Raw genomic sequence first — 56,827 nt, forward strand, 5'->3', positions numbered from 1 at the left:
GGCTGACAAGGAATAAGATGACGGCCCCGTTGTAAGATTGGGTGAGCGTGTATGAGAATGCGGCGATCCACGCAACGAGTGCCAATACGAGCGGCAATGAACTCCCTTTGTCCTCCGTCGGTTCTTTTGGTACAGACAGTTCACTCAGTTGGGACAAAATCGTCGTCATGATCGACCCGACGCCAATTGAGCCGACGCCGACTAAAAATGCACTCAACTCAACGGCCCATTCAAACGGCAACAAAAAGCAGATCAGTCCGCCGACCAGTACCCATAAAGCAATCAAAAACGTCTGTTTCGACCCGAGACGACCGATGACATAAACCCACAACAATAGACCCGACATACTCGCGACATAAAAAATCATGAATGGGATTAAACCCCCGGCGCCTTCTTCTAATGCCATGACTGACAAATACAAAATTTGCGGGAGGATTTGGCTGCTGAGCGCACTCACGATGGTCAACAAAACAATAACGTTTTTCATGTGCGTCCCCTTCTTTCTTAGCGAACACTTACACAAATGCTTCTTTGAATCTTTTCCCCGGTTTCGCGACTGAATAACAATGACTCAAAATTATCCAGTTCGCTTAGTCGCTAAGAATAAAGCGATTACACATCCACCCCTTACTTTTTTCACAACTTAGCCGATATAAAGGAGACACCTCTATTCTACATATGATGAAAAAGGAGATTTTTGAATGACACTCTTCCGTAAACCGAAAAAACCTGATTATACCGCATCAATCGCTTTCCCTGACGCAACGACCATCGCACAACCATCAGACAAACGCCTGAGCGGACGCGCGCATTATATGGGCTATACGTCGACTCAAGTCGAACGACTTCAAGCGATGGCCCCACTCGTCGAATCCGTGCTTGATGACGTGTTAGAAAGCGTACTCGACCATTTGATGTTGCAGCCTGACATGGTCAAGATCGCCAACGCTTCATCGACGCGCGAGCGTTTGAAAAAAGTATTCGCCGACTACTTCCGCAGCTTGTTGACGGGTCGGATCGATGAGAAGTTTCTCGCCATGCGTAAACGCATGGGACAGACACACCATAATTTCTCGGTACCGGTCGTCTGGTTCCTCGCGACGTATTCTGCCTTCAACACGTTGCTCGTCCCGAAAATCGTCGAGCACTATCAACACGACCCGGCGGCGATGACCGAGTCGTTGCTCGCGTTGTCTCACGCGATGAATTTAGACGCTCAAATCGTGACCGAGCAGTACGTCGACGCCAGACTCGGTGAAATCGAATCGGCAAACGCGGCCCGGACCGACTTGTTGACCGATATCGGTCGTGTCAGCACAGAAGTCGCGACGACGATGGAACGGACCGGCGCCGCCATGTCCGAGACGAGCGACCGGGCCCACCAAGTGTTGTCTGAAACCGAACAGACGGAGAAGATGAGCCGTCACTTGATGGAACTGACGCAAACGAACGGCAAACAGATCGAGCAGATGGAGACGGAGTTCACGCAATCGGCGACATACGTCGACGCCTCGCTCGAGCGCATCACAGCACTCAAAGACGGCTCGCAAGAGATCGTCAGCATGACCCGCAGCATCGAACAGATCGCCAACCAAACGAACTTGCTCGCGTTGAACGCCTCAATCGAAGCGGCCCGGGCCGGTGAGCACGGCAAAGGCTTCGCCGTCGTCGCGACCGAAGTCCGGACGCTCGCCGAGAACGCCAAACAGCTCAGCAGCCAGATTAACGTACTCATCCACGAGAACGAGACGAACATCGCAGCCCTGCTCGACCAGATGGGACAAATGCATCGGACGAACGACGAGGCGATGCGTCAGTTGAATGCGGTCAAAGTCGGCTTCTCGACCGTGAAAGACGAGATGGGCAACTACGTTCTCTCATTCGAGCGCAACAAGCAAGACCTCGGACAGATGGTCGAGACGATCTCAGCCATCAACGAGACGACGCAAGGACTGTCTCACCTCACGTCTTCACTGCTCACAAAATCCGAAATGTAAGTAAACGAAATCCGGGCCTGGTCGCTGACCAAGCCCGGATTTGTTTCATTGTAAGATTGGTTCGGGTACTTCGATCGGCTTCAGTGAGCGATCGAGCAGCTCGACGACGTCGAACGTTCCGACCGTCTCATCGACTTCTTTCGCTTTCGTACCGTCCGAGAGCATCGTCAAGCAGTACGGACATGCCGAACCGATGACCGTCGGCTTCGTCTCGAGCAACTGCTCGGTCCGAGCGACGTTGACACGCGTCCCGACTTTCTCTTCTTGCCACATGAGTCCGCCACCGGCTCCACAACACATGCCGTTCTCGCGGTTACGTGCCGCCTCGACGAGCTCGACACCTGGAATCCGTTCGAGGACGAAACGCGGTGCGTCATAGACGTTGTTATAGCGGCCGAGATAGCACGAGTCATGGTAGACGACGCGTTCGTTCACGGCGAAGTCCGGCTTGACCCGTCCCGTATCGAGCAGTTCGGCGAGCAGCTCGGTATGATGGTACACTTTCACACCAGTCAGCCCGAAGTCCGGATACTCGTTTTTGAACGTGTTGTACGCGTGCGGGTCGACTGTGACGATTTTCGTGACGCCGTATTTCTCGAACAGTTTGATGTTCGCTTCGGCGAGTTCTTGGAACAATAGTTCGTTCCCGATTCGGCGCGGCGTGTCCCCTGAGTTCTTCTCCTCGTTTCCGAGGATGGCGAACGAGACACCGGCCTTGTTTAAGACACTCGCGAAGCTTTGGGCGACTTTTTGGCTACGGCTGTCGTAAGAGCCCATCGCCCCGACCCAGAAGAGAAATTCGAACTCTTCTCCCGCTTTCTTCTTCTCTTTGGCAGTCGGGATGACGAGCTCTTCCCGGTCTTTGCGCCAGTTTTCGCGCTCTTTCCGGTTCATGCCCCACGGGTTGCCTTGGCGCTCGATGTTCGCGACCGTACGTTGCGCCTCAGGGTCCATCTTCCCTTCCATCATGACGAGGTAACGGCGAAGGTCGATGATTTTATCGACGTGCTCGTTCATGACCGGACATTGGTCTTCACAGTTTCGGCATGTCGTGCACGCCCAAATCTCTTCTTCCGTGATGACGTTGCCGATCAACTCATCGGCGACGAGCATGTGCCCGTTTTGGGCCGCGGCCGCGATCTCCGCACCTTGCGTGTTTTGGAACATGAGGGCCGGTGCCCACGGTGATTTCCGCGTGATGGCCGCCCCTTTCATGTTCATATGGTCACGCAGCTTGACGATGAGATCCATCGGCGACAGCATCTTGCCGGTACCGGTCGCCGGACAGACGTTCGTACAGCGCCCACACTCGACACAAGCGTACAAGTCGACGAGTTGCTTCTGGTTGAAGTCCTCGATTTTGTTGACACCGAAGACGACTTCTTCGTCCGACTCTTCCGCGTCTTCCATCGCCGAGAAATCGACCGGCGCGAGACGGCCGACTTTGTGCGTCCGGCCGAGCCAGACGTTTAACGTGCCGGCGATCAAGTGGGCGTGCTTGCCTTGCGGGATGTAAATCATGAAGCTGAGCAAGAACATGAGGTGTAGCCACCAGAAGACGACGAACAAGGCGAAAGCGACGCCCCCAGGTACCCAAGCGAACGCTGAACCGATCAGTGTCGCGACCGGTTCGCCCCACATCGGCAGCTCTTCTTTATAGACGAGATAGAACCCGTTGCCGAACAAGACCGATACCATGAGCCCGCCGATGAAGATGAGGGCGAGGCCGGCCATAAAGTTCCGCTTCAAGCGCACAAGTTTCTCGACGTAACGGCGGTAGAATCCCCAAACGACCGCGACGAGAATCATGAGCATGACGATTTCTTGCATGAACGTGAAGATCGGATAGACCGGTCCGAGCGGCACATGCGGGAAGCGTGTCCCGACGGCGAGCCCTTTCCAGATGAAGTCGATGGCCCCGAACTGGACGAGGATGAACCCATAGAACATCATGACGTGGATGATACCGCTCTTCTTATCCTTCAGTAGTTTCTTTTGACCGAACACGTTGATCATGACTTGTTCGAGCCGTTCCTTATTCGTTTGGCTCCATTCTGCCTTCTTCCCAAGCTTGATGAACGTATAACGCTGATAGACGAGCGTCGCGAACAAATACAGTCCATAGCCAAGAACGAGCAAGAATAGAATCCAGTTGACGATTAAAAATGTCGACATCCCCAAAACTCCCCCTTATGAAAACGGATTCAATCTTGAGTTCAGTATAACAAAAAGTGAATGAACAGTCATTCATTTTCTTGTTGGAATCAAAAGTCGAGCACATGTTTCAAGAACAACAAGATGCCGCCGTAGCCGAAAACGGCGAGCACGAACGTCCGGAAGTGGAGGTTGCGGTCGGCCGGCAGCTCGAACTTGACGATATTGAGGATCATCGCCCCGGCGACGAACGCGAACAGGAGCGCCTCGACGTGCGTCGCGAGATCGATGAAACGAGCGAACAAGCCGCCAACGAGAATCCCGCCGCTTAAAAAATAACGGCCTTGCGTCAAATAACGTTCCCCGTAGTGACGGTACAAGTCGTGACCGACAGCGAGGAAATGGACACCGAGCGCGGTCGCATAAAAACTACGTGCCACAAACGTGACCGATGTCGCCGTGACGACGTAAGCCGAGAACGACATGTATGCCGTCAGAAGCGTCACTTGAAGCCAATACGACACGTTCCGGTCAATCGTCTCGTCTTGAAAGTACGGTGTCCGCACGAACCGCATCGTCCCGTAGAAGACGGTGAAACCGAGCAGACTGACGACGTAAATCTCTGACGGCAAGGCAAGGTCGAGCCAGTTGACTTGAAGCGTATCTTGGCGCTTGTTGAGCGATGGCAGTAAATACATGAAAAAATACGTGATGGCGATCCCGCTCGAAAATGAGAACCATTTTTTAGACGGTACCCGGTCGCGTGGAAACAAATAAATCCCAAAGAAATTGATGAGCACTAAATACACGACAATCCAGTTCGCCATCCCATGTCACCCTTTCAGTTCAATCCAAAATCGCTCGACGACGGTTCCATCTTCTTCGGTATACGGTGTGTCGGCGACACCCCCGTTGTTCAAAATGACTTGGCGAGAGGCGACGTTCTCTCGGTCACACGTGATGAGCGCCCGCTCAATCCCGAGTTCCTTCGCTTTCTCGAGCGCGAGACGTAGCTGTTCTGTCGCCAAACCGCGTCCGCGCGCACTCGGCTTGATGCCGTAGCCGATATGTCCCCCGAAGTTCAACAGGTGGGCGTTTAACTCATGGCGAATATTCGCCGCCCCGAGCAACTCGTCCCCGTCCGTCAACCAATACGTCGTGCTCGGCACCCAACCGTCCTCAATCTTTTCACGGTCTTCTGCGTCAAGTAGTCGTTTGACGTAGGCGTCAAAATCGCTTGTATCTTTATTAATCGTCGTCGGGACGATGTTGCTTCCGTCCTCTTTCCATTCGCTTAACAGGGCAAGAACTTGGTCTTGCTGTTCGACTGACGTCTTCACGAGCCGTAACATAGCATTTCCCCCCTAATTATATGTATAGAAAAGACCGCAATGCGGCCTTAGTCTTCGAGTCCTAATCGTTTTGGCATCACGGGTGCGAGTTGTTTCGCTTCGTCTAAGCGACCGGCTTCGACGAGTGTGTGGAACCGCAAGAATTCCTCATGCTCAGCGTCACCGATTGCCGCCAAGTAGTCGATATAGCGGTCGTACACCGATTTATCTTCCGATCGCGCCTCGATCAACGCGATATAGAGCCGGACCGTGTCTTCTCCGTACAGGAGCGGGAACTCGTCGTTCAATTGGAGCAACTTGTCGACCGCGTCCATATCGACGCCGGTCTCATTGTCATAATGACCGATGACTTGTTCGGCATGGTCTTCGAGGCGGCCTCGCCATTCCTCATACTCTTCCTCGTTCGTCTCGAGCATCTCGAACCAATCCTCGTTCAACATCTCTTCAATTTTTTTCACACGTTCTGTAAAATTCATGTCGTTTCTCCTCCTTCAAACGTCCAAGCGACGTCGACTTCATAGTCGCCCGCCAAGTCGTCGTTCATTGCCAACTCGTAATGGAAACGGCAGCGGCCGTCCCGGACATCGAGCCGCACCGTTGTCGTCGCCATCGTCATCGACATATATGGATTTTTGTATAGGCTTTGTGTCAGCCGTCCTTCAATGAAGGAATGGTTCATCTCGATCGGTCCTTTACAGATGAGGGCGAGCCGCCCAGTCGTATATTTCAACGTCGTCGGTACGATGCCGTCCTCACGCTCTTGGTCGAACGTCAAGATGAAGCCGGTCTTTAATTCATAGTAGAGACCGTCGGCATGGAGCTCGATCGGTTCATCGACCTCACTGACTTTCGTCGTCTGCCGGACACGGACCCGTCGTGGTTCAATTGCCATGGTGATTCCCCTTTCCGCTGTCTCATCGTACCATATCTCCTAAACGGTCCGGAATCGCTAACTTTTTCTTTCCCGGTTCGCGCGCGCCTCACACCACAAAAAAGACAGGGTTTCCCCTGTCTTTGAGTCAGCTCAACTTGTAGACGCGTCCTTCGAACGGCTTCAAGTGGAGGAGCATCGTCTCATCATGCGCGTCGAGCGGCATGTTCTTCAAGACGACGTCGTCTGAACGAAGCATGATATCCGTCGCGAAGATCGCTTCTTTGCCCGTCAAGTTCGACATGACGAGGTATTGCGTGTCACCGAGCGTCCGTGTGTAGGCGTAAATCTCCGGATGTTCCGGCAAGACGATATCGTACTTGCCGTAGACGAACGTCTCGTCGTCTTTCCGGAGACGGATCATCTCTTTATAGAAGTTGAGGATCGAGTCCTCGTCCTCGAGCTGCGCGTCGACGTTGATGTCCGGATAGTTCGGGTTGATGCCGAACCACGGTTTCTCGGCGAACGTGAAGCCGGCATTCGCGGCGTCGCTCCATTGCATTGGCGTCCGTGTGTTGTCACGTGACGAGTTCCACGTGATCTCCATCATCTCTTCATGGCTCTTGCCGTGCTCACGTCCGATATAGTAACGGTTACGTGTCGCGATGTCGTCGTACTGGTCGATCGAATCGAACTTCACGTTCGTCATCCCGATCTCTTGGCCTTGATAGATGAACGGTGTCCCTTGCATGAGGAAATACATCATCGCGATCGACTTGGCGCTCTCTTTCCAGTAACGCTCATCGTCGCCCCATGACGACACGGTCCGTGTCTGGTCGTGGTTCTCGACATACAAGGCGTTCCAGCCGTCTGCCTCGAGGCCTTTTTGCCATTTCGTCAAGACGTTCTTCAAATGGACGACGTCGAGTTTCGACTCGGCGTCTTCACGCCAAAGACCCATATGCTCGAATTGGAACACCATGTTCATCTTGCCGTCCTTCTCACCGACCCAAAGGTGGGCGTCGTCAGGCGAGACGCCGTTCGCTTCACCGACCGTCATGATGTCGTGTTTGTTGAACGTCTCGTCACGGAGTTCTTCCAGGTAGCCGTGAATACCGTCGACGTTCATGTGCATCTCGAACGACGGCACGAAGTCGAGGCCTTCCGGGTTCGGAAGATCGCCGAACGACGGGTGTTTACGGATATGGCTGATGGCGTCGACGCGGAAACCGTCGATGCCTTTGTCGAGCCACCAGTTGATCATGTTGTATATCGTCTGGCGCATCTCAGCGTTCTCCCAGTTGAGGTCCGGCTGTTTCTTCGAGAAGACGTGCAAGAAATACTGTTCGGTCGTCTCGTCGAACTCCCAAGCCGAGCCGCCAAAGATCGACTCCCAGTTGTTCGGCTTCGAACCGTCGGGCTTCCCGTCGCGCCAAATGTACCAGTCACGCTTCGGATTGTCTTTCGAGCTCTTCGATTCGATGAACCACGGATGCTCGTCTGACGTGTGGTTGACGACGAGGTCCAAGAGCAGCTTCATGCCGCGCGCATGGACTTCTTCCAAGAGACGGTCAAAGTCTGCCATCGTCCCGAACTCGTCCATGATGTCCTCATAGTCACTAATGTCATAACCGTTGTCGTCGTTCGGCGACTTGTACATCGGGCAAATCCAGATGACGTCGACGCCGAGGTCTTTCAAATAATCGAGTTTGTCGATGATGCCTTGAATGTCACCGATCCCGTCACCGTTCGCGTCGTAAAAACTGCGCGGATAGATTTGATAGGCGACGGCTTCTTTCCACCAATTTCGTTTTAAAGTTTTTGTCTGTTGGTCACGTTGTAAAAGTTGCATATCTCAATAAGACTCCCTTGTCTCTAAACTTACTGCGCATCCTATATACTTATCCTAATATCAGTGCTATTTTTTCTTCTTACGGCTAGCGCAATCGTTTGCACGATTACAGTAAGTTTATCTTACCAAAAATCATTCGCCGACACAAAGAAGTTTTAAATAGCTTGCTCACCGTGTACCCTACACGATTTGAAAACCAATTGAAAGCGAGGCGACTCATATGATTCGTTTGGCCACCGTGGCCGATGTATCTCCCATCGATACGCTTATTCTAACGAAAGCGATGGAGTTTAAAGCAGCCGGAAAAACGCAATGGCAAAAATATTTAAAGCCGAGTCGGACCGATACTGTGACGTATGACGTCACGAACGGGACGGTGTACGTATATGAAGAGAACGACACCATCATCGGGGCGGTCAGTCTGATCCCGCCGACGTCGTGGGACGAGAACTTATGGAACGACGCCGACACAGCCGTCTACGTGCATCGCCTCGTCGTCGACTCGCGCCATAAAGGAAAACAAATCGGTACTCAATTGATGCGTCAGGCAATGGCCGGGGCAAAACGGATCCGGCTCGACTGTGTCGCGACGAACGGATTTTTGAACGACTATTATCTTCGCTTCGGCTTCAGCTACGTCGGCGAACGCGACGGTTTTTCCTTATTTGAAAAACAAGCTTGACCTTGACGTGACGTCACGCTTTACGCTGAATTCAAGGAGGTGAGGCTTATGTATTCGATTCAGCAGCTCGCGAAGCTCGCCGGGACGACGCAACGGACACTAAGGCATTATGACGCGATCGGTCTGCTTGTACCGCTGCGCGACGACAATGGATATCGCCGCTATGCAAAACATGACGTCGACCGTTTGCAGACGGTTCTGTTCTATCGGTCGCTCGACTTCTCACTCGACGCGATCAAACACTTACTTGAAGCCGATTCGTTCGACCGGGCTCAGACGCTCGAGCGCCAAGTCACAGCGTTGCGCGAGAAAGCGGCTTATTTTGATATGCTCGCCGACACGGCCGAGGCGACACTCACCTCACTCAAAGGAGGACTTCCCATGGAAGACAACGCATTGTTCAACGGACTGTCGTTTGACGAACTCAAGGCACACGAAGCAAAACATGAGACTGAAGTACAAGACCGTTGGGGCGACAGCGAGGCGTACCAATCATCTTTCGAGCGTGCCAACCAACGCTCGAAAGATGATTGGGAAACACTCAGCCAAGAACAGATGAATCTCGTCAAACCGCTCGTCGACCTGTTCCGAGCGGACGTACCGATTGAAGACGAACGTGTCCAAGCCGTCGTCAAAGCGAACCATCAGTTCATCCATACCAACTTCTACGACTGCTCGCTCGACATGTTCAGTGGACTCGGGCACATGTATGTCATGGATGAGCGGTTCACGATGTTTTACGACAAGTACGCGACCGGGCTTGCCGTCTACTATAACGACGCAATCCAACATTACTGCATCAAAAATAGCTGAAAGGCCAAAGCGAACTCGCTTTGGCCTTTACTCTGCCGTCCGTCGATCATATACGTCCTCTTCGAGCATCGATTCAATTTGACGACGCAAAAGCGGCAGTGCCGTCACAAGTTGAAGGTAAGGATACGTCGCAAAGTTATCGGTGCCACCGACATACAGGACGGACCGATCGAGTACAGTCCAGCCTCTGTCGCCCCATTGTTCGATTCTCACTTCACAGACGTCAGGCTTAGCGCGAAACGCCCAGTACGCTTCAAGTTGTCCTTTGGCCATCGAAGGGCTGACCGTTAAAATCGGACAGTCAAGACGGTGCAGTCGGCTCATGTCGACGGGTCCGGTCTCGTGCAAGATCACGAGTTGTGGTTGTAAGCGATCAAGCCACATCATCGTTCGGGCGTCATTCAGTGACGTGACACGCAACAGATGATGCGATGGAATCGGATTGTCGTTCAGCGGATAACGTGCTTGTAACTCTCGGACGCGCTGACGACTGAATCGGCACATGAGCGGTGACATAAAGCGAACGTATGATTGACGCATCCACTCGTTGATCGAGTCGGGCCGCACTTCAGCCGGACCGTCTTCTTTGATCACATGGGTCACCCCGAGATTCCGGATCGCCTGGTACACATAAGTCGAAGTCGGATCCTCGCCGATACATAAGACGATCGGACGCGTCATAAGCCCTCCTCCTTCCCTCTCTTTGAAGCGTCATCGTCTGTCTGGTCTGTAAATTCTGGCCCCATCGCCGAAAGCGCTATGTCAAAAGAACCGAACATCTGTTGGATATCTTTAAGCGCCGGTCCTTTACCGTCTTTTTTTGCCATATTTCATAACCCCATGGCGAGAGGACGGCCAAATCCTCACTCGCTTCTTTCAACGCCGATAGAATATCTTGTTCCGTGAACGCTTTACGCGTCGACAATCCGATTTCTTCAAGTGCTTGCGTCCAAGACCCGAAGCGCCGAACGACTTTTGTGATACTCGGACGTTGGTTCGCTTTCGCCCATTTCGCATACGTCGTTGAATTAAATGGTTCGATTTCATCGCTCGCATCGAGCAACGCTTGAATAATTTCAATCTTTTGGTCTTTTGCCATCATCCCGAGTAGATCGGCCTCGATCAATGCGACCTTCCAAGACCCAAACTGGATGACAACTTCCGTGAGCGTCGGAGCATCATGGTCATGCGCCCATTTTCGGTAATCGGCACTATTGATCGAGCCAAGATCCTTCGCTGCCCGGCGAAGCGTTCGCAACATTTCCGACTTCGTGAAACGCGGCATCTGGTTTTCAAACCCGACGAGCCGCAGCACGTTCGCCCACGAACCATACACCTCTAACAGTTCGAGTACGGTCGGTCCGCCGTTCGCTTGTTGCCATTGCTGGTACATATGGATTGTGAGACGACCGTCATCGGCGGCCGTCCTCAACTGGTGAATCACTTGTTTCTCTTCCATGCCGCCTCCCCCTTTTATATGCGACGACTCATCCCACTTCACGAGCGCTAATTTGCGCAAATAAATTGATTTGCCGTGTCAAAATTTTCGATTCATCGAACCGTTCCTCGACGACTTCGCGACCTCGGCGACCGTATGATTCGATCCGATCTGAATGCTCGATGAACGACTCCATCGCCTCCGCGAGCGCTTGCGGACGGGCCACCGGGACGAGGTATCCCGTCTCTCCGTCAATGACTTCTTCTCGACAACCGCGGATGTTCGTCGCGATGACCGGAAGACCTGACGCCATCGCCTCTAAAATGGAACGGGGGAGCCCTTCCCGATAAGACGGTAACAGAAAGACGTCATGACGGTTGAACAAAGAGGGGGTGTCTATGACGTATCCGACGTAATGAACGTTCGGATTGTCTACCAAGTGAGCTTCAACGAGTTTGGCGGTCTCTTGATCCCGCTCATTCGACAGCAACTCTCCGGCAATCGTGAGTGTCGCTCCCGGATGACGCGCAGACACTTCCTGAAACGCCTCGAGTAGATCGAGGATCCCCTTTTCTTTAACGAGGCGACCGACGAACAGAAACTTTAACTGCTTCGGGTCAACTGTTTTTTCAAGCGGTTGGAATCGAGTCAAATCAATCCCGTTCCCGAGATGAAGCAGACGGTCATCGCTTTTAAATTGTCGGGTCTTGGCAAGCGAATAATCTTCCTCACTTTGGAGCAGCAGCCAGTCGGTCGCGAGTGCGGCAAGCGATTTTTCGAGCCAAAACACGAGTTCATAGGCGACCCGGCTCATCCGTTCATGGAAGTAAAAGCCATGGGCCGTGTACAGAATGTGTGGGGTGCGGGCGATTCGGGCCGCAACCCGTCCGAGCGCGGCCGCAACCGGCGTATGGACATGGATCGCGTCATACTTCTCCCGTCTGAGCAAGGCGACGAGCCCTTGAATCGTCTGCACGTTCCGCTTCGGATGGAATTTGCGATCGATCGGCAGCGTATGGATGACCCAACCTTCCGCCCGCAACCGGTCCGTCCGGTCACCGTAGGCACAGGCGACATCGACTTGGTGCCCTTCGGCTTTCAGCGACTCGATGAGCGGACGCAACAGGACGTCAGCGGTCACGTCGACCGCGCAGAATTGAAGGATCTTTAAAGGCGCCATAAGTGGACCTCCTCTGGCTTCGTCGCTCGGTTTAAGATACCTTTTAAATCCATGACGATCCCTCGTCCCATCTTCAACTGACGTTCGGCGATTTTCCACCCGGCACTCACGAATTCATCGTGTGAGACGGCGTAGATGACGACTTCCGCCGGCTTGAGCTCATGGTACGGTTTTACTTGGATCCCGTATTCTTGTTCGACTTCCTCATGGTGGACGAGCGGGTCGTACACTTGCACCTCAAGGCCGAACTCCTCGATTTCCCGCACGAGTGTCGCGACTTTTGAATTACGGATATCACTGACGTTCTCTTTGAACGACATGCCGAGCACGGTGACCCGTGAGCCGAGTACCGGCATGTTTTGACGGATCATCGTTTTAATGAGCGACGTGGCGATGAAGCTGCCCATCGTCTCGTTGATGCGCCGACCGGCTAAAATGACCTCAGGGTGATAGCCGAGCATCTCAGACTTCATCGTCAAATAGAACGGGTCGACCCCGATACAATGGCCACCGACGAGTCCAGGCCGGAAGTTCAGGAAGTTCCATTTCGTACCGGCCGCTTCTAACACTTCAAGCGTATCGATGTTCATCCGCTCGAAGATGATCGCGAGTTCATTCATCAATGCGATGTTCAAGTCCCGCTGCGTGTTCTCGATCACTTTCGCGGCTTCGGCGACTTTGATGGACGAAGCGCGATGCACACCGGCATCGACGACCGTCTCATATACGGCTGCGACGATATCAAGCGTCTCCTCATCCTCGGCGGCGACGACTTTCTTGATCGTCCGGAACGTGTTGACCCGGTCCCCTGGATTGATACGCTCTGGCGAATAGCCGACTTTAAAATCGATCCCGGCCCGTAGACCCGACTCTCGTTCGAGCAGCGGGATGCATTCTTCTTCCGTCAGTCCAGGGTAAACGGTCGACTCGTAGACGACAATCGCCCCCGGCCGTAGGTGCTTGCCGACGGTTCGCGTCGCGCTACAGATCGGACCGAGGTCCGGCTGATTTTGTTCGTTGATCGGCGTCGGTACGGCGATGATGATAAAATCCGCCTCTTCAAGCTGTGACGCGTCGGTCGTATATGCGACTGAGGCGATTTCAAGCGATTCCCGCTCGACTTCTCGCGTGCTGTCGAGATGACCGTTCAGTTCGTTGATGCGGGCCTCATTAATATCAAATCCGATGACGTCTCCGACTTCTCCGAGCGCGACCGCGACCGGGAGACCGACGTACCCGAGTCCGACGACGGCGATATGGCGATTGGCAATGGTTCTTCGTGCTGTCCGTGATTCTGAGATGAGTTTGTCCATGTCCATCTGCCTCCAGTTATTGTGAAATTTGATTCATCAACTTTTCGACGACGATGACTTTTCCGTTCGGGCCTCGAGGAATTTGTTTGACCGGCGTCAACGTAATCTCGACGCCGTCTCCGACGAGCTCTTTCAATCCCCGTCGAAGCACTTGTTCATGCGAAGAGGTAAAGCGATTTGGGTCTTTGATGTAGCGCATCTCGATGTGATGCAAATCGAACTGCCGAAACTGGACTTGAATGACCGAGTTCGGGAGCTCGCTGACAATCGTCGTCAAATCCCCTTCATAGACTTTGAGTCCTTTTGGCGTGACGATGAAATTCGATTGCCGTCCCTCGATCGATTCGACATACGTCCCGCCTTGACCGCACGGACAAGTCCCTTCCCCAAACTTCATCCGGTCCCCGATCCGGTAGCGGACGAGCGGTGTGCCGTGGGTCGTAAAGCACGTGACGAGAATTTCGCCGTCCTCCCCATAAGGCTCGATGACCCCTGTCTCGTGATGAAGGTGCATCCGTCCATGACTGCATTCGCTCAAAATCGGTGCCCCTTCGGACGAGGCGTATTGGTCGAACACGGGCGCGTTGAACGCTTCTTCAAGCAACGACCGTCCAAACGCCGTGATCGTCTCTGACGTCGGGAACAAGGCGATCAGTTGGAAGTCGAGTTTGATGTTGTGCGCTTTAATGTATGAGGCCAGGTCGATCATGGCGGACGGGGCGCTATCGAGAACGCTTGGTTTGAACCGATTCAGTTCTGCGATATAGTGCGGGATATTCTCCTCGGTCAGATGGAACAACGACAGCAGTAGTTGATTCATCGGACGATTATACCGCCAAAACACGGGTGCCGCTTGATCCGGTTCACAAATGACGCGTCCCGTGAAACTGGCTCGTTTCATCCCTTTTTTAAAGCCGTGTTGTTCTTTAAAATAATCCAAATGGGCCATCCGGATCTGATAATCTTCTGCTGTGAATTTCACTTGGAGCGACGCACCGGTCGTCCCGCCTGTCTTGCCGATAATGTCTGTCTTCACGTGCGAGTAGATGGCCGGGGTCGAGCGGACCGTTTCCTTCTCGAGTATCGGAATCTGTTTTAGATCTTCAATCGAGTGGAGCGGGAGCGATACGCCGGCCTCGTCGAATAACTGACGGTAATAGTCATTGTTCGCTTCGCAAAATGCTAAAAAGTCATTGAGTCGTCGAAGCTGGTCTGCTCGAACGGCCGCGTCATCCATCGGACGGTTGCGTAGTGCGGCAAGCTCCTGCTCGTACGCTTTCCCGTAACGCTCTTGTGACAACTTCAAGCCATAAAGTGACGTCATCCAGTTTTGAAGGCGGATTGGCGCCTTAAAATATACGTCCCGCAACGCGAAGATCGCCATGATCGAACTCCCCTTTTGTATGGGTCAGACGTGAAGTCTCTTCACGACCCGAATTTTTCCGTTTGGTTCTTTTTTGATGGCCGGCACATTTTTAAGACGGATTCGCATATTCGGTGTGAACAGTCGTTCCACTTCTTGCTTTAATATCGTCTCATGTTCGTTTTCGAACCGGTCCTCATCTTTGACATACAACATTTCAATCTGGTCGATCTCATGTTGGAGCACTTGGACTTGAAGTACCGAGTTCGGCAGTACGGCGACGGTCGCCGTCAAGTCGCCTTCGAACACTTTATAACCTTCCGGTGTCTCGACGTAATTCATTTGACGGCCATCGATCGACGAGATGACCGTACCGGTCTGGCCACACGGACACGTCTCATCGCTGAGTGTCATCCGATCTCCGATTCGATAACGGACGAGCGGCGTGCCATGGGTCGTGAAGCTCGTGACGAGCACTTCTCCGTTCTCTCCGGCCTCAATGATGCCGGTCTCCGGATGGAGGTGCATCCGTCCATGCTGACATTCGGTGACGAGCGGTGCGCCTTCTGAAGAAGCGTATTGGTCGTATACCGGGGCGTCAAAAACTTCTTCGAGCAATGCGCGTCCCCATGGCGACAACGTTTCCGACGTCGGAAAGATGGCGATTGGCTTGAACGTTAAGCGCATATCCGTGTCTTTTAAATACTTGGCGACTTCGATCATCGCGGACGGCGAACCGTCGAGGGCGTCAGGTTGAAAGTCGTTCAATGATTCGACGTAGGCCGGGATCGTTTTCGGATGAAAGTGAACGACCGAGTAGAGCATCTGTTTCATCGGAGCGTTATAACGCCAATAGACCGGCTCTTCCTGGCCGCGCGGACAAATCATCCGATCGGTGAAACTTGCTCGTTTCATCCCTTTTGTAAAGCCGTGCTGCTCTTTAAAGTAATCCAAATGGGCCATGCGGGCTTGGTAATCTTCGACCGTGAACCGGACTTGGAGTGCCGTCCCGGTCGTTCCACCCGTACACCCGACGATTGGTGCTTTAACATCCGAGAAAATAGTCGGTTCGGTACGGAGTGTCTCTTTCTCAAGCACTGGAATTTGTTTCAAATCGCTCAGTTGCAGAAGCGGCAGCTCCACGTGATGGCGGTCAAACAAGTCCCGATAGTAGCTATTATGCGTCTGACAAAACTTAAGGAACCGATTGAGCCGATTCAGTTGGGCTGTTTGCGGATCGACGAGCCGTCGACTTCGAAGCTTGGTCAACTCTTTTTCGTAATAGGGACCGTAACGCTCATGGTATAACTTCAACCCGTATAGCGAGATAAGCCAGTTTTGAACCGGCAACGGAGAGTTGGCATAGATTTTGTCTTGAAGTGACATCATCACTCGATTCCCTCCTTCAATGCATGGTGATACGCGATATACCAATCGATAAACTCATGCACCCCTTGTTCAATCGGGGTCTGTGGTTGAAAATCAATCGCTCCATACAATTCCGATGAATCGGCAAAACTTTCCGGTACGTCACCCGGCTGCAGCGGGAGTTCGTTCACGATTGCTCGCTTCCCTAGTTTTTTCTCGATGATTCGAATAAAATCCATCAGTTGGACGGGGCTATGATTCCCGACGTTGTAAACACGGAACGGGACGTCGCTTCGGTCCGGGAGCGGGTCGTGATAGTCAAACTCTTCGTCAGCGAACGGTTGAATGTCCATCAAGCGGACGATCGACTCAATCACGTCGTCGACATAAGTGAAGTCACGGGCCATTTGCCCATAGTTATAGACGTCGATCGGTTCACCTTTAATGATGGCTTCTGTAAATTTGTACAGCGCCATATCTGGTCTTCCCCACGGTCCGTAGACGCTAAAAAATCGTAGTCCGGTCGTCTTTAGACCGAACAGATGGCTATACGTGTGGGCCATCAGTTCATTCGCTTTCTTCGAAGCCGCATATAACGAGAGCGGATGATCGACCGGATGCTGTTCAGAGAACGGCATCTTTTGGTTCGAGCCGTACACGGAACTTGATGATGCATAAATCAATTGCTCGACCGGGAAGTTCCGGCACGCCTCAAGGATGTTTAAAAATCCGACGATATTCGATTGGATATAAGCGTCCGGATTTTCAAGACTGTAGCGGACGCCTGCTTGCGCAGCCAAGTTGACAACGATATCAGGACTCCGTTTCTCAAACACCCGTGTGACGGCCATTTTGTTCTCGAGCGAGTCCCGATACAGTTTGAAGTTCGGGTGCGTCAAGACGTAGAGACGCGCCTCTTTCAAATGAGGATCATAGTAATCATTCACTTCATCAATGCCGACGACGTGGTGCCCTTCTCGCAACAGCCGGCGCGCCAAATGAAAGCCGATGAACCCTGCGACACCTGTGACGAGCACAGTCTTTTTCATAACGTCTTCCTCCTTTGAGTGGGGTCGCTCGAACGAATCCGAACGGGCTCGATCTGAGGCGCGAACATATCTGCCATCACTTCTTCCGGGATTTCGCTATTGGCGACGAACAAGAGGAAGGACGTCAATGCGCTTTGTTGGTCAAGCAGATGTTCAATCGTACGTAAAATTGGTTCGACCGATTTGAACGGTCGCGTACAGCCGACAAAAATTTTGTCGTACACTTGATTTTCGCTGCGTTCGCTCGTGGCAAGCAGCTCCTCATACAATTTCTCGCCCGGCCGGATTCCGCTGTATTCAATCGAAATTTGCTCAAGCGTGAAGCCACTGAGCGTGATCATCCGTCGGGCCAAGTCGACGATTTTGACCGGCTGTCCCATATCAAGGACGAACACCTCACCGCCATTCGCGCGAACACTTGCTTGAACGACGAGCCGACTCGCCTCGGGGATGGTCATAAAGTAACGCGTCATCTCGGGATGTGTCACCGTGATCGGACCACCGCGTTCAATCTGTTCTTTGAACAACGGGACGACCGAGCCGCGACTGCCGAGGACGTTACCGAACCGAACGACCGAGAACGTCGTCGCACTATGACGCGCTTGTTGCTGAACAATCATCTCGGCGACCCGTTTCGTCGCGCCCATCACGTTCGTCGGATTGACCGCCTTGTCTGTCGAGATCATGACGAAACGTTCGACGTTGAACAAATCAGCGGTTTCGACCATATTTTTCGTACCATAGATGTTGTTCTTCACGGCCTCTTTCGGGTTCCCTTCCATGAGCGGGACGTGTTTATGGGCCGCCGCATGATAGACGATCTCAGGCTCGAACTGTTCGAACACTTCCATCAACCGCGCCCGGTCTTGGACGTCCCCAATGATCGGACAAATCTCCGTTTCCGTTTGTAAGTCTTTAAGTTCACGGTCAATCGAATAAATGCTGTTCTCGCCATGCCCGAACAAGACGAGACGACCGGGTTCGAATTTGATTAACTGCCGGCATAGCTCAGACCCAATCGATCCGCCAGCGCCTGAAATCAAAATGGTCGTGCCTTTTAGCTTATGTGAGATCTCGGATACGTCGAGTTGGACCGGCTCTCGTCCGAGCAAGTCTTCGATCGCCACTTCCCTGATCTCATTCATCGATACTTTTCCGGACGCAAGCTCTGAGAGCATCGGTAACGCGTGTGATTCGACGCCCGTCTTCTCGATTCGCTTGAGCAGTTGCAGCCGTTTGCTGTAAGGCAGGGACGGGATTGCGAGAACAACGACTTCGATCCCGAGCTCTTCAATTTTCCGCTCGAGCGCATCAATCGGGCCGATGACCGGTGTCCCATGGATATAGAGCCGTTGCAGGAACGGATTGTCGTCTAAAATACCGACGACGTTTAACACGTTCGTCCGATGTTCTTTCAACTCTTTCGTGATCTTTTGTCCTGAGTCCCCACCGCCGATGATGAGTGTCGCTTTCCCGCTCGGCGGTGCGTTCCGGAATCGGAAGAAAGACCGGGTTCTCGCCACGATCCGGATGAACAGCATCCCGTTGAACGCGAGCAGGCTCTGGACGAACAGCGCTTGATACGACATGTTCTCTAACACGATCAGGGCAGCACCGAGAACAATTAAATCACTCGTGAGCAACACGAGGGCGAGCAATTGTAGCTCACGCATCGAACCGTAACGCCAGTCAATCCGATAAACGCGTGTCATCCACCCGAGGACGAGCAGAGCTGTACTCTTCAGCGCTAAAATCGTCATCAACTTCGTCGTGTCCCCGGAGACGGTCGTGTCATGAGCGAACAACAGTTTGAACGTGAGAAAGATGGCCGCCGCCGCGATCGTCACGTCGAGCATCATAAGCATCGTGTTTTTTCGGTCCATCGGATAATGATTGAATCGAATAGTCATCCTGTCACCACCTTTAAAGATTGCCGAATGTAAACGGGTTATTCGCTGATGCTAGATTAGTACCCGTTCGAGATTCACAATCTGAAAGAAAACCATAGCTTTTTCATAGCAACGAAATTTAGCCATCAAACAGTTTTACGAATGTATGATGGCCATTTCTTTTTGTTTGTGAATATTTCCGCACTAAATGGGTAATATTGAAAGTATATGAGTCGTGAATTAGGTGTAAATTGTCAATAAGGAGGGGAATTTAGAAGTAAGTAAATATGCATGCTCGTCACATGACCTCTTCACGACTTGCTTACACCGTCAGTCACGAGTCTTTTATGTTCGTTGTCAACCGCAGTCGCGCCCTCGACCGTTTGGGCTTTCCTTGAGGACCATCATCGTTCAACCACACCATGACCTTTGAAGCAATCAAGCGCTTCTAAAAAGGAGAGACATCACGATGAAAAGATGGACAGAGCAGCAAATCATCTCATGCCTACAACAAGCAGCGAATGAACTCAAAGAATTCGATACGAAACAATACACACTCTGGGCCCGCAGCAAAGACGTTCCTTCCCTCTCGACCGTGATTTACAAATTCGGTTCTTGGCGCGAAGCCGTTCAGGCCGCTGAAATCAAAATGATGTACCGCTATTATTCGGACGAAGATATTTTAACCGCGTTAAACGAGGCCGCCGAAGAGCTCGACATCTTTACGAGCCAAACGTATCGGGAGTGGGCCAAAGTCGCACAAGCCCCATCGCTCACGCTGATCAGCAGTCGGTTCGGCTCGTGGTCGAACGCACTTCGCGAAGCGAAATTGCAGACGACGACGGCCCGCAATAACGAGGAGCGCATCATTCAGGCACTCATCGAGGCGTCCGCCGAACTGACACGTCTCACTTCACAGCACTACGCTGTCTGGGCGCAGGAGAAGGGATATCCGACCGTGGCAACGATTGCCCGGAAGTACGGCTCCTGGAGCTACGCCTTGTTCGTCCTCGATATCGCCCCACCGAAACGGAAATGGGACGAGGAGGACGTCATCGAGGCGCTCCGGGTCGCTAAAGATGAATTAAACCATTTCAGCATCCTTCACTACCGCAAATGGGCCGAAGGACGAAACGTGCCGAGCACGTCGACGATCAACGCCTTGTTCGGCAGCTGGACCGCCGCTTTGAAATGTATGGAACAACAGCAAGTCATCACATGACAAAAGCGCCGTCTCTCAATGAGACGGCGCTTTTGTCATGTGACGATCGTGATGAACAGCGGGATACCGACGAGCAAATTGAACGGGAACGTGACAGCGAGGGCGAGCGTCAAATAAAACGACGGCTCGGCTTCCGGGACGGACGCTTGGAGCATCGCCGGCGCCGCGATGTAAGAGCCGCTCGCAGCGAGCGTCATGAGCAAGATCGTACCCCCGTCAGACAAACCGGCCAGTCCGGCGGCAAAGTAGCCGACAACGGCCCCGATGAGCGGGAACATCGTCCCGACAATCAAAAACTTCATGCCGTACGCCGGGACGTCTTTCAGCTGATGGCCGACCTTGACCCCAAGGCTCAGTAAGAATAAGAGTAAGACGCCCGGGAACAAGTCGACGAAGAATGGTGTCAGCGCCGACGTGTCCGGCGTGACGAGTCCGACGACAAGGCCGGCGATGAGCAAGAGGATGCTCTTTGAAAGCATACTGTCCCGGATGACGGTGAACGACTGACTCGGGGCGGCCGTGATACCGAGCACACGCGTCTGGTTGTACAGTAAGAGCGCGACGACGAGACCGGGAATCTCGAGGACGACGACGAGCGTCGTCATAAACGGTTCATAGCTGATACCGATCCGCTCGAGCTGGGCGGTCGCAGCGACATACGTCACGAGCGAGACCGAACCGAACGTCGCCGCCATGGCGATCCGTTCGTGAAAGCTGAACTTGAGCAGACGACCGAGTCCAAAAGCGACGAGCGGTAAAACCATCCCGAGGACGAGCGTCACGGCGAGCGGTGCCGCAAGCTCGTCAAGCGAGACAGCGGCGAGCCCCATGCCGCCTTTTAACCCGATGGCGAGTAGCAGATAAATGTTAAGCGTCACACTGAGCGATTCGGGGATTCTTAAATTCGACTTTCCGAGGGCGGCAATCACGCCCGTCACGAACAGGAGCACCGGGGCGCTCGTCAATAAAAACGTCAATAGTTCCATTGTTTCCTCCTAGACGACAAAAGCGCACACCAAAGAAAGGTGTGCGCTGCATGCCGACGGCTCGAACACGGTCGTTCCGTCTAGCCGACAACTGTCGGGGTAGTTTTTGACAGCTCCGTTTCAGGACGGCGATGGAAAGTTCCCGTAGGCATTCTCCACCAATCCTGACGCGTCTCTGCTTCTAGTGTAAAAATGTCGTCACGCCTTGTCAATCACATCGTCCCACGGTGCATCCAACCGAAAGACGATGAGGCGTTCGCCTGTCTTCGTGCTGATGTCCGTATGGAGCGACACGAGCCGTCTCCCGAGCACGTCATGAATGATCGTCTCGAGTTGGACCCGGCCGGATTCGACGAGGTTGTTGCGGTATTTCTTTAACTGTTCGCGACCACTCGACTTCGCGGCGAGTTCATATTCGGCCGGGGTCAAGACGCCTTGCAGCGTCACGATGGCCAAATCGCGGAGTAGGTCACTCTTACACGTTAATGAACCGCGCCCGAGATACTCTTTCTCCCATTGGGTGATCCGGGCGCTCAGTTCCATCTCGAGCTGACCTTTTTTCGGCATCGTTACTTCACGAACCCGATCATCATCTCGCGAAGGATCTTCGCGGCGGCGATCGCCGTCATGTCTGACTGATCATACGCCGGTGACACTTCGACGAGGTCGGCACCGATGATATCGAGGTCAGCGTTGGCGATGGCATGGACCGACTCGAGCAACTCTTTCGTCGTGATGCCGCCGATCTCTTGCGTGCCGGTTCCTGGTGCGGCCGACGGGTCAAGGACGTCGATGTCGATCGTGACGTACACTTTTTTGCCGGCGAGCGTCGGTAGGACGCGCTTGAGCGGTTCGAGCACTTCATACTTGTACAAGTTGTAGCCGACTTCTTTTGCCCAGTCGAACTCTTCTTTCATCCCCGAACGAATCCCGAACGAGTAGCAGTTCGACGGCCCAATCAAGTTGGCCGCTTTTTTGAGCGGTGTCGAGTGCGAGAGCGGCTCGCCTTCGTAATCGTCACGAAGGTCGGTGTGCGCGTCGAGGTGCAAGATGACGAAGTCGTCCCCGTACGCGTCATGCATCGCCTTGATGACCGGCCACGTGACGAGGTGTTCACCACCCATACCGAGCGGGAACTTCCCTTCTTTGATGACGTCTTTGACGAACGACTCGATCATGTCGAGCGACTTTTGGGCGTTGCCGAACGGAAGCGGGATGTCCCCTGCGTCATAGACGGCCGCTTCGTTCAAGTCCCCGTCAAGGTACGGGCTGTATTCTTCGAGTCCGATCGAGACTTCACGGATGCGGTTCGGACCGAAACGTGAGCCCGGACGGAAACTGACCGTCCAGTCCATCGGCATGCCGTAAAGGACCGTCTTCGCATCCGTCACTTCCGGTAGGCTCGCGATAAACACTTTTCCTGAGTAGGCTTCATCGAATCGTTTGATCATTTCGTCAAGTCCTCCACGAATTTAGGAAGTACGAACGCCGCCGAGTGAAGCGCTGGCGTGTAGTATTTCGTCTCGATATCGTGGAACCGCTCAGCCGGTACTTGAAGCGGGTCGTACTTCTTCGAGCCGATCGTGAACGTCCACAAGCCGCTCGGGTACGTCGGCACGTTGGCTGTGTACAGCTTCGTGATCGGGAAGATCTCTTTCACGTCACGCTGTACCGTTTGGATGAGTTCTGGTGTGAACCACGGGTTATCCGACTGCGCGACGAAAATTCCATCGTCTTTGAGCGCTTTCGAGATTCCTGCGTAGAACCCTTTTGTGAACAAGTTCGCTGCCGGTCCGACCGGTTCAGTCGAATCGACCATGATGACGTCGTACTCGTTTTCCGATTTCGCGATGTGCATGAAGCCGTCTCCGACGATGACTTCGACGCGTGGGTTGTCGAGCTCACCCGCAATATTTGGCAAGTATTTCTTCGAATATTCAATGACTTTCCCGTCGATGTCGACAAGAACCGCTTTCTCGACTGTTGGGTGTTTCATAATCTCACGGATGACACCACCGTCGCCGCCGCCGACCACGAGAACGTGTTTCGGTTTAGGGTGCGTGAACAGTGGCACGTGCGCCACCATCTCGTGATAGACGAATTCGTCTTTATCCGTCGTCATGACCATTCCGTCAAGCAACAACATTGTACCGAACTCGTCCGTTTCGACCATCTCTAGTCGTTGAAACTCCGTTTGTTCGCTCTCATAAACGTGGTTAACCCGGAACGTGATCCCGTAATCTTCTGTCTGGTGCTCCGTAAACCATAACTTTAATTTTTGGTCCATCGATAGAACCCCTTTCTGTTCAAAAAGTTGTTCGTATGCGAGTGGCGTTTTGAGGCGCTTCTTATTCATACGATAGGAAGTATACAAAAACTGTCCGCATTTTGCACGATTTTTTTATTTATTCGTCCAGATGTGTGATTTTTCCATGAGGTTTAGCCGATAAACTGGATATAGATGTAGTTTATAACAGTAAAGGAGGGATCCTATGTGGTCTCCTTGCGTGGCCTGCTCCACGACAATCCCGCTCTTTGAACGGGGCTTGTTGGTCGTCAACGACCAACCTCAGCCATACGAATCATTTGATGAACTCAAGACTAAGCTATCTTCGGTCGAGGACAATGTATATTGTGTCAACCCTGCCACGAAACAGCAAACACCGATTCTACCAGCAGTCGATTTGCTCGAACAGATCGCCAACCGTGACACGATCGAGCTGATCCAACACGGGGAGTTCGAAAGTCACCTGCAACCAATCATCCATCTCGACACAGGTGAACGGTTCGGTTACGAGGCGCTCCTCCGCAGCCCGAACAATATCTCGCCTGGGGAGCTGTTCCGCGCCGCCAACCGGTTCGGACTTCATTCGAAGCTCGACCAACGCGCCCGGGCCGAGGCGATCAAAGCGACGTATCACGCCGTCGCACCTCACGAGAAGACGTTCATCAACTTCTTGCCGTCGACGATCTACAACCCGGACTACTGTCTGCAACACACGTTCGAAGTCATCGACCGCTACGGGCTCAGTGCCGACCGGTTCATCTTTGAAGTCGTCGAGACGGAGAAAGTCCAAGACGTCGCTCATTTGCAGCACGTGTTCGCGACATATAAAAAACGCGGCATGAAAGTCGCGCTCGACGATGTCGGTGCCGGCTTCTCGACGCTTGACATGTTACAGCGGCTCGAGCCCGATTACGTCAAAATCGATCGGTCGTATATTTCGTTCTGTGACCAAGATGCCGAGAAACGCACGTTCTTGAAGAACGTCCGTCAATTGACGCGTTCGATGGACATCACCATCCTCGCCGAAGGGATCGAACGCGCCGAAGAGGTCGACGTCTGTCGCGAACTCGGTTATGATCTCGCCCAAGGCTATTTCTTCGGCAAACCGGCTGCACCAGATGATGTTACTTCGCTTAAATCGATGCCACTCTGATAACAGAGTAGCATCTTTTTTAGGTTTTAGAGAAGAACGTTCGGGAGATAGGATAACTAATAGAAGTTTTTATCGATACGGGCAAAAAGGTGGGAGATCAGTGAAGACCATCATCGTAAGTGTCTATGCAGGCATACTCGGTATATTGATTGGATTCATTAGCTGGATTTTTTTATCAGTCGTCTATAAAGGAATTCACTTTGTCTGGCATACCGTACCCGAACGAGTCGAAAGCCCTTTTTACATCTTTTTCGTACCGCTCGTAGCCGGAGTCTTGATCGGACTATTACAACGGCGATACGGGCCGATGCCGCGCCTGATGCCAGAAATTTTAGAAGACAGGAAGACCTCAGGACGGATTACCTACCGCTACATCGGATTCACGACGCTCACCGCTCTTCTCGTCTTGATTGGTGGTGCTAGTCTCGGTCCCGAGGCGGCTCTCATCGGAATCGTCGGCGGGCTTACGACTTGGTTTGCCGAACGACTCCGTTATGTCCGGCACGAGCTGAGTGAATTGCAAGAAGTCGGGCACGCGGTCGTTCTCGGGATTGTTTTCAACGCACCATTGTTTGGAGCGCTCGCAGCCGAAGAAACTGAACATAAAAAGCAATCGATGCTGAACTTACTGGCAACTCTTGCTGGAGTCGGGACGTTTTATCTCCTCAACCGATTGGACGAACGTCCACCTTTTGTCGTCAAGTTCCCCGCCATCGAGTCAATTCAGCTTGACTGGTCGATTTTATTCATCATCCTGATTGGCATGGTTTTTGGTTGGCTTTATTTACTAGCAGAGCATGCTTTGATGAGTCTAACCTCTCAAGTACCTATCTTGTTTTTGACAATCACAGGTGGAATCGGAATCGGTACGATGGCTCTCATTTATCCAGACCTCTTATTCTCTGGGGAAGAGACCATTTTAGAGTATTTTAATGATTGGGAGCGTATTCCGCTGTATACACTAGTATGGTTTAGCTTTTTAAAGCTATTTTTTACCGCCTTTTGTCTCGCCACCGGCTGGCGTGGTGGACATATTTATCCATTGCTTTTCTCTGCTTTCACCCTCGGCTACTTTTTCAGCGGATCATTCGACCTCGATCCAACTTTTGCCGTCGTTTTAGCGACGAGTACCCTGCTTGCGACTACTATGCGCCAACCGTTGGCGATTATCGTCCTGCTCGTCTTGTTCTTTCCTCCGAACAGCTGGGTTTATGTATTTGGAGTCGTGGCGATTGTATCAAAAATCCCCCTTCCCGCGTTCATCCATCCTAATGTACACAATTGATTTCAGTATGAAAAAAAAGGGTATTGGATGAATAGTTATGCAGTGCCTGGAAAGGAGGATCGTTTATGAACGAATACAACGTCGCAATTGAAAATTTAGTTGATGCAGTCAGTTCAGATTGGATTAGTATCATCTTAGCCATTTTGGTGGTCCTCATGGGGATTGTCGTATTCTTTTTTGTCGTCATGACAATCGTCGATATGTTTTTATCGAAAGACATCCTTTGGGGAATTGTTGAAATTGTCGCTCTATTCGTTGGTATCGCCGTTTTATTTTCCGTCTTTTACTACTGGAACCGTAATCGAACGAAAGCACAATTCGCTCTCTTCCTCGTTTTGTTCTCACTCGTTGTCAACCTGTACTTCTTCATACGCTACGCGAATGAGATCAACGCCGTATTAAACAGCTTGTATTAAGACGAGGGGACTCCCCTCGTTTTAAACGTTTTAGAAAGTAGGTGCCTTTGTTGAAGCGACGAGTCATTCAACTGATCATGATGATAGTCAGTCTCGTTTTACTATTAGTTTTTTTGTTTTGGGTTGACACGCTCACTCCGTTTTTAATTTTAATCGGGGTTTTCGCGCCGCTCATCGTCGGTTGGAATATTTTATTTGACCAAGTTCAACCGCAAGCGAAGCTCGCATGGCTGCTCACCGTCTTGTTCATCCCGTTTCTCGGCGCTCTCGCCTGGGTGCTATTCGGCCGGACGCCGAAACGCCATCGCCGGATCAAACGAACTTCGTCTGAGATTCGTATGTTCCGGCAAGCAATCGAAGCCGACCGCGTCGAGACGACGAATGACGTATCCGACCGGTTCCCTCTCACGAGAGCGCTTGAAAAACTCGGGGCGACCGGTGCCGACGGTCATACGGCGACGAAACTACTCGTCAACGGAGATGAAAAGTACGACGCCGTGCTCAAAGACATCGAGCAAGCGACGCACCATATCCACGTCCAATATTACTTGTTCCGGACCGATGAGATCTCCCTGAAGATTCGCGACGCCTTAATCAAAAGATCCAATGAAAACGTCACCGTCCGTTTTCTTTATGACGGTCTCGGCAGCCAAGAGATCAGCGAAGAATTCCTCGAGCCGCTCCGCAAGTCGCGGGTGCACGTCGAAGCGTTCGATCCGGTCGTGCATCCGCTGCTCGTCTTTAACGCCAACTTCCGGAATCATCAAAAACTCATCGTGCTCGATGGACGGATCGCCTACACTGGTGGGCTTAATGTCGGCGATGAATATCTCGGCAGGCATAAGAAGCTCGGTTTTTGGCGAGATACGCATTTGCGTGTCGAAGGCCCGCTTGTCCGGGAGCTTCAGCGTCTGTTCATCGAGAATTGGCTTTACGCTGGACACGAAGAAGAGAGCGAGACGTGGGACTTGTTCGCCGACGCTAAACACCTTCCGGAATACTTCATTAACGAACCGCAAGACGCGAACGGGGCGACACAACTACTCGTGACGTCTCCCGGTAAGGACGTCACGATCCGGGATGGGCTGATGCGTCTGTTGATGGAAGCGAAAGAATCGATTTGGATCACGACCCCTTACTTGATCCCGCCGCCCGAACTGCTCGCCGTGCTAGAAGTCGCGGGGAAAAGCGGCATCGACGTTCGCATCGTCGTCCCAGGACAAGGCGACGAATGGTTCAGTTTCCATGCGACCGAATATTATTTCGAGCAACTGCTGAAACGGAACATCCGCATTTATAAATACAATCGTCATTTCATCCATGCAAAAACCGTCCTCATCGACGGCAAGATTGCGCTCGTTGGGACGGCTAACTTTGATTTCCGCAGCATGTATTTGAATCATGAGATGACGATCGCCCAGTTCGAGACGTCATCAATCGGTCAACTGCATGACGCGTTTTTGAAAGACTTCGACGAGTCGATTCTCGTCGACTGGTCGATGCTCCGAAAAAAATCGAACGGCAAACGGTTCATCGAGGCGTTCTGTCATATCTTCTCGCCGTTGCTTTGAAACACACGCCAGAGGAGATAAATGAGCACGAGTAGCGCGATCAGCACGAATTGCCAACCGGGCGCAACACGCATCACGGCCGTGACCGCGAGCGCCTCGATGAGGAGCGCCGGGATTTTCCCAATCGTGCTCGCCGCGGCGAACGACGGGAGCGTCATCCGACTGAACGCGGCCGATAACGTGACGAGTCCGGACGGAACGAACGGTATGAGTCGCATCCCGAGGACGAGGAACCACGCCTCAACCCCGCTCGCCTCGCGGAGACGCTTGAAGCGCTTTCCGCTCGGTGACGTATACGTTTGTAGCGCACGTCGGTACAGTACGAAACTGATGACCGCTCCAACCGCCTCACCGATGATCGAGACAGTGACGCCGAGACCGAAACCGAGAATGTTTACGTTCAGCGCCGTCAAAAACGCGCTCGGTAACACGCCAGCGACGGCGATGGCACTGTTCAAGACGATGCTGATGACGACAAACAGCGGGATCGGGAGCAATTCCCATTCCATCATTCAAACCCCATTTCAAAAGGCTGACCCCGCGAGGTCAGCCTTTGTTTTATTTCGCTTCGACTTCATCCCACGCGTCTTCGTCGACAGGTGGAAGGTGTTTCTCTTCAAGCTTCGCTACAACGACCGCACATGTCGCATCACCCGTGATGTTGACGGACGTACGGAGCATGTCGAGGATACGGTCAACCCCGATGATGAGGGCGATCCCTTCGACCGGCAAGTTGACCGACTGTAAGACGAGCGCGAGCATGATGAGCCCGACACCCGGCACACCAGCCGTCCCGATTGAGGCGAGCACCGCCGTGATGACGACCGTCACGAGCTCGGTGATCGTCAAGTCAGCGGCGAACACTTGGGCGATGAAGATGGTCGCGACCCCTTGCATGATGGCCGTTCCGTCCATGTTCACCGTCGCACCGAGCGGTTGGACGAATGACGAGATCGAACGCGGGACGCCGAGCTTCGTCTGGGCGAGTTCCATCGATACAGGGAGCGTCGCGTTTGAAGACGACGTCGAGAACGCGAGCGTGATCGCTTCATAGAAGTTTTTAAAGAAGAAGACCGGACTCATCTTGCCAAGCAAGATGAGCGCTCCGCCGTAGACGATGGTCGCATGTAAGAACAACGTCAAGACGACGGCAAACATGTACCATGCCATAGCGACAACAGCATCAAGTCCGATACCGCCGATGGCCGAGGCGATCAACGCGAAGGCACCGTATGGGGCGAGCTTCATGACCAAGTGAATGAGATGCATCATGATGCGATCCCCTTGTTTCACAAAGCGACGCCACGTCTTGGCACGTTCGCCGAGGGCGATCATCGCAAACCCGATCAACGCCGCGAAGACGATAATCTGTAACATGTTCCCTTCAGCAAGCGCTTGGATCGGGTTCGTCGGAATCATATTGACGAACGTCTGGACGATGTTCGACGATTCTTCGGTCGTTGTCGATTCAAATTCCAATCCAGTTGTCGGGAAATCTCCACGCTCTCCCGGCTTGATAATTGAAGCGACACCCATCGCGAGCACGATGGCGAGCGCTGTCGTCGTCAAGAAGAACAGAAGCGCCTTCGACCCGACGCGACCGAGCTCTTTCGGGTCACCTAGGCCCATGACACCGAGAATGATCGAGAAGAAGACGATTGGGACGACTAACATTTTAATCAAGTTCAAAAACACTGTCCCGACTGGGGATAGTATGTACGTATTGATCACGTCGTAGACGTTACCGGATAGGCCGGCGAGCCCGAGACCGACGATGACCCCTAAGGCGAGGCCAATCAAAATTTTCTTAGTTTCACTCATCGTGTCACCCTTTCTTTTTTACACAGTGCGTTTAGTATAGCATAATGCTAAATTTTCTTACAATTCCGGTTGATTTGCGTGCCTTAACACGGTCATTTTCCCAAGTTGCTTCAAAAGAAAACAAAAAAGATTGGAGACCGTGACGGTCCAATCTTTTTACTCGGCAGCGAGACGCGCGAGTTCAGTATGAAGTTCGGTCGACTGGTCCCAAATCTCCGGACGATGCTGTTGCAGAAACTCCGCGAGCACGCTCCGTGACGGCGCATCCATCATATCGATGAGGATCCGTCCTTTGAGCGACTTGTCCATTTGGTTGACGTGATACGGGAGCAATTTGTACCCGCGACGCGCCTCCAAGTCAATCGACATGTCACAAGCCGCAATGCCGCCGTAGTAGAACCCTTCCGGCTTGCGTCCGACCGTCACCCAGACGATCCAATACGGTTTACCGTTCGGCACAGCTTCCGGGTCGGTCAAAAACTTGATCCGTTTCTCGATTGCCGACTTGGCGTGCATCGCACCCATGTCGATCACTGCCGTACCTGCCTCGACGTCGATGATGACAGGCGACATATTGTTCAAACTGAGCGATCCGACCCCGAAACCGCCGTGGCCGTCCGTCGCATCGTCAGCGATAATATTAAAGTTGATATCTTTCATGGCATTCCCTCCCCCTCTACTGTACACAAAGACGAGGGAACGTGGCAATCGCGAACGTCAGCCCCACTCGATTCGAAACTTCGTGCCTGGTCCAACCGAACGAAGGAGCGGACGATCCGCTTCGATGACACGTCCGAGCACGTTGACCCGCTTGTCGGCTTGAAGGTCTGTCTTCGTCACTTGCATTTCGCCAGCATAGCGCCCGTAATCCCTGTTGTCAATCGTGATCGTGCCGAGCGGTCGCTGTTTCGCCGCAACCGGTTCGAGCAAGCGGTCCCCAGGGCGACCATACGCCCGTGATTCGACGGAACGGATGACGTCGCGCGCCGGGTCCATCCGGTTCGTCTGGACGCGGTAGAGCGCCGCCTCGATTGTCGTATACGCCTCGGCCCGGAAGACGAGCATCCCGTCCCCGTATGACGCGAACTGTTCAACCGTCGCATCCGCTAGTCCCGGGTCACCGATCAAAATGCGGTCGACACTCCCCGTCAACTCTAAATAAGCAGCGAACGTCGACAGCTGCCGGTGGTCTTCAAGCGTCGGCAGTCGTTCGTATAGCGGTCCGCGGAGCGTCCCATCTCCCGGGATGAACGCCTGCACGCTCAACCCTTGTCGTTTCAACCAGTCATTTTTTTCGTCAAACCATTGCCGGTCGAGCCCGGTCTCTGGGCGCGGGTAGAAGTTGTGCCATGCTTCGACATTGTCCGTCATGAGCCCTTCCTGTTTCATCTCATCGAGCTCTTCAGCAGTCAACGTGCTCGCGTTCAAGGCGACGGTCATCCGTTTCGACAGATCGGCGACTTGTTTCGGGGTCACCCCGTAATCGACGCGGAGGCCGGTCACGCCCCAGTCGATGAGCGTATGGGCGTCGTCCCACGTCTTCCCGAGCGCGGCGAGCGAAGTCGGGGCGATATCGGCGAACAGTTCCATGTCATGCTGTCGAGCGAGCGTGCCGAGTCGACGCAACCGCTCCGTGTAGACCGATGGATCGTCTTCCGGGATATGTAGCGATGTGAACAGTGACGTGAAACCGATCTCACGCATGCGTTTCATCCACACCGTGAACGCTTCTGTCAGCGGTTCGCTCAAGTAAACAGATAATCCTCTCATATAAAACAGCCCTCCCTATTCAAAAAGGTGACTCGAAAGAGCCACCTTGGTTGTTAAATACCATCCGCCATCTCTTCTTTGAAACCGAAGAAATACGTGAAGATGAAGCCAGCCGTATACGAGATGACGAGACCCCCAATATACGTCAAGTACATCCCATTGTCGATGAGCGGTGTGAGCGAGAGACCCGAGACCCCGATCCCGAGCGCTGCCGTCTGCATCGACGCTTGGAACGCACCGCCGACCGCGGCTCCCATACAAGCCGTCAAGAACGGACGACCGAGCGGAAGCGTGACCCCATAAAGAAGCGGTTCGCCGATGCCGAGGAATCCGACGGGGATTGCCCCTTTGATGATGTTGCGGAGACGTTGGTTGCGCGTCTTCACGAAAATCGCAAGCGCGGCCCCGACTTGTCCCGCTCCTGCCATCGCAAGGATCGGCAAGAGCGCCGTGTTGCCAACGGTGTTCAGTAACTCAAGATGAATCGGCGTCAAACCATGATGCAAGCCGACCATGACGAGCGGCAAGAAGAAGCCAGCGAGGACGGCCCCTGCTACCGGTCCGCCGATTTCAAGCACGGCATTCAGTCCTTGCATGATGCCGTCTGACAACACGCCCGCGACCGGCATGATCGCATAGAGCGCCGTGAAGCCGACGACGAGCACCGTAAGTAGCGGCGTAAAGATAATATCAATCGAGACCGGCATGAAGCGGCGGACGTGTTTTTCGATATACGTCATGAGCCAAGCGGCAAAGATGACACCGAACAGTCCACCCCTTCCGACGACGAGTGCTTCCCCATAGATGACGATGTCGGCGAGTAACGGGTTGAACAAAATTCCCCCGGCAATCGCTCCAAGCACCGGCGTCCCCCCGAACTCTTTCGCCGTATTCCACCCGACGAGGATGGCGAGATAGGCGAAGACCGTGCTCCCGAGCACAAGCAGAATTTGCATCCACGTCTCGGTCCGGTCGACACCAGCGTTGACGGCAAAGTTCGCTGCCCCGTTGATGATCCCTGAAGCGACAAGTCCCGGGATGAGCGGGATGAAGATATTCCCTAAGCGACGCAAGAAACGTTTGAACGGTGACTTCTGTTTATCTTTCACTTTTTGACGCTCGATGGCCGCCCGCTCGTCAGGCGTCAAGTTCGCATCGACTGCCTCTTCCCCGATGGCGAGCCCCGTCTCACGGCTCAAGTGATCCGCGACACGGTTGACCGTTCCAGGTCCGACGACGATTTGCAGCGTCTCGTCATCGATGACGCCCATGACACCGTCGATTTTTTTCAACGCATCGATGTTCACTTTCGTTGGGTCTTTCAACGCCAACCGGACGCGTGTCATACAGTGCGCGAGTTGGCGGATATTATCTTTTCCCCCGACGTGCTCGAGTATGGCTTGCGCCAACACCTCTTCTTTCTTCATCTCGTAATCCCCCTTAAATCGCGTCGCGGACGAATCCGTTCGCGCGCTGTAATCGCTCGACTGCCTCTGCATAGGAAACGTCGGCTAAAATCATGACGATCGCCGTCTTGACGTGGCCGTTTGATGAAGCGAAATAACGCGCGGCCGTCTGTTCGTCGACCCCTGTCGCTTCCGCAATCATCCGTTTGGCCCGAACTTCCAATTTCTCGTTCGTCGGTTGCACGTCGACCATCAAGTTTTGATACACTTTGCCCACTCCAATCATCGACGCCGTCGAGATCATGTTGAGGACAAGTTTTTGGGCCGTCCCCGCTTTCAAACGCGTCGATCCGGTCAATACTTCCGGTCCCGTCTCGACCTCGATTTTGAACTCGGCGTGGTCGCTGATTTTCGAGCCTTTGTTGCAAGATAGCGCCGCCGTCGTCGCACCGACTTCACGCGCGTAATCGAGTCCGCCGATGACGTACGGGGTCCGGCCGCTCGCGGCGATGCCGACGACCGTATCGTCCGGACTCAAGTGAAGCGCTTTCAAATCGTTGATTGCCAAATCTATACTATCCTCTGCTCCCTCGACCGCTTTGACGAGCGCGCGTTCACCCCCGGCAATCAGGCCGACGACCATGTCCGCTGACACGCCGAACGTCGGGACACATTCTGCCGCATCTAAAATACCGAGTCGTCCACTCGTCCCCGCACCGATATAGATCAAGCGTCCGCCTCGTTTAAACGATGTGATCGCTCGTTCTACGACTTGTGCGATGACCGGCAGCTGTTGCTTGATCACGTGAGGCACCGACTGGTCCTCTTCATTCATCACGCCGAGCAGTTCCTCAACCGTCATGTCATCTAGGCGCATCGTCCGTTCGTTCCGTCGTTCCGTAGCCAATTTGTCTAACATCGCCACCATCCTTTCTTCTCTCTAGTTTTATTGTACTAATTTGAAATTAAAAGTCAAACTTATTTAAAAAAATAAAGAATTATAATTTCATAAACGCTCGACTTGAGTGCCTACAAAAAAACTCGGCCGTTTGAGGCCGAGTTCGCTTCATTCGATGTCTTTTTTCAACACGTGGACGTGGACACCATCCCCCGTGACCGAGTCTTGCTCATACACGTAGCCTTGCCGCTCCCAAAAACGACGGGCCCGCACGTTCGTCGGGAGCACACCGAGCCGGAACGTCGTCTGAAACGGTCGCATGTGGTCCCGCTCGAGTTGATCGTATACCGTCTGGGCGAGACCGGTGCCGTGAAGTTGTTCGTCGACGAGGAGCAGGCCGAGCCAGAGTGAGCCGTCGACCGGGTGACGCCTCAACAAATCCGCCATCGCCACGATCGCCCCGTCGTCCTCCACGACGAGGCTGACCGTACCCGTCGCCTCGAAGTCAGCCAAATTCTCATCGCGGAACAATTCGAGCGTCTGAGCGTTCAATCCGGCGAACGCTTGTTGTCTCATGAGGAAAGCTGCCACTCGTTCGCGGTCTGACGCTTCATATCGGCGAATCACCGGCGCAGCTTCACCATCTCGTCGCGCGCCTCAGCGTAACGATCGATCAGCCCTTCGCCTTTTCGGTGCAACAGACCCATGTAGAGCGTGTCGATAATCGTCAATTGTGTCATCCGTGAAGCGATGCTCGCGATCCGGTAATCTCGTTCGACGGTCGGTGTGCACAGACGGACGTCCGCCTCGCGGTAAAGCGGCGACTTGTCGAGGTCAGTGATGGCGACGACGGTGACGCCTTTTTTCTTAGCGAACCGGACGAGCTCGAGCACGTCTTTCGTCCGGCCCGACGTGCTGATCGCGACGAAGACGTCGGTCGGCCCAAGATGCGGGATGAGCGACAGCATGTAGTGAAAGTCTTGCGACGTCAGAGCGGCGTAGCCGAGTTTCGTGAACTTGTACTGCGCGTCATAGGCGGCCGTCGATGAGCCGCCGACTCCATAGAAGATGACCCGGTTCGCGCGAGCGAACGTATCGATCGCGTGTTCGAGTTCGCGTTTGTCCATCGCCTCGGCACATGCCTCGATGGCCATTTTGTTCACGTGGATGACTTTTTGGAACGAGTCGTACGGCGTGTCCTTTTGTTGAAGGACATTAAAGTCGGTCAGCATCGTCTCTGTGATCGCCAAGTCTTTGACGAGGGCGAGCTTGAACGATTTGAAGCTGTCGATCCCGACGACACGCGCGAAGCGGACGATGCTCGCTTCTGACACGTCGGTCTTTTGGGCGAGTTCTTTCGTCGTCATATTCGGGACGAGCGTCGAATGGGTCAAGATGTAGTCCGCGATCTTCTTTTCGACGGACGTCATCTCGCCTTGGGCGAGCTCGATTTTTTTCAGTAAGGATTCCATCAGGTCATCCCCTTCCTGCTACTAGTTGCTGTATTTAATGATAGCGGATTCTTTCCCTACATTCCAACTTGGACACGAAAAAGGCTGAGCTCGCGCTCAACCTGTAGGTGAGACTTACAAGTTTTTTGTATTGAACGTGTCGCCACCTTGGATTGTTCCATTTTGAAAACCTTTATCAAACCACCGTTTCCGCTGTTCCGACGTCCCGTGCGTGAACGAGTCCGGCGTGACGTAGCCACGCGCTTGTTTTTGTAGCGTATCGTCACCGATTTGATGCGCCGCGTTCATCGCCTCTTCGACATCACCCGCCTCTAAATAGCCCATGCCTTGGGCGTGATGCGCCCAAACACCGGCATAGTAGTCGGCTTGAAGTTCGAACCGTACCAAGTACGTGTTGAACTCGGTCTCGCTCATCTCGTTTCGCAGCGGCATGATTTCGTCTGTCGTGCCGAGCAACGTCTGCACGTGGTGTCCGACCTCATGGGCGACGACGTACGCCATCGCGAAGTCGCCCGGCGCGTTGAAGCGCTGACTGAGTTCGTCATAGAAACTCAAATCGATATACAGTTTCTGATCGCCCGGGCAATAAAACGGTCCGACCGCAGAGCCAGCGATCCCACACGCCGACTCGACTTGTCCTGAGTAGAGGACGAGCGTCGGTTCCCGATACGTCAAGCCGTTCTCGGCAAAGATGTCAGTCCACACTTCTTCGGTGTCACGCAAGACGACCGAGACAAAGTCCGCCATCTCTTCTTCCCGCGCCGAGCCTTGATACGTCTCAGAAGACTGCGGCTCACCGATTCCGATATTGTTGAAGATGTCTCCCGGGTTACCCCCGTTCAAAAGCGTGAAGACGATGACTAAAATCAGGCCAAGACCGCCTCCGATTCCTGCAATCCCTTTCCCCCCAACACTTCGCCCCCGTCGGTCTTCGACATTCCGACTCGCCTGTCTGCCTTTCCATTTCATACGATTGTTCCTCCTACTGCTAGTCTGTCTTGTTACTTACCCGGATTCATCTCGTTTCGCACCTGCTTTTTCACATTTTCCCATCGCGTTCGGTGTTTGAGTCCTAACCAAGTAGGAAACAGGTTAAGAGAACGTTTACTTTAGGGAGGAATTAAGATGGGATTAGCAAGCGACTTGAAACAATTGCGTCAGATTGAATGCAAGGACAAGTGTGTGCTATCGGTCTACCTTAATACAGGACCTAACCAACAAGGCGACTGGTCAATCCACTTGAAGAACGGTTTGAAGCGAATCGGTGAATATTTAGAGGCGTCCGGTGACGAGACGCAACTGAAGAACTTCAAAAAAGTACGTAAGCAAGTCGATCAGGAACTCGGCAAACACCGGAACGACTTGGCGCGAAGCCTAATCATTTTTGCTTCAGAAGAAAACGATTTATTTGAAACATACTACCTTCAACACGATGTCGAGACGTCGTTCCACTGGGAAACGAAGCCAGTACTTGAACCACTCGAGGCGTTACAACAAAAATTCCCGTCCACCGGTATTATTTTGACGAACCTCGACCACGTGACGGTACTCGATACCTCACTCGGGCACATCGATGCGACGTTCGAATTCGCGTTCGACCCTGAGACCGAGGAGTGGGTTCGGTTTGAAGGGACGGCTTCGGGTGACCGTATGGCGTCGAGCAGCTCGCAAGTCGATAAATTCGATCGTCGACTTGCCGAAAACCTCGGTCGGTTCTACCGTGACCTCGCCCAAACTGTCGAACAGATGAAAGGTGCACACGACTGGGAATCGCTTGTCGTCATCGGAGAAGCCGAGCTTTCCAACTCGTTCCGTGACGAGTTGCGGACGAAACCAGAGCGCGTCGTGCACAAAAACTTGTCGAAATCGAGTGCGCCTCACATCATCGAAGCTGCATTCCATTGATTTTCCGCTTTCCTCTCGACTAGTGATTCTCTAAAATAGAAGAGAACTAGAAAAGGAGGAAATGATATGCCATACGTTACCGTAAAAATGCTCCCGGGCCGTACTGTTGAACAGAAACGTGCCTTGATTGAGAAAGTGACGGACGCCGTCTCAGAGACGACGAACGCACCGAAAGAAAACATCACCGTCTTCATCGAAGAGATGGACGCGACGAACTACGGTCAAGCCGGTGTCATGCACGCCGACAAAAAATAACGCCAGACACCCGCGCATCCAGTTGGACGCGCGGGTGTTTTTTCAGTCTTCTAAGTTCACTTCGAACCGCTCGCTCGGGACGGTCGGCTTGATCAAGTGCCGGGTCGCCCGCCAGACGTGATAACCAAGTCGGTCGAGCCAAAGGAGCGCTTGAACTTTGCGAATCGTCTGCTCCATTTCAAGCTGGTTCGCCGCCGTCTCCTCTAACATCTCGGCCCGATGCGCTTTCCGGTACTCGGCGAGCTGCTTCGACGCCGTCTTCCATTGTTTCGAATCCTCCGGCGGCGTGTGATGGTTGAGGGCATCGACAAGCTCGAGCTCGTGCAAGACGAGCTGACGTGCGACTAAAAAGTCAGTGTCGCGGAGGGCGTCGACGGGATCGACTTCGCGCAGGACGAACAGCCAGCGCTCCAAATGGTCGATCGTATGGAGCAGTGACAAGTGTTGTCCGTAGTCGTTGCGGCCCTGTCCTTCTTCCAATTGAATCGTGCTCAAAAACACCCGGACGTCACCGAGCGTCTTCTCGACGAGCTGCAACTCGTCCTCCCGCTTGCGCGCTTCCGTCAATAACAGTTTCGTCTCGTTTCCGAGATAGCGCTCGATTTCAATCAACGAACGTCTTGCCGCCTCGAGTGCGACCGTCGGAATCCGCGACATGTTCGGGTCGAGGAAACGGATCAGCTTTTCAGACCGACTCGGCACCCATTTGAGCAACCGCCGGCTGAACGCTTCGTGAAACGGCAGAAACGTCAACACGCCAAGCAAGTGAAACGACGTATGGAACAATGCGAGCCGCAATAGCTCATTCCAATTCAACCAGTCGGCCACGCGATTGACGACACCAAACAAGAGCGGGAACGTCAGCCAGCCAATCAACAAAATCGAACTATGAACGAGTACGTGTCCGAGCACGATGCGCCGCGCTGATTTCCATCCTCCGAGCGAGCCGAGGGCGACGACAAGACTCGTCCCGGCACTCTGCCCGAGTACGAGGAATGCAGCCTGCGCGAGCGTCACCGTGTCGGTCGCGAGCGCCGTCATCGTCAAGACGAGACCGATGCTCGACGATTGCAAGACGACGGTCATGAACAGGCCCGTGCCGAGCAAGGCTAATTGATGAAGCGGTGTGTCGGTGTCCCAGCCCGAAAACGAGAACGTGACGACTTCCCGCATCGCTTCTTGAAGTGTTCCGATGCCGACAAAAACAAGTCCGAGACCGACGAGCAACATCCCAATCCGCTTGACCCGTCGTCCGATCAAGCGGAGCGCCATCCCGACGCCGATGAGCGGCAGTAAGAGCTCCCGAATGTCGACGTTGTAGCCGAGGAGCGCTACGATCCATCCCGTCGTCGCACTACCGGCGTTCGCCCCGATGACGAGCGTGAGCGCCTGCGTGAACGTCAACAACCCTGCGCTGACGAAACTGATCGTCATGAGCGTCGTCACGGTCGAGGACTGAAACAACGCCGTCATCGTCGCACCAAGAAATGCCCCTGCCACCGGTCCTTCCGCCATGCGGTTCAATCGCTCTCGCAATCTTTTCCCAGCCAAGCTTTTCAACGTATCGGTCAACAGCATCATCCCTAACAAAAAGATGCCGATTCCGCCGATGAGCGTCCCGATCCCCATGGTGTCACATCCTTTTTAAGCGATTCAATCGCCGCGTAACGTTGACAACATCCATGATTTTTCTGAAGCGTGGTCTTTCAAGTTCAACAGCACGTCCTCAGGGTAATAAATTTTCTCGTCCGACTGTCGCGAATTCAAAATCGATTGGACGAGCATCGACACCTCTGAAATCTCGCGACGGTCGCCGTCGTTCATCTGCAGGTAAATCCCTTCGTACGTGCCGTGCCCTTTATATAGATCATATGGCAACTGGCTGAGCTGGTCCTCGAGCAAATAATAGCGCGTCGGCAACCCGATCGCTTCCATCGTCGACCGTAACCGGTCCATATAGCGGACGCGGTTCGCTTCTGGGAAATTTTTGTACTTTAACAGGCGACGATTGACGAAACGGCTCGCCAGATCGGCCAAAATCGGGTCTGCCTCGTCCATCCATTCTTGGAAATAAAAGTAGACGATCGTCTCGTCGAGCTTCAAATAGTGTTCGAGCGTCATCTCGTCATGGTTGAAGATCGGCAAGAAATGCTTCGGTGTCATCTCAAACACATAACCCGATTCATGCAGTTCTTGGGCCCGCTCGAGCACGGCTTTTAATAGCAAGTCACTCGAACGCGTCGCCGGATGCAGATAGACTTGCCAATACATTTGATAGCGCCGCATGATATAGTCTTCGATCGTATGCATCCCCGACTGTTTGACGACGATTTGATCTTCGTCCGGCCGCAACACGCGCAGCATCCGCTCGAGGTCGAACTTCCCGTAACTGACGCCGGCGAAATGGGCGTCGCGAAGTAAATAGTCCATCCGGTCGACGTCGAGCTGTGAGCTGAGCATGTTGACGATCAGCCGGTTCGGGTGCGTCTTGTTGATGATGGCCGCGACTTCTTCCGGGAACCCGACGCCCATCTCGGAGAGGACTTTATTCACTTCCGTGTTCCCTAAGATGATCCGTTCCGTCCAGATTTCATGGCGGACCGAGAAGACGTGCTCGAACGCGTGCGAGAACGGGCCGTGCCCGACGTCGTGCAACAGTGCCGCCGCGAGCAACAGCTCCCGGTCGCGGTCGTCCCATTCCGGATAGTCGCGGAACTGGTCGATCAACTGCCGGGCAATCTCATAGACGCCGAGCGAATGGTGGAATCGGGTGTGTTCAGCCCCGTGGAACGTCAAAAACGACGTCCCGAGCTGCTTGATCCGACGTAACCGTTGAAACTCTTTCGTGTTGATCAACTCCCAAATGAGATGATCGTAGACGTATATATAGCGATGGACCGGGTCTTTAAACACTTTTGACCCAGATAGCTGACCTCGTGATGTGTACATGTTGGTGCCCCCTGCGTTTTATGTATTGTACTGATTCGACTTCTTCCGAGTCGTTCCCTCCATGCTATAATGAGGAAGACATTATTTTTTGAAAAGGAATTATGCATATGATCCATCCACTTTTACGGCAACCGACCTACCGCCTGATCGACCAATCATCGCTCGGTGCGGCGTTTCAAGCCGAGCAATCATTCGCGACGGACGATACGCTGTGCGCGTCGACAAAACACCAAGGCGCCGTCTTGCGGGCCTGGGTCCATCTGAACACAGTCGTGCTCGGGATTCAAGACGCGCGGCTGCCTCATCTGCGCGACGGGATTCGACTGCTGCATGAACATGGCTATCGTCCCGTCATCCGTAACTCGGGAGGACTTGCGGTCGTCCTCGACGAAGATGTATTGAACTTATCTCTTATTCTACCCGAGAATGACGGCATTCAAATCGATAGCGGCTATGAGGCGATGACGTCGCTCATTCAACATATGTTCAAAGACGTGACGGACAAAATCGTGCCTGGAGAAATCGTCGGTTCGTACTGCCCGGGTAGCTTCGATCTATCGATTGACGGTAAAAAGTTCGCCGGCATCTCGCAGCGACGTGTCCGTGGCGGTGTCGCCGTCCAAATTTATTTGAGCGTCCGCAAGAGCGGAAGCGCTCGTGCCGCCCTCATCCGTGACTTTTACGACCGTGCCATCCAAGGCGAAGCGACACGATTCACGTACCCGGCCATCGTCCCGGAGACGATGGCGTCGCTCGAAGACTTGCTTCACATCCCGCTCACCGTCAACGATGTGCTCCGCCGCGCCTATGACGTGCTCGGGGAGACGAGCCGACTCGTCCCGGCAACGCTCGACACAGACGAACAAGCGACGCTCGTCGTTCAGCTCGATCGCATGTGGCAGCGAAACGAACCGATCCGCGACATTGAACACCAACTACTAGAGGAGTGATCCAACCATGTTCAAAATCATAACCGATACCGGTGCTGATTTGACGCAAGACCAGATCGTCGAATACGGCCTCGAGATGTTACCGCTCGGGGTCATCATCGACAACGAAGAGTTTTTAGACGGAGAGACGATTCAGCCGAAAGAAGTATATGACGCGATGCGTGTCGGCAAGACGCCGAAGACGTTCCAAATCGAGGCGGCCCGGATTGAGCGCTGTTTCCGTCAACATCTCGAGTCTGAGATCCCGTTCCTTTACCTCGCCTTCTCGGGCGAACTGTCCGGTACATATCAGACGGCCGTCATGGTCGGGAACTTGCTTAAAGAAGAATACCCGAACAGCACGTTCCATATTCTCGACACGCGGACCGCGTCGGTCGGACAAGGATTGTTCGTCCGAACGGTCGCCGAATACGGCCAAGACCACTCGTACGAGGAGACGATCGCCTACGCCGAGTCGCTCGTCGGGAAGATCCGCCACTTGTTCACCGTCGAATCGCTCGAGTACTTGATGCGCGGTGGCCGCGTTTCGAGAGCGAGCGCGTTCATCGGGGACTTGTTGACGATTTTACCGCTGCTCACTGTCCGAGATGGTAAGCTCGTCCCGATCGAAAAGATTCGCGGTCATAAAAAAATGATGCGGCGCATCGTCGAGTGGATGACCGAGTCAAAACCGCTCATCGAAGGACATCATATCTTTATCGGCCACGGGGATGACCCGGCCAAAGCTGATCAGTTGGAAGCATTGCTACTTGAACAGATGAATCCGGCCAGCGTGACGAAGACGATCGTCGGTTCGGCAATTGGCGCGCACACAGGTCCTGGACTCCTTGTCGTCAGTTACTTCGAGGCGTAAACTAAAACTAAAAACAGCGAGCACCCTCAAGGGCGCTCGCTGTTTTCATTTATTCCAGTTTTTGAAGCCGTCACCGAATTCGAAGTGGAGTTCGTCACCGAACATACCGTTCTCAAACGTCGGGACGTCGACCGGGAGCTTGCCTCCTGGTTTGACTTCACCGAAGATGGCGCGGATGCCAGCCGGAAGGTTTGGTCCAGCCGATTTGCCATTACCTGCTTCAGAGTCCGGTCCGTTCGGGTCACCTTTGAAGCCATAGATGAGCAGCTGGGCCGGCGCATCCGGTTGGACGGCCACATCGTACGGGTTACGAAGGCTGAGCAACACCGATTTCTTGCCCGTCTCGTTGGCATAGCGGAACACTTCTGCCGGAACGTAATTGTCCGCTGACGTCGCTTTCAGCTTGGCGCTGTTGTTCACGTTCGAGCCGACGATGATATAGTCGGCCGCCTCGACTTTTTGTTTTAAATCTGGGTTTTGGTCAAGGTGCGGTGTCGACGCCGTATAGTTCGCCGTGATGACGTTCACTTGCTTCATGTTGCCCGCGTTCTTTTTAAGCGATTTGATCGTCTTGACCATGCTGTCGGTCTGATCTTTTGCTGGCGAGATGACGAGCACCGTCTCCCCTTTTTTCGGTTTGAACGGAAGTGTCTTGTCGTCGTTCTTCACGAGTGTGACGGCCGCTTCGGCAATCTCACGTTCTGTCGCTTTATGCTCGGCACTACCGACGACCGCATTTGCTTCCGCGAGTTTCGCCTCGAGCGTCGTCGTATCCATTGACTCGCTCCAGATGCCGCGTTCCGCTTTCAGCTTCAAGATCCGTTCGACCGCTTCATCGATCTTCGCTTCTGGCAAACGGCCGCTCTCGACAGCCGCCATGACGTCTTCAAAGATCGTCTCAAGTTTCACGACGTCCGCGTTCGACCGTAAAATCGTCGGCATGAGGGCGATATCGACACCCGCCTCAAACGTCTTGATGACCGCCTCGGCTTCTGTGAAGTTGTCCGTGATCGCCTTCATGTTGAGGGCGTCCGTGATGACGATGCCGTCATAGCCCATCTCGTCACGCAAGACGCCGGTGATGACGTCGTCAGAGAGCGTCGCCGGGAGCGGGAACGTGCCGCGCGGCGAGTTGACGACCTCGTCCTCGATTTGTGGCATCCCGATATGGGCCGTCATGATCATATCGATACCTTCCGTGATAGCCCGCTTGAACGGCAACAGCTCGAGCCCGCGCAAGTCTTCGAGTGACTTATCGACGATCGGCAAGCCGTAGTGCGAGTCGACGGCCGTGTCGCCGTGTCCCGGGAAATGTTTCGCCGTCGCGGCAACGCCTTGGTCTTGAATCCCTTGCGTCATCGCCGAGCCGAGTTCACCGACGAGTTCCGGATCACTCGAGAACGAGCGGACCCCGATGACCGGGTTCGCCGGGTTGTTGTTGACGTCTAAGACCGGACCGAAGTTGACGTTCACCCCGAGCGCATTCAACTCTGACCCGATGATGTTCCCCGCATCATACGCGTATTGGCTGCTCCGCGTCGCCCCAAGCGCCATGTTCCCCGGCAAGTTCGTGCCGGTTCCGAGCCGAGTCACGATCCCGCCTTCTTGGTCGATCGTGATGAAGAGCGGAATGTCGTTGCTGTCGTCTTGCTTGACGACTTCTTGCAGGTCGTGGACGAGTTTCGTCGTCTGTTCGGTCTCGGTCACGTTTTCCGCGAACAAGATGACGCCTCCAAGGTCGAACCGGTCGATGACCCGTGCCACATCTGGCGCGAGTGCCGTATGGTTCGCCCCGTTCCAAAGTCGGAAGTCTGGCATGATCATCTGTCCGAGTTTCTGTTCAAGCGTCATCGCCTCGAGTTGCGCGTTCACCCGTGCTTCAATCGATTGTGTCGGCGTCTCCTCTGCCACGACCGCGTTTGCCATCGGGACGGACGAGACGAGTAACGCTGTCGTCAATCCGAGTGTTGCTGTCCAGTTCAGTACTTTGTTCATGTTTTCACTCCTTTTTGAAAGTTCCCCCGACCACAAACGAAAAGGCATGGAGGAATAAGCGTTGCCTCACCAACGCTCGTTCACCCCATGCCTGATCGAATCAGTTACATATGGTCATTATTCAGGTGGTCAACGTCAGTATAGCAATTCAAAAAATGGGAAACAATGACTTTGATGAAAGCGTAACCATTTTGAAACATTTGACCTGTCTTGGAACACGTTCCACCTGTATTGGCAAAGCCAATAATTTGAGTGGTTCGATTTTCATTTGTTTTTTGGTAAACTCATTTCGTTAGGGGTTGACATGATAAAGGGGGAATCCGAAGTGGCAAGAGGGGAACTGAAACGAAAACCAGAATGGCTGAAAATCAAATTGAATACGAACGAGACGTATACCGGCCTTAAAAAGATGATGCGGGAGAAGAATTTGAACACAGTGTGCGAGGAGGCGAAATGCCCGAACATCCATGAGTGTTGGGCCGTCCGCCGCACGGCGACGTTCATGATTCTCGGAAGCATCTGTACACGGGCGTGCCGCTTCTGCGCGGTCACGACCGGGAAACCGAACGAACTCGACTGGGAAGAGCCGAAACGCGTCGCCGAGTCGGTTCGGCTCATGAACTTGAAACACGTCGTCATCACCGCCGTCGCCCGCGACGACTTGAACGATTACGGGGCGACCGTGTTCGCCGAGACGGTCCGCGCCATACGCGCGATGAACCCGGAAACGTCGATCGAAGTATTGCCGTCCGACATGATGGGCAACTTCTCGGCACTCCAGACGTTGATTGACGCGGGGCCGGACATCATGAACCATAACTTGGAGACGGTGCGCCGCTTGACGCCGCGAGTCCGGGCCAAAGCGACGTACGACCGCACCCTTGAATTCCTAAAACGTTCCAAAGAATTGAATCCGGACATCCCGACGAAGTCGTCGATCATGCTCGGTCTTGGCGAGACAAGAGAAGAATTGATTCAAGCGATGGACGACCTCCGGGCCCATGACGTCGATATTTTGACGCTCGGTCAATATTTACAGCCGACAAAGAAACACCTCGACGTCGAGCGCTACTACCACCCGGACGAGTTTGCCGAGTTGAAAGAAATCGCCTTGTCAAAAGGCTTCTCACATTGCGAGGCCGGTCCGCTCGTCCGCTCGTCATATCACGCCGACGAACAAGTCCATAAGGCACGTCGCCATACGATGTTGCCAATCGATTGAGAGAAAGAAGAGACACGATGACTGATACAACATGGCACATTTTAACGACACAATCACTCGCCCCGGCTGAAAACATGGCGATCGATGAAGCGGTCTCAGGCTGGGTCGCCCGCGGCGAGCTGAAGCCGACGCTCCGCTTCTATTCATGGGCCCCGCACGCAATTAGCGTCGGGCGTTTCCAACGGGCAACCCGTGACCTTGACCGTGAGGCACTCGCAGCGAACGGCATCCCCGTCGTCCGCCGCTTGACCGGGGGCCGGGCCGTCTTACACGCCGACGAATTGACGTACAGCGTCATCTTGCCCGAAACGACGCCGACACTCCCGACGAACGTCATCGAGAGCTATCGCCTGTTGACCGAAGGCGTCCGGCGCGGCTACCGAGCGCTCGGTGTCCCGGCCGAATTCTCGGTACCGTTGACCGAAGACGACCGTGAAGTATTGCGGAAACCGAAGTCGGCCGTCTGTTTCGACGCCGCTTCTTACTACGAACTTGCCGTCGACGGCCGTAAAGTGGCGGGTAGTGCTCAAGTCCGGCACCAAGGGGCGGTCTTACAGCACGGGTCGATCCCACTATCGATCGACGATGATGTCCTGTTCGATTGCTTTAAGATGGAAGCAGACGAGAAAGCACAAGCGAAAGCACGGTTCAGCAGCAAAGCGGTCGCTTTGAACGAGACGCTCGGCCGCTTCGTGACGTTCGACGAAGTCGCTGCGGCGTTCGAGGAAGGGTTCCGCGACGCGTTTCAACTGACGTTCGAGCCGCTCGTGTTCACGTCAGAACAGCAAGATGAGATCGCTCGCTTAGTTGAAAAGTATGAGAGTGACGACTGGGTCTGGAAACGCTAAAATATGTGAACTAAAAATGTCCCGCTGAAACGCTTCAGCGGGACATTTTTTATAAAGTCGTCTTCGGGTCGCGCAACAGATGCCTAATGTCGCGGAACGTGACGAACGTCATATTGTTCGCATCGTACAATTTGTAACGAAGCGATTTTAAACTAGAGAACAATCCGATCGTCGTCGCTTTTTGTAGCGGCGGCGTCGCCGTATGCGCTTTTTCGAGGTTATAGTTCGGCACGCGCGGGCTCAAGTGGTGGACGTGGTGGAAGCCGATGTTGCCTGTCACCCACTGCAACACTTTCGGCAATTCGTAATACGAACTGCCTTCGATCGCCGCTTTGACGTAATCCCATTCGCTCTCATCTTCAAAATACGAGTCTTCGAACGTATGTTGGACATAAAACAGCCAAATCCCGAGGACACCGGCCGTGAACATCGTCGTCCCTTGAATGATCAAGAACGCCTGCCAGCCGACCAAATAAATCATCAGACTGTACAGCACGACGAGCGAGAGGTTGATGACATGCGTGTTCATCCGCTCTTTTTTCCGAGCGTCCTTGCGGTTAAACCGGCTCGTGACGAGAATCAAGAACAACGGTCCGATACCGAACATGACGAGCGGGTTGCGATAGAGGCGGTACTGAAGACGCGTCCATTTCGAGGCCTCGACATATTCCTCGATCGTCATGACCCAAATGTCACCGACACCGCGCTTATCGAGGTTACCGCTCGACGCGTGGTGGATCGAATGCTCCCGCTTCCACTTCTCGTACGGGAACAGCGTCAACACACCCATGATCGTTCCGACGACGGCGTTCGCTTTCTTGTTTTTGAAGAACGAACCGTGCGTACAATCATGGAAGATGATAAACATGCGGACGACGAACCCGGCTGCGATGATCGCGAGCGGGATCGTGAGCCACACCGACACTTCGAGCGCTTGGTACGCAAGGAACCAGGCGACGAGGAACGGCAGGATCGTGTTGATCATCTGCCGGACACTGACTTTGACATCTGCCTTTTCAAAGGGCGAGACGTGTTTACGTAGCTGGGCAATCTTTTCTTTACTCATATGTGAGCCTCCTTGAATTCGACAGCGTTCACGACGCTTCTAAATTGATGATATGAAATGAAACCGACAACCGACGTGCGTGAAGGTGAATTCATAGTATCCATATGATTATTTTCCCCACCTAAACTAATACCAGGTAATTATACCATGTATTACACCAGAAAAGTATACGCTTGTGAACTACTCACCACTTATTTGAAGCGCAACCTGAAGTCGGCGCTGCTTGGGAAGACCGCGCTCTTGTTAGCAACGGTTATGGACCAAGCTCGCCCCATCCGGCGTCCTGAATCAACTTCAGCGTCTCCACGATAATGACTTGGTTCTCGTCAACGATGCGTCTCGTCAGCTTGTGGAAGACGTCGTGGTGTTCGTTGTTCCCCTCCATGGCGGTCGGTGTCGTGATCATCATCCTTTATCATCCGATACCCGCACAAGGGGCCGACGAACCTGAAGAAATGGCGAACTTTCGTTTGTTACCCTTGCCCCGCGGGATGTGGAATACGAAGCTCGTGCAACGTCTACTGCAAACATGAAAACAGAGGGGCATCATCCATTACGGATGGCGTCCCTCTGTTCGAATTCGTTATTGTTGAGTGTAAATCGACACCGAGCCCCCGTTGACGAAGAACTGGCCCCAGCCGTCGCTATTGATCGTGACGAGACGATTGTTGTTGTTCGTCATATCTTTCCACACTTCACCGGCGTTCTGCTTGCCGACGTACATCCATTTCGAGCCGCCCGGTCCGTCAGACAAAATCGTCGCGAGACCCGACTTGGCCCGGTCACTCACGCCTTCGCGTGTCCAACCGACGACGTCTTGATGATCGAGATAGTCGTGCTGTGTCCCGTAGGCGAAGTCTTTACGTGCTTTCATGATCGGTCGGAGCGAGGCCGACATGTTCGGGATCTCCCGGTTCGTCGTCCCTTGCGTGCCGTAGTAGTCTCCGTAGAAGAGCGTCGGGTAACCTTGGCTGCGCGTCATGATTGTCGCGTAGGCGAGCGGTTTGAACCAGTTGGCGACCGTCGACTCGAGCGACTGCCCAGGTTGTGAGTCATGGTTGTCAACGATCGTCACGGCGAGCGTCGGATGCTGCTCGGTGACGGTGCCTTTCAAGATGTTGCGCATGTCATAGAAGCCACCGCCGTTGCCGGCCGCCTGGAAGTTATAGTGCAGCGGCACATCGAACACCGAATGCGTGTAACCGGTCTTCGCGAGGTAGTCGTTGATGGCGCCGAGGTCGTTCTTCCAATACTCGGCGACGGTGAACATCTGTTTGCCGGTCGTCTGCCGGACGCTCGTCACCCATTCACGCAAGTACGCGTGACTAATATGTTTGACCGCGTCCAAGCGGAACCCGTCGAGCCCGAGCGAGTCGGCGTACCATTTGCCCCAGTTCTTCATCTCTTGACGGACTTCCGGATGCTCGAAGTCGACGTCGGCATACATGAGATAGTCGTAGTTGCCATTCTCATTCGAGACGTCCGTGTCCCACGCCTTGCCCGTACTCTTGAACTTGTAGATCCGGCTCAAGCTGCGTGACTGATCCCAGTCGGTCCCGTCAAAGTGATACCAGCGCCACTTGAACGGCGAGTATGTATTGTTGCGGCCCGCGAAGTTGAAGCCGGTCCAGGCCGAGATGCCGTATTCCCCTGACGTCTCTTGGTTCCGGTTCGACGGGTTGACCTCGATCGCTTGGACGGACTCGGTGTAGTCGGCGCCGCCCTTATGGTTCATGACGACATCGCCGTAGACACCGATACCTTTACCACGCAAGTTCGAGATCGCCGATTGGAGCTGCGCTTTCGTACCGTACTTCGTCCGGATGGTCCCTTTCTGGTTGAACTCACCGAGGTCATACAAGTCGTACGCCCCGTAACCGACATCGTTTTGCGACGTCCCTTTATACGCCGGCGGGATCCACACCGTCGTCACACCGATATCTTTCAGGTTCTGCGAGTCGTTCGATAACCGATTCCAATGCAAGCCGTCGTTCGGGACGTACCATTCAAAATACTGCATCATCGTGCCGTTTTGTGGTGTCGCCGCTTGTGCGACCGGTTGCCCGGCAAGCAGCGCAATCGCCGTGACTCCAGCGATGACCGCAAACCCTTGTCGTCTCTTCATCATGCGTTTTCCTCCTATCGAATTAAATGCAAGCGCTTTCATTAATTATCATGAACGATTCCGCTTTAGTTGAACAGAGGATTTCCGAAAAACAGTTCTCTGCACCTAACTATTTTTTTCTTGAATAGTTCAGTCGTCCAAAACAAAAACGGATGGCTTGTGCCATCCGCCTAGTCATCCTTTGCGATCGAGCCGTTTTCGCTTCACGAGATAGCCTAAATACGGGAGACCTGTGAAGACAAGTCCGATCGTGACGAGCAACTGGACCATGATCAATCCCGTCTCGACGAGTCCCGACCAATCCAGTTCAAGCAACATAAACAGCCCGACCCATAAGATGAGCAGTACCAACGCTACTTTCCCCATCTGCCCTTCGACTTGAGCGTATTTCTCGTGTGTCGTCTCACGATCCGAGTAAATCGGTCGCGCGTCCGGACTACCTTTGAACACGTGAATCTCGTCCCCACTCGACGTGACGTGTTCCCAGCCGCTCGCGCGGAACAGCTCGAAATAATCCTCGTCCGGTCGTTTACGATAATCGAGACTATACTGGACGTCCGCCGGTTCCCCTTCGACGAGCGTATAGCCAAGCGGTGCGAACTTCTCTAAATGCCAGCCCTGCGCGGCCATTCGTCCCAACTTCTCCATCTCACGCTCTTCAGCGAACGCGAGGCCCCAACTCGCCATATATTTTCGGTTCATCTGTGGCCCTCCCCTTCCAAAATGAAACGTGCGTCGTCGACCATCGCTTGGCGCCGTTTCACGTCTTCGTGTAACAATGCGCGCCCGATGTCCGTGATGATGTAACTCTTCTTCTTGCCGTCCCCGTCGAGCGGTTCGATCAGCGACGCGTTCACGAGTTTTTTGATGATCGTGTACATCGACGCCGGACCGATCTGCATCCGCCCGTTCGTCAACTCTTCGACGAACTGCATGATCAAATACCCGTGTCTTGGCTCGGTCAGCGCGAGCAAGATGTAAAATGTGCTGTCGGTCAACTCCCCGAGCCCGATCGTATCGTTCCGTGGCATCGTCTCGCCTCCTATATCATTCATCGATATACTTCTTACTCCTAATATATATCGTTGAATGATATATGTCAATGAATGATATAAAAAAAGCCGCAGACAGGTCGTCTGCGACTCGTTTAACTCGTGACATAATCGAGATCGTGCAAAATGTAGGCGAGGAAGAAAATCATACTCGGATTCTCATAGCGTGACTGGACTTTTCGGAGTTGTTCCCGGTACGTGACTTCGTACTCGGCCCCGTTCATCTTCCGCTCCATGTTCATCTTGATCAAGGCGTCAAGCTTGTCCATCATATCGACGAGCAGCCCTTCGTACGTCGCATCTTTCGAATCGGCCATATAGCGCCGGAACGCCGGTTGCATGTATTCCGGGAGGAGTGACAATAACGCCTCGCTCTCGGCCCGTTCATACGCCTCGAACGCAGCACCGGTCTCGGCCGTCGAGTGCTTCACCGGACCGAGCACGTCCCCGGTCACGCCTTCGACGAGGTCGTGACAGAGCAAGCGCGCCGTCAGTTCGGCGACGTCGACCTCGACCCCGTACTTCTCACGCTCGAGCAAGCCGCTGAACAGACCGAGCGCCGCCGCCCGGAAACCGTGGATGGCGTCGTTGTCGTCAATCGTATTGAAACGGCCTTTCCAGCGCCGGACGCTATCCATCCGCATGACGTTCTCGATGAACGTCGCGACGTCCGTCTCCGTTTCGACTTGCTCATAGAGCCAGCGGACTGACTCGAGCGGATGGTCGCGGAGCACCGCCTTCATCTCTTTGAGCTTCTCGACGAAGTGTGGCGACCCATGTGCGACTTCACGCCGCACGAACAGCATCGCATCGAACGAATCGATCCCGTCGACAATCCGTCCTTCGAACGAATCGTCCTCCGCCTCGACGAGAAAACGATAAAAGTGCGGCCGGAGCGACTGTGACAACAAGTCGACCAACCCGAGGCTCGCCGTCCGTTCCATCCGTTCGATATGTTCTTTGAGCGTCGGCTCTTTTTTCGTCCGGTGCATGATCGGGCCGGTCTGCACCTCGTTCATATCGTGGAACAACGCCTTGCCGAGCACATCGAGCAAGTTGACGTCCTGTCCGTTGTTCTCTTCATAATAGGCCGCAATCAAACTGAAGACGGCGACACGGAAGCTATGGCTCGCCGCGTTATCGTGATAGTGCGGCGCGTATTCGTCCCACCGTTGCACGTTTTGCATACGTGTCATCTTGCGGATAAACGTTCCGTTATGCATCAAATTCCTCCTTGCTTTAAACGTTCCCACGCATCGTCATGACAGACGATGTAGAGCGTGTCGTTCGGCTCAAGCGTTGTGTCGAGCGCCGTCGCGAAATCGAGACGGTCGTTGACGGCAATCAAGGTGACGCCCTGGCGCAACAAGTTTTCGACAGCGTCCCGGACCGTCGCCCACTCGGGTCTCGGCGCGAGCGCTTGAATGTTACCACCGGACTGCTTGCTGAGCAGTTGCCGGAAAATCGATGTCGTGCCCGGCTGTAACGTCGCTTTCGCCATGAGGAGCGACACCGAATCGTTCGCCAATATAAAGTCGTCGATGCGCACGTGTTTGAACTTTGAGATGTTCCGCTCTTCGCATACTTCGACGACCGTATGTAGGTCAACATTTCGTTCCGACGACAGCGCCTCGACGGCTGACGCGATCAATAGCGATTTCCCGTCGGCGAGTAACGTCTCGCTGATCTGCGCATCCGCGAAGATGGCGACCCGGCGCGCTTTCAAAATGTTCGCCTGCAGGAGCACCGCCTCATCGGACGGGTCACCGTGGACAAAATGGACGTTGTCATGATCGTACGGTTCTTCTTTCAATTGGTCGATCAACACGATCTCCGCCTTCGGCTCATAGCTGAGCACCTCGTCGATCGCTTTCTTCGTCTTCGGCGACCAACCGATATAGACGTAATGCCCTTCTCCTCGATACACTAGCTTTCCCTCCCGTTTTAAACGTTGAAACGTCGCACCGACCTCAACGAGTTTTCCGATCAAAGCCCCGATAATCCCGATCCCGAACAGGAACAGGAAAATGCCGAGCCAACGCCCGGCAACCGTTGACGGGAAGAAATCACCGTAACCGACCGTCGTCAGCGTCGTCATCGTCCACCAGAACGAATCGAACATCGACGGGAACGTCTCCGGCTCGAGCCAGTAACCGAGGACGGTACCGGTCAAAATAATGACGAGTGATGCCAACACGACGTTCAGAAACGATAATTTCGATAACCCGCGCCACACTCGAAAAAAGATATGCACTGAAATCACTCCCTTTCTCCTATATACTAGAGACAACTCAATTGATTTACGAAACCCGTTTGTGTTCGGTTCCGTATAGAAAGAAAAAAGAAAGGACTGACCTATGGACTCCATCGTTTTAGAATACCGACTCTATAAAAATGAGATCTCGTTCGAGCCACTTTACCATTATACATCGCTCGGGCTTGATGAAGTACTTGCTAGACGCGAATGCGAATTTTTCGTCAAAGACGGCATGACGTACAAACAACGCTCGTCCGCGCTCGAAGGCGATCAATATTTCTTGATTTACGTCGACCGATACACGGAAGGACCTGTGGATAAGAAAGCAACTGACGACATCAAAGTCGAGATTCGTACGCTCGACGACCGGTTCGACAACCCGCTGCTCGAAGCGTACTTCGTCGACCGCCACCTTGACGCGCTCGCCATGCTCGGCAGCGAGTATTTATACGTCGCCGGAAACGAATATGCGCGCGACTCGGCCGAGACGGACGAGGACCGTGGCGTCTACGTCATCTATGTCACCCCGACTGGCTATACACTGGAGGAAACAACATGAAAACAAGCAAGAAGATTTTAAGCGGTCTCTCGGCCGCCGTCTTGACAGCGTCACTCGCGGCGTGCGGTACGGACGAAACGCAACAAGCGACGTTACCGGAAGAGCCAACCGGCTATGAGTGTGACGACTGGGAATGGGACGATGAAACGGAATCATATTACTGCGACGACAGACGGTCCCCGCACTTCGGGAGCTTCTTCTTACTCGGCAGTCTGTTCAATTCAAAGAGTTCGCTAAAAAACTCGTCCGCTTATAAAAACTACCGCTCGAACGGTGGCGCGAGCAGCATCACGCCGAACCGATCGAATTCAGGGTCAAACTCGGGACTCGGCAGCGGCTCAAAAGGCGGCTTCGGGGGATGAATCGGCACGACTTGTTCGGCCAAATCCCTTACTTTTGGCCCGACTTGAACGACGAAGAATATGCACTCTACGATTGCCTCGTCTACACGCAAGACGAGGTCGACCGCATCCGGGAAGCGACGCGCGCCGTCGATGCCATCTTCCGGAAAGCCAATCGATTGTTGCGGACGCTTCCAGACGAGACGCTCCGTCTGCTCGGTTATCCGGAGGCGAGCTTGCCGTTCTTGCGTGACAAAGCGCTCCCGCAAGAGACGATCATCGGCCGTTATGACTGGATCGTCAAAGACGGTGTGATCAAACTGATGGAGTTCAACGCCGACACGCCGACGTTCATCAAAGAACTGTTCGATGTGAACCGGTATGTGACGACCGCGTTCGGGCTGAACAACCCGAACGCGGGCGCGACAGCCGAGCTGAAGACCGAACTCCGTAAAGCCGTCATCGCGGCGTGGCAACGATTAAATCGCGACGGGACACCCAAAATCGTCTTCACGTCACACGACGACAACATCGAGGACAAATGGACGACCCGCTTCCTCCAAGAGACGCTCGACTTGCCGTCAGAGTTCGTCCCGCTCGACCGGTTGCTCGTCGACGTGGACGGCGTCTATACCCCGTCGGGCGAACGGGTCGACGTCTTGTACCGCCAGACGTATCCGATCGAGCACTTGGTCGACGACCGGGCGCCGAACGGCGACTTGATCGGCATCCGGCTGCTCGAGTTGAATCAAGCGAAGCACGTGTCGCTCCTCAACCCGTTGTCCGCATTTCTCATGCAGTCCAAAGGCGTCCAAGCGCTCATTTGGGAACTGTATGAGACGGATACATATTTTGACACAGCGGAGCGCCAGGTCATCCGGACTCACTTGTTACCGACTTATCTCGAGGCGGACCCATTTTTAGGCCAGAGCGCTTACGTGCAAAAACCGGCCTTCGGACGTGAAGGCGACTCGGTCATTTTGTATACCGAAGACGGCGTCCCGTTCCATAAAGAAGTACTGCAGACGTATGCCGAAGAAACAGCCGTGTATCAACAATTCAACGAGCTACCGACGCGAACGACGAACACGGTCAACGGTCCGCTTGCGACGCACTACATGATCGGCTGCTTTTGTCTGAACGGCCACCCGTCGGCGCTCGGCGCCCGGGCCGGAAGCATGATCACGAACAACCAGTCCTACTACCTAGCCATCGGCACACCAACTCACGAAGGAGATTAACACATGACATTTATCACGCTCGATTCAATCTTGAGCTTCCTGGCTCACCTCGGTACCGGGTTCGGACTTATTTTAGCAGGACTCGTCGTGTTCGCCCTGACGACAAAATATTCGGAACGAAAACTCATCAAAGCTGGCAACGTCGCCGTCGCCCTCAAACTTTGGGGCAAAGCGCTCGGCCTCGCCATCGTCATCTACACAGTTTGGGCGAACAGCGTCAACCTGCTCGACGCCTTCATCTGGGGACTCGTCGGGATCCTCGCCCAAGTGCTCGCTTTTTGGACGTTTGAGTACGTGCTCACGCCTGGCGTAAACTTGGAGAAAGAAGTCGAAAACGGCAACCTCGCCGTCGGTGTCAGCCTGTTCTCGGCCTCGCTCGTCGTCGGCATCATCGTCGCCGCGAGTTTGACGTACTAAACAAACAGCCCATGCGCTCAGGTAGCGACATGGGCTGTTTCATATAGAAAGGAAGAATTGGATGTTCAAACGAAAACTAATTTGGTCTTTAGTGATTTGCATCGCGATTGTCGTCATTTTTTCAGGAATCGGTAGTTATTTTTATGAGAGACACCAATTGAAACGTTACCTGGCAGACAATGATTTTCACGCATACGAATATCACAAAACAGATGACGCGACACTTGCCCTCTTCACAAATAAAGATGGGACCATGCTCGGCCTCGCTGAAATGAGTGTGGACGGCTACGGTTACGGAACTATAGAGACCCTCGACGTGGATCCGTTTGACTATATCTATTCGAGTGACGAGTCCAATAACTATTTAGGCATCCGCCTTAACAAACAACCTCAGAACGTTGCCTATCTCCGTATCATCGGAGATCGTATACAAGAACAACACATCCTCAATCGTACCGAAGATAGTGACTATGCTGACACACACATCATCGAGTTGCGAAACCGTCCAACATCCGACTGGATCCTTCAAACGTTAGATCAAAATGAGCAAGTACTTGACTCCATCGACTTATGAAAAACTGAACAAGGAGGGGCAAGATGTCAAAACGAGGACTCGCGTTATTCCTTACAGGTATGATCATCATCATCGCCATTTCAGTCACGGCCGGCGTCGGGTATTATCAGGACGAGCAACGAAAACAACCTTTGGCACAGGCGCAACAAAAACTGCATGAGCACATGACCGCCCAAGGCTGGTACACATACGTAGAAGGCAGCACCGTCGTCTTATTTACGAATGAAGACGAGACGATTCTCGGTCTCGGTATCATGAATTCAGATGGAGGCTTCAGCGCGTCGACATGGGACACGATTGAAGAAAAACCGTTCGATTCGATTCACTTTGGCAATACGACTGATGAATACATCGGTATTCGCTTCAACGAAAAACCGGAAGATGTGGCTTACGTGCGACTAAGCGGTTCGGATTGGAGCGAGACATACACCGTGAACGACCCTCGAGACGAAGGATACGTCATGTCTTACTTGATCACGCTCGATGAATCACAACGGGGTAGATTCAAGACACTTGAGACGCTTGACGGCGACAGAAATGTGATGCACGCGGAAGAATTATAAAACCGCAAACCGATGACCGGTTCGCGGTGATGTGGCGACTGTTTTCG

58 protein-coding genes (1 of these 58 cut by a window edge) are annotated in these 56,827 nt (G+C 53.6%); 20 read left to right on the plus strand and 38 right to left on the minus strand.

What is annotated here, in order from left to right:
- A protein-coding gene (locus tag EVJ20_RS08745) for a hypothetical protein (RefSeq protein WP_131490245.1) crosses the window boundary here: on the minus strand, positions 1-487 show its 5' end (the start). 824 nt of this gene lie to the left of the window's left edge; only the first 487 of its 1,311 coding nucleotides appear in the window; the start codon lies at positions 485-487; the stop codon falls past the left edge of the window.
- Positions 488-701: 214 nt separating this feature from the next.
- On the opposite strand from EVJ20_RS08745, the gene EVJ20_RS08750 reads away from it, so the two are divergent.
- A complete protein-coding gene (locus EVJ20_RS08750; protein WP_070328221.1) occupies positions 702-1,997 on the plus strand; it encodes a protoglobin domain-containing protein in 1,296 nt (431 codons plus the stop codon).
- A gap of 45 nt (positions 1,998-2,042) precedes the next feature.
- Here the strand turns inward: EVJ20_RS08750 and EVJ20_RS08755 are convergent, their stop codons facing one another.
- From EVJ20_RS08755 to EVJ20_RS08780, 6 genes are all read right to left on the minus strand, one after another.
- Positions 2,043-4,172 carry a (Fe-S)-binding protein gene (locus tag EVJ20_RS08755; RefSeq protein WP_131507922.1) on the minus strand — a complete coding sequence of 710 codons (2,130 nt, stop codon included), beginning with the start codon at positions 4,170-4,172 and terminating at the stop codon, positions 2,043-2,045.
- Between the two features lie 89 nt (positions 4,173-4,261).
- Entirely contained in the window at positions 4,262-4,978 is a 717-nt protein-coding gene (locus tag EVJ20_RS08760; protein ID WP_131464626.1) for a hypothetical protein, read from the minus strand.
- Between the two features lie 6 nt (positions 4,979-4,984).
- Positions 4,985-5,503: a GNAT family N-acetyltransferase gene (locus EVJ20_RS08765; RefSeq protein WP_070328225.1), complete on the minus strand. Its 519-nt coding sequence runs from the start codon at positions 5,501-5,503 to the stop codon at positions 4,985-4,987.
- 47 nt (positions 5,504-5,550) lie between these two features.
- Entirely contained in the window at positions 5,551-5,979 is a 429-nt protein-coding gene (locus EVJ20_RS08770) for a hypothetical protein (protein WP_131464628.1), read from the minus strand.
- A complete protein-coding gene (locus EVJ20_RS08775) occupies positions 5,976-6,395 on the minus strand; it encodes a DUF1934 domain-containing protein (protein ID WP_070328227.1) in 420 nt (139 codons plus the stop codon). Before EVJ20_RS08775 ends, EVJ20_RS08770 begins: the two co-directional genes overlap by 4 nt.
- A gap of 127 nt (positions 6,396-6,522) precedes the next feature.
- The gene (locus EVJ20_RS08780; RefSeq protein ID WP_131490248.1) at positions 6,523-8,226 is read right to left on the minus strand and encodes a glycoside hydrolase family 13 protein; all 1,704 of its coding nucleotides are present in this window, start codon (positions 8,224-8,226) and stop codon (positions 6,523-6,525) included.
- Between the two features lie 220 nt (positions 8,227-8,446).
- On the opposite strand from EVJ20_RS08780, the gene EVJ20_RS08785 reads away from it, so the two are divergent.
- Together EVJ20_RS08785 and EVJ20_RS08790 are read left to right on the plus strand one after the other, a co-directional pair.
- On the plus strand, positions 8,447-8,908 hold the full coding sequence (locus tag EVJ20_RS08785; RefSeq protein ID WP_236633456.1) for a GNAT family N-acetyltransferase: 462 nt from the start codon (positions 8,447-8,449) through the stop codon (positions 8,906-8,908).
- A gap of 48 nt (positions 8,909-8,956) precedes the next feature.
- A complete protein-coding gene (locus EVJ20_RS08790) occupies positions 8,957-9,721 on the plus strand; it encodes a MerR family transcriptional regulator (RefSeq protein WP_131507924.1) in 765 nt (254 codons plus the stop codon).
- 27 nt (positions 9,722-9,748) lie between these two features.
- Here EVJ20_RS08790 and EVJ20_RS08795 read toward each other — a convergent pair whose 3' ends face one another.
- The 8 genes from EVJ20_RS08795 to EVJ20_RS08830 all read right to left on the minus strand — a co-directional run bounded on the left by EVJ20_RS08795 (position 9,749) and on the right by EVJ20_RS08830 (position 19,342).
- Positions 9,749-10,402, minus strand: coding sequence for a hypothetical protein (locus tag EVJ20_RS08795; RefSeq protein ID WP_071398399.1), 654 nt, complete (start codon positions 10,400-10,402; stop codon positions 9,749-9,751).
- A gap of 76 nt (positions 10,403-10,478) precedes the next feature.
- The gene (locus EVJ20_RS08800) at positions 10,479-11,180 is read right to left on the minus strand and encodes a hypothetical protein (RefSeq protein WP_131504946.1); all 702 of its coding nucleotides are present in this window, start codon (positions 11,178-11,180) and stop codon (positions 10,479-10,481) included.
- A 28-nt stretch (positions 11,181-11,208) separates the two neighbouring features.
- Positions 11,209-12,339 (minus strand): glycosyltransferase family 4 protein, encoded by a 1,131-nt coding sequence (locus EVJ20_RS08805; RefSeq protein WP_071398401.1) that lies wholly within the window; start codon positions 12,337-12,339, stop codon positions 11,209-11,211.
- Complete coding sequence (locus tag EVJ20_RS08810; protein ID WP_131464634.1) at positions 12,327-13,658, minus strand: nucleotide sugar dehydrogenase; 1,332 nt, start codon at positions 13,656-13,658, stop codon at positions 12,327-12,329. The genes EVJ20_RS08805 and EVJ20_RS08810 overlap by 13 nt, the downstream gene beginning before the upstream one ends.
- A 10-nt stretch (positions 13,659-13,668) precedes the next feature.
- A complete protein-coding gene (locus tag EVJ20_RS08815) occupies positions 13,669-15,036 on the minus strand; it encodes a phenylacetate--CoA ligase family protein (RefSeq protein ID WP_131507926.1) in 1,368 nt (455 codons plus the stop codon).
- A 24-nt stretch (positions 15,037-15,060) separates the two neighbouring features.
- Positions 15,061-16,404, minus strand: a complete 1,344-nt coding sequence (locus tag EVJ20_RS08820; RefSeq protein ID WP_131464638.1) for a phenylacetate--CoA ligase family protein — start codon at positions 16,402-16,404, stop codon at positions 15,061-15,063.
- Positions 16,404-17,432 (minus strand): NAD-dependent epimerase, encoded by a 1,029-nt coding sequence (locus EVJ20_RS08825; protein WP_131464640.1) that lies wholly within the window; start codon positions 17,430-17,432, stop codon positions 16,404-16,406. Before EVJ20_RS08825 ends, EVJ20_RS08820 begins: the two co-directional genes overlap by 1 nt.
- Positions 17,429-19,342: a polysaccharide biosynthesis protein gene (locus EVJ20_RS08830; RefSeq protein ID WP_131464642.1), complete on the minus strand. Its 1,914-nt coding sequence runs from the start codon at positions 19,340-19,342 to the stop codon at positions 17,429-17,431. Before EVJ20_RS08830 ends, EVJ20_RS08825 begins: the two co-directional genes overlap by 4 nt.
- 448 nt (positions 19,343-19,790) lie before the next feature.
- Between EVJ20_RS08830 and EVJ20_RS08835 the strand changes: the two genes are divergently transcribed.
- Positions 19,791-20,543 carry a homing endonuclease associated repeat-containing protein gene (locus EVJ20_RS08835; protein WP_131457752.1) on the plus strand — a complete coding sequence of 251 codons (753 nt, stop codon included), beginning with the start codon at positions 19,791-19,793 and terminating at the stop codon, positions 20,541-20,543.
- Positions 20,544-20,578: 35 nt separating this feature from the next.
- Here EVJ20_RS08835 and EVJ20_RS08840 read toward each other — a convergent pair whose 3' ends face one another.
- The 4 genes from EVJ20_RS08840 to speE all read right to left on the minus strand — a co-directional run bounded on the left by EVJ20_RS08840 (position 20,579) and on the right by speE (position 23,816).
- Positions 20,579-21,529, minus strand: coding sequence for a sodium-dependent bicarbonate transport family permease (locus EVJ20_RS08840; RefSeq protein WP_131507928.1), 951 nt, complete (start codon positions 21,527-21,529; stop codon positions 20,579-20,581).
- A 198-nt stretch (positions 21,530-21,727) separates the two neighbouring features.
- The gene (locus EVJ20_RS08845; RefSeq protein ID WP_131464646.1) at positions 21,728-22,096 is read right to left on the minus strand and encodes a DUF2294 domain-containing protein; all 369 of its coding nucleotides are present in this window, start codon (positions 22,094-22,096) and stop codon (positions 21,728-21,730) included.
- Between the two features lie 2 nt (positions 22,097-22,098).
- Positions 22,099-22,980 carry an agmatinase gene (gene speB, locus EVJ20_RS08850; protein ID WP_131464648.1) on the minus strand — a complete coding sequence of 294 codons (882 nt, stop codon included), beginning with the start codon at positions 22,978-22,980 and terminating at the stop codon, positions 22,099-22,101.
- Positions 22,977-23,816: a spermidine synthase gene (gene speE, locus EVJ20_RS08855; protein WP_131507930.1), complete on the minus strand. Its 840-nt coding sequence runs from the start codon at positions 23,814-23,816 to the stop codon at positions 22,977-22,979. The genes speB and speE overlap by 4 nt, the downstream gene beginning before the upstream one ends.
- Before the next feature lie 205 nt (positions 23,817-24,021).
- On the opposite strand from speE, the gene EVJ20_RS08860 reads away from it, so the two are divergent.
- From EVJ20_RS08860 to cls, 4 genes are all read left to right on the plus strand, one after another.
- The gene (locus EVJ20_RS08860; protein WP_201739220.1) at positions 24,022-24,969 is read left to right on the plus strand and encodes an EAL domain-containing protein; all 948 of its coding nucleotides are present in this window, start codon (positions 24,022-24,024) and stop codon (positions 24,967-24,969) included.
- A gap of 100 nt (positions 24,970-25,069) precedes the next feature.
- Positions 25,070-26,254, plus strand: coding sequence for a chloride channel protein (locus EVJ20_RS08865; RefSeq protein WP_161567014.1), 1,185 nt, complete (start codon positions 25,070-25,072; stop codon positions 26,252-26,254).
- A 65-nt stretch (positions 26,255-26,319) separates the two neighbouring features.
- On the plus strand, positions 26,320-26,670 hold the full coding sequence (locus EVJ20_RS08870; protein ID WP_131439249.1) for a hypothetical protein: 351 nt from the start codon (positions 26,320-26,322) through the stop codon (positions 26,668-26,670).
- Positions 26,671-26,711: 41 nt separating this feature from the next.
- Positions 26,712-28,241 (plus strand): cardiolipin synthase, encoded by a 1,530-nt coding sequence (gene cls, locus EVJ20_RS08875; protein WP_131464652.1) that lies wholly within the window; start codon positions 26,712-26,714, stop codon positions 28,239-28,241.
- On the opposite strand, the gene EVJ20_RS08880 is transcribed toward cls, so the two are convergent.
- The 9 genes from EVJ20_RS08880 to ypfJ form a co-directional block, all read right to left on the minus strand.
- Positions 28,217-28,750 carry a TVP38/TMEM64 family protein gene (locus tag EVJ20_RS08880; protein ID WP_236633713.1) on the minus strand — a complete coding sequence of 178 codons (534 nt, stop codon included), beginning with the start codon at positions 28,748-28,750 and terminating at the stop codon, positions 28,217-28,219. The two genes, cls and EVJ20_RS08880, sit on opposite strands and share 25 nt — an antisense overlap.
- A 49-nt stretch (positions 28,751-28,799) precedes the next feature.
- Positions 28,800-30,062: a dicarboxylate/amino acid:cation symporter gene (locus tag EVJ20_RS08885; protein WP_071398414.1), complete on the minus strand. Its 1,263-nt coding sequence runs from the start codon at positions 30,060-30,062 to the stop codon at positions 28,800-28,802.
- Positions 30,063-30,218: 156 nt separating this feature from the next.
- Positions 30,219-30,722, minus strand: coding sequence for a YwhD family protein (locus EVJ20_RS08890; protein ID WP_070328246.1), 504 nt, complete (start codon positions 30,720-30,722; stop codon positions 30,219-30,221).
- A 57-nt stretch (positions 30,723-30,779) separates the two neighbouring features.
- Positions 30,780-31,832 carry a DUF871 domain-containing protein gene (locus EVJ20_RS08895; RefSeq protein WP_131507932.1) on the minus strand — a complete coding sequence of 351 codons (1,053 nt, stop codon included), beginning with the start codon at positions 31,830-31,832 and terminating at the stop codon, positions 30,780-30,782.
- Positions 31,833-31,885: 53 nt separating this feature from the next.
- On the minus strand, positions 31,886-33,259 hold the full coding sequence (locus EVJ20_RS08900; protein WP_070328248.1) for a PTS transporter subunit EIIC: 1,374 nt from the start codon (positions 33,257-33,259) through the stop codon (positions 31,886-31,888).
- Positions 33,260-33,272: 13 nt separating this feature from the next.
- A complete protein-coding gene (gene murQ / locus EVJ20_RS08905; RefSeq protein ID WP_131464658.1) occupies positions 33,273-34,166 on the minus strand; it encodes an N-acetylmuramic acid 6-phosphate etherase in 894 nt (297 codons plus the stop codon).
- Between the two features lie 138 nt (positions 34,167-34,304).
- Positions 34,305-34,763: a GNAT family N-acetyltransferase gene (locus tag EVJ20_RS08910; protein WP_131507934.1), complete on the minus strand. Its 459-nt coding sequence runs from the start codon at positions 34,761-34,763 to the stop codon at positions 34,305-34,307.
- The gene (locus EVJ20_RS08915) at positions 34,760-35,608 is read right to left on the minus strand and encodes a MurR/RpiR family transcriptional regulator (RefSeq protein WP_070328251.1); all 849 of its coding nucleotides are present in this window, start codon (positions 35,606-35,608) and stop codon (positions 34,760-34,762) included. The genes EVJ20_RS08910 and EVJ20_RS08915 overlap by 4 nt, the downstream gene beginning before the upstream one ends.
- 114 nt (positions 35,609-35,722) lie before the next feature.
- A complete protein-coding gene (ypfJ, locus tag EVJ20_RS08920; protein WP_131507936.1) occupies positions 35,723-36,577 on the minus strand; it encodes a KPN_02809 family neutral zinc metallopeptidase in 855 nt (284 codons plus the stop codon).
- Positions 36,578-36,733: 156 nt separating this feature from the next.
- On the opposite strand from ypfJ, the gene EVJ20_RS08925 reads away from it, so the two are divergent.
- Together EVJ20_RS08925 and EVJ20_RS08930 are read left to right on the plus strand one after the other, a co-directional pair.
- Positions 36,734-37,513 (plus strand): VLRF1 family aeRF1-type release factor, encoded by a 780-nt coding sequence (locus tag EVJ20_RS08925; RefSeq protein ID WP_131439267.1) that lies wholly within the window; start codon positions 36,734-36,736, stop codon positions 37,511-37,513.
- 66 nt (positions 37,514-37,579) lie between these two features.
- Positions 37,580-37,768 carry a 2-hydroxymuconate tautomerase gene (locus tag EVJ20_RS08930; RefSeq protein ID WP_070328254.1) on the plus strand — a complete coding sequence of 63 codons (189 nt, stop codon included), beginning with the start codon at positions 37,580-37,582 and terminating at the stop codon, positions 37,766-37,768.
- A 42-nt stretch (positions 37,769-37,810) separates the two neighbouring features.
- Here EVJ20_RS08930 and EVJ20_RS08935 read toward each other — a convergent pair whose 3' ends face one another.
- Together EVJ20_RS08935 and EVJ20_RS08940 are read right to left on the minus strand one after the other, a co-directional pair.
- Positions 37,811-39,397: a Na/Pi cotransporter family protein gene (locus EVJ20_RS08935; RefSeq protein WP_131507938.1), complete on the minus strand. Its 1,587-nt coding sequence runs from the start codon at positions 39,395-39,397 to the stop codon at positions 37,811-37,813.
- 24 nt (positions 39,398-39,421) lie between these two features.
- Positions 39,422-40,717 (minus strand): HD domain-containing protein, encoded by a 1,296-nt coding sequence (locus EVJ20_RS08940; protein WP_070328256.1) that lies wholly within the window; start codon positions 40,715-40,717, stop codon positions 39,422-39,424.
- Between the two features lie 107 nt (positions 40,718-40,824).
- On the opposite strand from EVJ20_RS08940, the gene EVJ20_RS08945 reads away from it, so the two are divergent.
- Complete coding sequence (locus tag EVJ20_RS08945; RefSeq protein WP_131507940.1) at positions 40,825-41,667, plus strand: lipoate--protein ligase family protein; 843 nt, start codon at positions 40,825-40,827, stop codon at positions 41,665-41,667.
- A 7-nt stretch (positions 41,668-41,674) separates the two neighbouring features.
- Positions 41,675-42,520 carry a DegV family protein gene (locus EVJ20_RS08950; protein WP_070328258.1) on the plus strand — a complete coding sequence of 282 codons (846 nt, stop codon included), beginning with the start codon at positions 41,675-41,677 and terminating at the stop codon, positions 42,518-42,520.
- Positions 42,521-42,565: 45 nt separating this feature from the next.
- On the opposite strand, the gene EVJ20_RS08955 is transcribed toward EVJ20_RS08950, so the two are convergent.
- Positions 42,566-44,515, minus strand: coding sequence for a glycoside hydrolase family 3 protein (locus EVJ20_RS08955; protein WP_131507942.1), 1,950 nt, complete (start codon positions 44,513-44,515; stop codon positions 42,566-42,568).
- A gap of 304 nt (positions 44,516-44,819) precedes the next feature.
- On the opposite strand from EVJ20_RS08955, the gene lipA reads away from it, so the two are divergent.
- Complete coding sequence (lipA, locus tag EVJ20_RS08960) at positions 44,820-45,737, plus strand: lipoyl synthase (protein ID WP_131464673.1); 918 nt, start codon at positions 44,820-44,822, stop codon at positions 45,735-45,737.
- A 17-nt stretch (positions 45,738-45,754) separates the two neighbouring features.
- Positions 45,755-46,585 (plus strand): lipoate--protein ligase family protein, encoded by an 831-nt coding sequence (locus EVJ20_RS08965; protein ID WP_131504948.1) that lies wholly within the window; start codon positions 45,755-45,757, stop codon positions 46,583-46,585.
- Between the two features lie 49 nt (positions 46,586-46,634).
- Here the strand turns inward: EVJ20_RS08965 and EVJ20_RS08970 are convergent, their stop codons facing one another.
- The 7 genes from EVJ20_RS08970 to EVJ20_RS09000 form a co-directional block, all read right to left on the minus strand.
- Entirely contained in the window at positions 46,635-47,651 is a 1,017-nt protein-coding gene (locus EVJ20_RS08970) for a fatty acid desaturase (RefSeq protein WP_131507944.1), read from the minus strand.
- A 253-nt stretch (positions 47,652-47,904) separates the two neighbouring features.
- Positions 47,905-48,060, minus strand: coding sequence for a transposase (locus EVJ20_RS08975; protein ID WP_131504950.1), 156 nt, complete (start codon positions 48,058-48,060; stop codon positions 47,905-47,907).
- A 174-nt stretch (positions 48,061-48,234) separates the two neighbouring features.
- On the minus strand, positions 48,235-49,776 hold the full coding sequence (gene amyS, locus EVJ20_RS08980; protein WP_442899277.1) for an alpha-amylase: 1,542 nt from the start codon (positions 49,774-49,776) through the stop codon (positions 48,235-48,237).
- 174 nt (positions 49,777-49,950) lie between these two features.
- Positions 49,951-50,478 (minus strand): DUF2812 domain-containing protein, encoded by a 528-nt coding sequence (locus EVJ20_RS08985; protein ID WP_131507948.1) that lies wholly within the window; start codon positions 50,476-50,478, stop codon positions 49,951-49,953.
- Positions 50,475-50,807: a PadR family transcriptional regulator gene (locus EVJ20_RS08990; protein WP_070328265.1), complete on the minus strand. Its 333-nt coding sequence runs from the start codon at positions 50,805-50,807 to the stop codon at positions 50,475-50,477. Before EVJ20_RS08990 ends, EVJ20_RS08985 begins: the two co-directional genes overlap by 4 nt.
- Positions 50,808-50,923: 116 nt before the next feature.
- Complete coding sequence (locus tag EVJ20_RS08995) at positions 50,924-52,051, minus strand: YfbR-like 5'-deoxynucleotidase (protein ID WP_131458775.1); 1,128 nt, start codon at positions 52,049-52,051, stop codon at positions 50,924-50,926.
- Complete coding sequence (locus EVJ20_RS09000) at positions 52,051-53,082, minus strand: potassium channel protein (RefSeq protein WP_236636337.1); 1,032 nt, start codon at positions 53,080-53,082, stop codon at positions 52,051-52,053. Before EVJ20_RS09000 ends, EVJ20_RS08995 begins: the two co-directional genes overlap by 1 nt.
- A gap of 103 nt (positions 53,083-53,185) precedes the next feature.
- Here EVJ20_RS09000 and EVJ20_RS09005 point away from each other — a divergent pair, with 103 nt between their 5' ends.
- From EVJ20_RS09005 to EVJ20_RS09030, 6 genes are all read left to right on the plus strand, one after another.
- A complete protein-coding gene (locus tag EVJ20_RS09005) occupies positions 53,186-53,644 on the plus strand; it encodes a hypothetical protein (RefSeq protein ID WP_016508356.1) in 459 nt (152 codons plus the stop codon).
- Entirely contained in the window at positions 53,641-54,006 is a 366-nt protein-coding gene (locus tag EVJ20_RS09010; protein WP_070328267.1) for a hypothetical protein, read from the plus strand. The genes EVJ20_RS09005 and EVJ20_RS09010 overlap by 4 nt, the downstream gene beginning before the upstream one ends.
- Positions 54,003-55,226: a glutathionylspermidine synthase family protein gene (locus tag EVJ20_RS09015; RefSeq protein WP_131507950.1), complete on the plus strand. Its 1,224-nt coding sequence runs from the start codon at positions 54,003-54,005 to the stop codon at positions 55,224-55,226. Before EVJ20_RS09010 ends, EVJ20_RS09015 begins: the two co-directional genes overlap by 4 nt.
- 3 nt (positions 55,227-55,229) lie before the next feature.
- Positions 55,230-55,643 carry a DUF350 domain-containing protein gene (locus tag EVJ20_RS09020; protein ID WP_016508299.1) on the plus strand — a complete coding sequence of 138 codons (414 nt, stop codon included), beginning with the start codon at positions 55,230-55,232 and terminating at the stop codon, positions 55,641-55,643.
- A 61-nt stretch (positions 55,644-55,704) separates the two neighbouring features.
- A complete protein-coding gene (locus tag EVJ20_RS09025) occupies positions 55,705-56,217 on the plus strand; it encodes a hypothetical protein (RefSeq protein ID WP_070328269.1) in 513 nt (170 codons plus the stop codon).
- Between the two features lie 23 nt (positions 56,218-56,240).
- Positions 56,241-56,780 carry a hypothetical protein gene (locus EVJ20_RS09030; protein ID WP_131490266.1) on the plus strand — a complete coding sequence of 180 codons (540 nt, stop codon included), beginning with the start codon at positions 56,241-56,243 and terminating at the stop codon, positions 56,778-56,780.
- The last annotated feature ends 47 nt before the right edge of the window (positions 56,781-56,827 follow it).

Origin of the sequence: Exiguobacterium sp. SH0S1 (genome assembly GCF_004337165.1) — a bacterium.
GTDB classification, from domain to species: Bacteria; Bacillota; Bacilli; order Exiguobacteriales; family Exiguobacteriaceae; genus Exiguobacterium; species Exiguobacterium aurantiacum_A.

Coding starts and splice junctions, on each gene's coding strand:
- EVJ20_RS08940 (WP_070328256.1), bottom strand. CDS start 40,717: ATGTACACATCACGAGGTCAGCTATCTGGGTCAAAAGTGTTTAAAGAC.
- EVJ20_RS08765 (WP_070328225.1), bottom strand. CDS start 5,503: ATGTTACGGCTCGTGAAGACGTCAGTCGAACAGCAAGACCAAGTTCTT.
- EVJ20_RS08860 (WP_201739220.1), top strand. CDS start 24,022: ATGTGGTCTCCTTGCGTGGCCTGCTCCACGACAATCCCGCTCTTTGAA.
- EVJ20_RS08810 (WP_131464634.1), bottom strand. CDS start 13,658: ATGGACATGGACAAACTCATCTCAGAATCACGGACAGCACGAAGAACC.
- speB (WP_131464648.1), bottom strand. CDS start 22,980: ATGATCAAACGATTCGATGAAGCCTACTCAGGAAAAGTGTTTATCGCG.
- EVJ20_RS08805 (WP_071398401.1), bottom strand. CDS start 12,339: ATGGCGCCTTTAAAGATCCTTCAATTCTGCGCGGTCGACGTGACCGCT.
- EVJ20_RS08965 (WP_131504948.1), top strand. CDS start 45,755: ATGACTGATACAACATGGCACATTTTAACGACACAATCACTCGCCCCG.
- EVJ20_RS09015 (WP_131507950.1), top strand. CDS start 54,003: ATGAATCGGCACGACTTGTTCGGCCAAATCCCTTACTTTTGGCCCGAC.
- EVJ20_RS08760 (WP_131464626.1), bottom strand. CDS start 4,978: ATGGCGAACTGGATTGTCGTGTATTTAGTGCTCATCAATTTCTTTGGG.
- lipA (WP_131464673.1), top strand. CDS start 44,820: ATGATAAAGGGGGAATCCGAAGTGGCAAGAGGGGAACTGAAACGAAAA.
- EVJ20_RS08800 (WP_131504946.1), bottom strand. CDS start 11,180: ATGGAAGAGAAACAAGTGATTCACCAGTTGAGGACGGCCGCCGATGAC.
- EVJ20_RS08835 (WP_131457752.1), top strand. CDS start 19,791: ATGAAAAGATGGACAGAGCAGCAAATCATCTCATGCCTACAACAAGCA.
- EVJ20_RS08830 (WP_131464642.1), bottom strand. CDS start 19,342: ATGACTATTCGATTCAATCATTATCCGATGGACCGAAAAAACACGATG.
- EVJ20_RS08880 (WP_236633713.1), bottom strand. CDS start 28,750: ATGGAATGGGAATTGCTCCCGATCCCGCTGTTTGTCGTCATCAGCATC.
- EVJ20_RS08895 (WP_131507932.1), bottom strand. CDS start 31,832: ATGAGAGGATTATCTGTTTACTTGAGCGAACCGCTGACAGAAGCGTTC.
- EVJ20_RS08885 (WP_071398414.1), bottom strand. CDS start 30,062: ATGAGTGAAACTAAGAAAATTTTGATTGGCCTCGCCTTAGGGGTCATC.
- EVJ20_RS09020 (WP_016508299.1), top strand. CDS start 55,230: ATGACATTTATCACGCTCGATTCAATCTTGAGCTTCCTGGCTCACCTC.
- EVJ20_RS08785 (WP_236633456.1), top strand. CDS start 8,447: ATGATTCGTTTGGCCACCGTGGCCGATGTATCTCCCATCGATACGCTT.
- EVJ20_RS08790 (WP_131507924.1), top strand. CDS start 8,957: ATGTATTCGATTCAGCAGCTCGCGAAGCTCGCCGGGACGACGCAACGG.
- EVJ20_RS08840 (WP_131507928.1), bottom strand. CDS start 21,529: ATGGAACTATTGACGTTTTTATTGACGAGCGCCCCGGTGCTCCTGTTC.
- EVJ20_RS08750 (WP_070328221.1), top strand. CDS start 702: ATGACACTCTTCCGTAAACCGAAAAAACCTGATTATACCGCATCAATC.
- amyS (WP_442899277.1), bottom strand. CDS start 49,776: ATGAAGAGACGACAAGGGTTTGCGGTCATCGCTGGAGTCACGGCGATT.
- EVJ20_RS08780 (WP_131490248.1), bottom strand. CDS start 8,226: ATGCAACTTTTACAACGTGACCAACAGACAAAAACTTTAAAACGAAAT.
- EVJ20_RS09025 (WP_070328269.1), top strand. CDS start 55,705: ATGTTCAAACGAAAACTAATTTGGTCTTTAGTGATTTGCATCGCGATT.
- EVJ20_RS08845 (WP_131464646.1), bottom strand. CDS start 22,096: ATGCCGAAAAAAGGTCAGCTCGAGATGGAACTGAGCGCCCGGATCACC.
- EVJ20_RS08825 (WP_131464640.1), bottom strand. CDS start 17,432: ATGAAAAAGACTGTGCTCGTCACAGGTGTCGCAGGGTTCATCGGCTTT.
- EVJ20_RS08970 (WP_131507944.1), bottom strand. CDS start 47,651: ATGAGTAAAGAAAAGATTGCCCAGCTACGTAAACACGTCTCGCCCTTT.
- EVJ20_RS08775 (WP_070328227.1), bottom strand. CDS start 6,395: ATGGCAATTGAACCACGACGGGTCCGTGTCCGGCAGACGACGAAAGTC.
- EVJ20_RS09030 (WP_131490266.1), top strand. CDS start 56,241: ATGTCAAAACGAGGACTCGCGTTATTCCTTACAGGTATGATCATCATC.
- speE (WP_131507930.1), bottom strand. CDS start 23,816: ATGGACCAAAAATTAAAGTTATGGTTTACGGAGCACCAGACAGAAGAT.
- ypfJ (WP_131507936.1), bottom strand. CDS start 36,577: ATGAAATGGAAAGGCAGACAGGCGAGTCGGAATGTCGAAGACCGACGG.
- EVJ20_RS08975 (WP_131504950.1), bottom strand. CDS start 48,060: ATGATGATCACGACACCGACCGCCATGGAGGGGAACAACGAACACCAC.
- EVJ20_RS08820 (WP_131464638.1), bottom strand. CDS start 16,404: ATGATGTCACTTCAAGACAAAATCTATGCCAACTCTCCGTTGCCGGTT.
- EVJ20_RS08930 (WP_070328254.1), top strand. CDS start 37,580: ATGCCATACGTTACCGTAAAAATGCTCCCGGGCCGTACTGTTGAACAG.
- murQ (WP_131464658.1), bottom strand. CDS start 34,166: ATGGTGGCGATGTTAGACAAATTGGCTACGGAACGACGGAACGAACGG.
- EVJ20_RS08755 (WP_131507922.1), bottom strand. CDS start 4,172: ATGTCGACATTTTTAATCGTCAACTGGATTCTATTCTTGCTCGTTCTT.
- EVJ20_RS08985 (WP_131507948.1), bottom strand. CDS start 50,478: ATGAACCGAAAATATATGGCGAGTTGGGGCCTCGCGTTCGCTGAAGAG.
- EVJ20_RS08955 (WP_131507942.1), bottom strand. CDS start 44,515: ATGAACAAAGTACTGAACTGGACAGCAACACTCGGATTGACGACAGCG.
- EVJ20_RS08945 (WP_131507940.1), top strand. CDS start 40,825: ATGATCCATCCACTTTTACGGCAACCGACCTACCGCCTGATCGACCAA.
- EVJ20_RS08890 (WP_070328246.1), bottom strand. CDS start 30,722: ATGAAAGATATCAACTTTAATATTATCGCTGACGATGCGACGGACGGC.
- EVJ20_RS08915 (WP_070328251.1), bottom strand. CDS start 35,608: ATGGAATCCTTACTGAAAAAAATCGAGCTCGCCCAAGGCGAGATGACG.
- EVJ20_RS08990 (WP_070328265.1), bottom strand. CDS start 50,807: ATGCCACGGAACGATACGATCGGGCTCGGGGAGTTGACCGACAGCACA.
- EVJ20_RS08950 (WP_070328258.1), top strand. CDS start 41,675: ATGTTCAAAATCATAACCGATACCGGTGCTGATTTGACGCAAGACCAG.
- EVJ20_RS09010 (WP_070328267.1), top strand. CDS start 53,641: ATGAAAACAAGCAAGAAGATTTTAAGCGGTCTCTCGGCCGCCGTCTTG.
- EVJ20_RS08995 (WP_131458775.1), bottom strand. CDS start 52,051: ATGCATAACGGAACGTTTATCCGCAAGATGACACGTATGCAAAACGTG.
- EVJ20_RS08900 (WP_070328248.1), bottom strand. CDS start 33,259: ATGAAGAAAGAAGAGGTGTTGGCGCAAGCCATACTCGAGCACGTCGGG.
- EVJ20_RS08870 (WP_131439249.1), top strand. CDS start 26,320: ATGAACGAATACAACGTCGCAATTGAAAATTTAGTTGATGCAGTCAGT.
- EVJ20_RS08770 (WP_131464628.1), bottom strand. CDS start 5,979: ATGAATTTTACAGAACGTGTGAAAAAAATTGAAGAGATGTTGAACGAG.
- EVJ20_RS08925 (WP_131439267.1), top strand. CDS start 36,734: ATGGGATTAGCAAGCGACTTGAAACAATTGCGTCAGATTGAATGCAAG.
- EVJ20_RS08815 (WP_131507926.1), bottom strand. CDS start 15,036: ATGGCGATCTTCGCGTTGCGGGACGTATATTTTAAGGCGCCAATCCGC.
- EVJ20_RS08795 (WP_071398399.1), bottom strand. CDS start 10,402: ATGACGCGTCCGATCGTCTTATGTATCGGCGAGGATCCGACTTCGACT.
- EVJ20_RS09005 (WP_016508356.1), top strand. CDS start 53,186: ATGGACTCCATCGTTTTAGAATACCGACTCTATAAAAATGAGATCTCG.
- EVJ20_RS08935 (WP_131507938.1), bottom strand. CDS start 39,397: ATGGGGATCGGGACGCTCATCGGCGGAATCGGCATCTTTTTGTTAGGG.